The organism is Nakamurella sp. UYEF19, assembly GCF_040546275.1.
GTDB lineage: Bacteria > Actinomycetota > Actinomycetes > Mycobacteriales > Nakamurellaceae > Nakamurella.
Window position 1 is genome coordinate 1 of the sequence record NZ_JBEPNO010000029.1, and the last position, 56,265, is coordinate 56,265.

General features: G+C 65.5%; 57 protein-coding genes and 9 pseudogenes (1 of these 66 only partly in view). 32 read left to right on the forward strand and 34 right to left on the reverse strand.

Annotation, left to right across the window (positions count from 1 at the left end):
* Positions 1–506 (forward strand): GNAT family N-acetyltransferase (locus ABIB25_RS25360; RefSeq protein ID WP_354531316.1); only part of this gene is annotated, 506 nt, incomplete at its 5' end.
* Positions 507–946: 440 nt separating this feature from the next.
* Here the strand turns inward: ABIB25_RS25360 and ABIB25_RS25365 are convergent.
* The 3 genes from ABIB25_RS25365 to ABIB25_RS25375 form a co-directional block, all read right to left on the reverse strand.
* Positions 947–1,564, reverse strand: coding sequence for a hypothetical protein (locus tag ABIB25_RS25365; protein WP_354531317.1), 618 nt, complete (start codon positions 1,562–1,564; stop codon positions 947–949).
* Between the two features lie 269 nt (positions 1,565–1,833).
* A complete protein-coding gene (locus tag ABIB25_RS25370; RefSeq protein WP_354531318.1) occupies positions 1,834–2,331 on the reverse strand; it encodes an RNA polymerase sigma factor in 498 nt (165 codons plus the stop codon).
* A 202-nt stretch (positions 2,332–2,533) separates the two neighbouring features.
* A complete protein-coding gene (locus ABIB25_RS25375) occupies positions 2,534–3,145 on the reverse strand; it encodes a matrixin family metalloprotease (protein ID WP_354531319.1) in 612 nt (203 codons plus the stop codon).
* A gap of 586 nt (positions 3,146–3,731) precedes the next feature.
* Here ABIB25_RS25375 and ABIB25_RS25380 point away from each other — a divergent pair.
* A complete protein-coding gene (locus ABIB25_RS25380) occupies positions 3,732–4,271 on the forward strand; it encodes an RNA polymerase sigma factor (RefSeq protein ID WP_354531320.1) in 540 nt (179 codons plus the stop codon).
* 353 nt (positions 4,272–4,624) lie between these two features.
* Positions 4,625–5,143 (forward strand): hypothetical protein, encoded by a 519-nt coding sequence (locus tag ABIB25_RS25385; protein ID WP_354531321.1) that lies wholly within the window; start codon positions 4,625–4,627, stop codon positions 5,141–5,143.
* 1,941 nt (positions 5,144–7,084) lie between these two features.
* Here the strand turns inward: ABIB25_RS25385 and ABIB25_RS25390 are convergent.
* The 6 genes and pseudogenes from ABIB25_RS25390 to ABIB25_RS25415 form a co-directional block, all read right to left on the reverse strand.
* Positions 7,085–7,810 carry a VOC family protein gene (locus ABIB25_RS25390; RefSeq protein WP_354531322.1) on the reverse strand — a complete coding sequence of 242 codons (726 nt, stop codon included), beginning with the start codon at positions 7,808–7,810 and terminating at the stop codon, positions 7,085–7,087.
* Between the two features lie 262 nt (positions 7,811–8,072).
* Entirely contained in the window at positions 8,073–8,648 is a 576-nt protein-coding gene (locus ABIB25_RS25395; protein WP_354531323.1) for an ATP-binding protein, read from the reverse strand.
* Between the two features lie 51 nt (positions 8,649–8,699).
* On the reverse strand, positions 8,700–8,951 hold the full coding sequence (locus ABIB25_RS25400) for a hypothetical protein (RefSeq protein ID WP_354531324.1): 252 nt from the start codon (positions 8,949–8,951) through the stop codon (positions 8,700–8,702).
* A 12-nt stretch (positions 8,952–8,963) separates the two neighbouring features.
* A pseudogene (locus ABIB25_RS25405) lies at positions 8,964–9,113 on the reverse strand (methyltransferase domain-containing protein); the annotation flags it as partial.
* 310 nt (positions 9,114–9,423) lie between these two features.
* The gene (locus ABIB25_RS25410; protein WP_354531325.1) at positions 9,424–9,888 is read right to left on the reverse strand and encodes a hypothetical protein; all 465 of its coding nucleotides are present in this window, start codon (positions 9,886–9,888) and stop codon (positions 9,424–9,426) included.
* Between the two features lie 108 nt (positions 9,889–9,996).
* The gene (locus ABIB25_RS25415) at positions 9,997–10,521 is read right to left on the reverse strand and encodes a GNAT family N-acetyltransferase (RefSeq protein ID WP_354531326.1); all 525 of its coding nucleotides are present in this window, start codon (positions 10,519–10,521) and stop codon (positions 9,997–9,999) included.
* A gap of 105 nt (positions 10,522–10,626) precedes the next feature.
* Here ABIB25_RS25415 and ABIB25_RS25420 point away from each other — a divergent pair, with 105 nt between their 5' ends.
* A complete protein-coding gene (locus ABIB25_RS25420) occupies positions 10,627–10,953 on the forward strand; it encodes a DUF1330 domain-containing protein (RefSeq protein WP_354531327.1) in 327 nt (108 codons plus the stop codon).
* A gap of 137 nt (positions 10,954–11,090) precedes the next feature.
* On the opposite strand, the gene ABIB25_RS25425 is transcribed toward ABIB25_RS25420, so the two are convergent.
* On the reverse strand, positions 11,091–11,477 hold the full coding sequence (locus ABIB25_RS25425) for a YciI family protein (RefSeq protein WP_354531328.1): 387 nt from the start codon (positions 11,475–11,477) through the stop codon (positions 11,091–11,093).
* A 364-nt stretch (positions 11,478–11,841) separates the two neighbouring features.
* Here ABIB25_RS25425 and ABIB25_RS25430 point away from each other — a divergent pair.
* Positions 11,842–12,231, forward strand: a pseudogene (locus tag ABIB25_RS25430) (dihydrofolate reductase family protein); the annotation flags it as partial.
* Positions 12,232–12,349: 118 nt separating this feature from the next.
* Here ABIB25_RS25430 and ABIB25_RS25435 read toward each other — a convergent pair.
* The 6 genes and pseudogenes from ABIB25_RS25435 to ABIB25_RS25460 form a co-directional block, all read right to left on the reverse strand.
* Positions 12,350–13,099: pseudogene (locus ABIB25_RS25435) on the reverse strand (ISL3 family transposase); the annotation flags it as partial.
* A 115-nt stretch (positions 13,100–13,214) separates the two neighbouring features.
* Entirely contained in the window at positions 13,215–13,367 is a 153-nt protein-coding gene (locus ABIB25_RS25440; protein WP_354531329.1) for a hypothetical protein, read from the reverse strand.
* 190 nt (positions 13,368–13,557) lie between these two features.
* Positions 13,558–14,055 carry an AAA family ATPase gene (locus ABIB25_RS25445; protein ID WP_354531330.1) on the reverse strand — a complete coding sequence of 166 codons (498 nt, stop codon included), beginning with the start codon at positions 14,053–14,055 and terminating at the stop codon, positions 13,558–13,560.
* A 19-nt stretch (positions 14,056–14,074) separates the two neighbouring features.
* The gene (locus ABIB25_RS25450; protein WP_354531331.1) at positions 14,075–14,293 is read right to left on the reverse strand and encodes a hypothetical protein; all 219 of its coding nucleotides are present in this window, start codon (positions 14,291–14,293) and stop codon (positions 14,075–14,077) included.
* Positions 14,290–14,778: a Mu transposase C-terminal domain-containing protein gene (locus ABIB25_RS25455; RefSeq protein WP_354531332.1), complete on the reverse strand. Its 489-nt coding sequence runs from the start codon at positions 14,776–14,778 to the stop codon at positions 14,290–14,292. The genes ABIB25_RS25450 and ABIB25_RS25455 overlap by 4 nt, the downstream gene beginning before the upstream one ends.
* Before the next feature lie 13 nt (positions 14,779–14,791).
* A pseudogene (locus tag ABIB25_RS25460) lies at positions 14,792–15,508 on the reverse strand (TnsB C-terminal domain-containing protein); the annotation flags it as partial.
* 202 nt (positions 15,509–15,710) lie between these two features.
* Here ABIB25_RS25460 and ABIB25_RS25465 point away from each other — a divergent pair.
* Together ABIB25_RS25465 and ABIB25_RS25470 are read left to right on the forward strand one after the other, a co-directional pair.
* Positions 15,711–16,055, forward strand: coding sequence for a helix-turn-helix transcriptional regulator (locus ABIB25_RS25465; protein WP_354531333.1), 345 nt, complete (start codon positions 15,711–15,713; stop codon positions 16,053–16,055).
* Positions 16,052–16,579 carry a hypothetical protein gene (locus tag ABIB25_RS25470; protein ID WP_354531334.1) on the forward strand — a complete coding sequence of 176 codons (528 nt, stop codon included), beginning with the start codon at positions 16,052–16,054 and terminating at the stop codon, positions 16,577–16,579. Before ABIB25_RS25465 ends, ABIB25_RS25470 begins: the two co-directional genes overlap by 4 nt.
* 271 nt (positions 16,580–16,850) lie before the next feature.
* Here the strand turns inward: ABIB25_RS25470 and ABIB25_RS25475 are convergent, their stop codons facing one another.
* Positions 16,851–17,429 carry a hypothetical protein gene (locus tag ABIB25_RS25475; RefSeq protein ID WP_354531379.1) on the reverse strand — a complete coding sequence of 193 codons (579 nt, stop codon included), beginning with the start codon at positions 17,427–17,429 and terminating at the stop codon, positions 16,851–16,853.
* A 102-nt stretch (positions 17,430–17,531) separates the two neighbouring features.
* Here ABIB25_RS25475 and ABIB25_RS25480 point away from each other — a divergent pair, with 102 nt between their 5' ends.
* The 4 genes and pseudogenes from ABIB25_RS25480 (at position 17,532) to ABIB25_RS25495 (ending at position 19,868) form a co-directional block, all read left to right on the forward strand.
* Positions 17,532–18,761: an MFS transporter gene (locus ABIB25_RS25480; protein ID WP_354531335.1), complete on the forward strand. Its 1,230-nt coding sequence runs from the start codon at positions 17,532–17,534 to the stop codon at positions 18,759–18,761.
* Positions 18,762–18,981: 220 nt separating this feature from the next.
* Positions 18,982–19,122, forward strand: a pseudogene (locus tag ABIB25_RS25485) (DinB family protein); the annotation flags it as partial.
* A 46-nt stretch (positions 19,123–19,168) separates the two neighbouring features.
* Positions 19,169–19,456 (forward strand): mycothiol transferase, encoded by a 288-nt coding sequence (locus tag ABIB25_RS25490; protein ID WP_354531336.1) that lies wholly within the window; start codon positions 19,169–19,171, stop codon positions 19,454–19,456.
* A gap of 145 nt (positions 19,457–19,601) precedes the next feature.
* Positions 19,602–19,868 (forward strand): hypothetical protein, encoded by a 267-nt coding sequence (locus tag ABIB25_RS25495; RefSeq protein ID WP_354531337.1) that lies wholly within the window; start codon positions 19,602–19,604, stop codon positions 19,866–19,868.
* A 237-nt stretch (positions 19,869–20,105) separates the two neighbouring features.
* Here the strand turns inward: ABIB25_RS25495 and ABIB25_RS25500 are convergent, their stop codons facing one another.
* Positions 20,106–20,468: a GNAT family N-acetyltransferase gene (locus ABIB25_RS25500; RefSeq protein WP_354531338.1), complete on the reverse strand. Its 363-nt coding sequence runs from the start codon at positions 20,466–20,468 to the stop codon at positions 20,106–20,108.
* Positions 20,469–21,029: 561 nt separating this feature from the next.
* Between ABIB25_RS25500 and ABIB25_RS25505 the strand changes: the two are divergent.
* Positions 21,030–21,467, forward strand: a pseudogene (locus ABIB25_RS25505) (transposase); the annotation flags it as partial.
* A 193-nt stretch (positions 21,468–21,660) separates the two neighbouring features.
* On the opposite strand, the gene ABIB25_RS25510 reads toward ABIB25_RS25505, so the two are convergent.
* Positions 21,661–22,020 (reverse strand): metalloregulator ArsR/SmtB family transcription factor, encoded by a 360-nt coding sequence (locus ABIB25_RS25510; protein ID WP_354531375.1) that lies wholly within the window; start codon positions 22,018–22,020, stop codon positions 21,661–21,663.
* Positions 22,021–22,111: 91 nt separating this feature from the next.
* Between ABIB25_RS25510 and ABIB25_RS25515 the strand changes: the two genes are divergently transcribed.
* The 3 genes and pseudogenes from ABIB25_RS25515 to ABIB25_RS25525 all read left to right on the forward strand — a co-directional run bounded on the left by ABIB25_RS25515 (position 22,112) and on the right by ABIB25_RS25525 (position 23,201).
* Positions 22,112–22,561, forward strand: coding sequence for an ArsI/CadI family heavy metal resistance metalloenzyme (locus ABIB25_RS25515; RefSeq protein WP_354531339.1), 450 nt, complete (start codon positions 22,112–22,114; stop codon positions 22,559–22,561).
* Between the two features lie 63 nt (positions 22,562–22,624).
* Positions 22,625–22,798, forward strand: a pseudogene (locus ABIB25_RS25520) (transposase); the annotation flags it as partial.
* 64 nt (positions 22,799–22,862) lie between these two features.
* Entirely contained in the window at positions 22,863–23,201 is a 339-nt protein-coding gene (locus tag ABIB25_RS25525) for a transposase (protein WP_502919902.1), read from the forward strand.
* Here the strand turns inward: ABIB25_RS25525 and ABIB25_RS25530 are convergent.
* From ABIB25_RS25530 to ABIB25_RS25565, 8 genes and pseudogenes are all read right to left on the reverse strand, one after another.
* Positions 23,179–23,697: pseudogene (locus ABIB25_RS25530) on the reverse strand (transposase); the annotation flags it as partial. The gene ABIB25_RS25525 and the pseudogene ABIB25_RS25530 overlap by 23 nt on opposite strands.
* Before the next feature lie 2 nt (positions 23,698–23,699).
* Positions 23,700–24,518 (reverse strand): annotated as a pseudogene (locus ABIB25_RS25535) (IS701 family transposase); the annotation flags it as partial.
* A 274-nt stretch (positions 24,519–24,792) separates the two neighbouring features.
* Positions 24,793–25,215 carry a hypothetical protein gene (locus ABIB25_RS25540; RefSeq protein ID WP_354531340.1) on the reverse strand — a complete coding sequence of 141 codons (423 nt, stop codon included), beginning with the start codon at positions 25,213–25,215 and terminating at the stop codon, positions 24,793–24,795.
* Positions 25,212–25,541, reverse strand: a complete 330-nt coding sequence (locus tag ABIB25_RS25545; RefSeq protein ID WP_354531341.1) for a PadR family transcriptional regulator — start codon at positions 25,539–25,541, stop codon at positions 25,212–25,214. Before ABIB25_RS25545 ends, ABIB25_RS25540 begins: the two co-directional genes overlap by 4 nt.
* A 300-nt stretch (positions 25,542–25,841) precedes the next feature.
* Positions 25,842–26,351: a hypothetical protein gene (locus ABIB25_RS25550; RefSeq protein ID WP_354531342.1), complete on the reverse strand. Its 510-nt coding sequence runs from the start codon at positions 26,349–26,351 to the stop codon at positions 25,842–25,844.
* Positions 26,352–27,181: 830 nt separating this feature from the next.
* Positions 27,182–27,910: a hypothetical protein gene (locus ABIB25_RS25555; RefSeq protein ID WP_354531343.1), complete on the reverse strand. Its 729-nt coding sequence runs from the start codon at positions 27,908–27,910 to the stop codon at positions 27,182–27,184.
* On the reverse strand, positions 27,856–28,236 hold the full coding sequence (locus tag ABIB25_RS25560; RefSeq protein ID WP_354531344.1) for a hypothetical protein: 381 nt from the start codon (positions 28,234–28,236) through the stop codon (positions 27,856–27,858). The genes ABIB25_RS25555 and ABIB25_RS25560 overlap by 55 nt, the downstream gene beginning before the upstream one ends.
* 68 nt (positions 28,237–28,304) lie before the next feature.
* Complete coding sequence (locus tag ABIB25_RS25565) at positions 28,305–28,568, reverse strand: PadR family transcriptional regulator (protein WP_354531345.1); 264 nt, start codon at positions 28,566–28,568, stop codon at positions 28,305–28,307.
* 138 nt (positions 28,569–28,706) lie between these two features.
* Between ABIB25_RS25565 and ABIB25_RS25570 the strand changes: the two genes are divergently transcribed.
* From ABIB25_RS25570 to ABIB25_RS25580, 3 genes are all read left to right on the forward strand, one after another.
* Positions 28,707–28,922 (forward strand): hypothetical protein, encoded by a 216-nt coding sequence (locus ABIB25_RS25570; RefSeq protein WP_354531346.1) that lies wholly within the window; start codon positions 28,707–28,709, stop codon positions 28,920–28,922.
* Positions 28,923–29,321: 399 nt separating this feature from the next.
* On the forward strand, positions 29,322–31,640 hold the full coding sequence (locus ABIB25_RS25575; RefSeq protein ID WP_354531347.1) for a DUF222 domain-containing protein: 2,319 nt from the start codon (positions 29,322–29,324) through the stop codon (positions 31,638–31,640).
* A gap of 349 nt (positions 31,641–31,989) precedes the next feature.
* Entirely contained in the window at positions 31,990–32,250 is a 261-nt protein-coding gene (locus ABIB25_RS25580; protein ID WP_354531348.1) for a hypothetical protein, read from the forward strand.
* 156 nt (positions 32,251–32,406) lie between these two features.
* Here ABIB25_RS25580 and ABIB25_RS25585 read toward each other — a convergent pair whose 3' ends face one another.
* A complete protein-coding gene (locus ABIB25_RS25585) occupies positions 32,407–32,856 on the reverse strand; it encodes a YdeI/OmpD-associated family protein (protein ID WP_354531349.1) in 450 nt (149 codons plus the stop codon).
* A gap of 247 nt (positions 32,857–33,103) precedes the next feature.
* On the opposite strand from ABIB25_RS25585, the gene ABIB25_RS25590 reads away from it, so the two are divergent.
* The 9 genes from ABIB25_RS25590 to ABIB25_RS25630 all read left to right on the forward strand — a co-directional run bounded on the left by ABIB25_RS25590 (position 33,104) and on the right by ABIB25_RS25630 (position 44,407).
* Positions 33,104–34,183 carry a LacI family DNA-binding transcriptional regulator gene (locus tag ABIB25_RS25590; protein ID WP_354531350.1) on the forward strand — a complete coding sequence of 360 codons (1,080 nt, stop codon included), beginning with the start codon at positions 33,104–33,106 and terminating at the stop codon, positions 34,181–34,183.
* Positions 34,180–35,121, forward strand: coding sequence for a carbohydrate ABC transporter permease (locus ABIB25_RS25595; RefSeq protein ID WP_354531351.1), 942 nt, complete (start codon positions 34,180–34,182; stop codon positions 35,119–35,121). The genes ABIB25_RS25590 and ABIB25_RS25595 overlap by 4 nt, the downstream gene beginning before the upstream one ends.
* Positions 35,121–35,954 (forward strand): carbohydrate ABC transporter permease, encoded by an 834-nt coding sequence (locus ABIB25_RS25600; RefSeq protein WP_354531376.1) that lies wholly within the window; start codon positions 35,121–35,123, stop codon positions 35,952–35,954. Before ABIB25_RS25595 ends, ABIB25_RS25600 begins: the two co-directional genes overlap by 1 nt.
* Before the next feature lie 61 nt (positions 35,955–36,015).
* Entirely contained in the window at positions 36,016–37,404 is a 1,389-nt protein-coding gene (locus tag ABIB25_RS25605; protein WP_354531352.1) for an ABC transporter substrate-binding protein, read from the forward strand.
* A gap of 84 nt (positions 37,405–37,488) precedes the next feature.
* Positions 37,489–38,721, forward strand: a complete 1,233-nt coding sequence (locus ABIB25_RS25610; protein ID WP_354531353.1) for an ADP-ribosylglycohydrolase family protein — start codon at positions 37,489–37,491, stop codon at positions 38,719–38,721.
* Complete coding sequence (locus tag ABIB25_RS25615) at positions 38,718–40,079, forward strand: ADP-ribosylglycohydrolase family protein (RefSeq protein ID WP_354531354.1); 1,362 nt, start codon at positions 38,718–38,720, stop codon at positions 40,077–40,079. The genes ABIB25_RS25610 and ABIB25_RS25615 overlap by 4 nt, the downstream gene beginning before the upstream one ends.
* Positions 40,076–42,325 (forward strand): SUMF1/EgtB/PvdO family nonheme iron enzyme, encoded by a 2,250-nt coding sequence (locus tag ABIB25_RS25620; protein ID WP_354531355.1) that lies wholly within the window; start codon positions 40,076–40,078, stop codon positions 42,323–42,325. Before ABIB25_RS25615 ends, ABIB25_RS25620 begins: the two co-directional genes overlap by 4 nt.
* Positions 42,322–43,539, forward strand: a complete 1,218-nt coding sequence (locus ABIB25_RS25625; RefSeq protein ID WP_354531356.1) for a CaiB/BaiF CoA transferase family protein — start codon at positions 42,322–42,324, stop codon at positions 43,537–43,539. Before ABIB25_RS25620 ends, ABIB25_RS25625 begins: the two co-directional genes overlap by 4 nt.
* A 43-nt stretch (positions 43,540–43,582) precedes the next feature.
* The gene (locus ABIB25_RS25630) at positions 43,583–44,407 is read left to right on the forward strand and encodes an HpcH/HpaI aldolase/citrate lyase family protein (protein ID WP_354531357.1); all 825 of its coding nucleotides are present in this window, start codon (positions 43,583–43,585) and stop codon (positions 44,405–44,407) included.
* Between the two features lie 33 nt (positions 44,408–44,440).
* Here ABIB25_RS25630 and ligD read toward each other — a convergent pair whose 3' ends face one another.
* Both ligD and dinB read right to left on the reverse strand, forming a co-directional pair.
* Positions 44,441–45,397 carry a non-homologous end-joining DNA ligase gene (gene ligD / locus ABIB25_RS25635; protein ID WP_354531358.1) on the reverse strand — a complete coding sequence of 319 codons (957 nt, stop codon included), beginning with the start codon at positions 45,395–45,397 and terminating at the stop codon, positions 44,441–44,443.
* A 4-nt stretch (positions 45,398–45,401) separates the two neighbouring features.
* Positions 45,402–46,682 carry a DNA polymerase IV gene (dinB, locus tag ABIB25_RS25640; protein ID WP_354531359.1) on the reverse strand — a complete coding sequence of 427 codons (1,281 nt, stop codon included), beginning with the start codon at positions 46,680–46,682 and terminating at the stop codon, positions 45,402–45,404.
* A gap of 179 nt (positions 46,683–46,861) precedes the next feature.
* On the opposite strand from dinB, the gene ABIB25_RS25645 reads away from it, so the two are divergent.
* Positions 46,862–48,325: an APC family permease gene (locus ABIB25_RS25645; RefSeq protein ID WP_354531360.1), complete on the forward strand. Its 1,464-nt coding sequence runs from the start codon at positions 46,862–46,864 to the stop codon at positions 48,323–48,325.
* Complete coding sequence (locus tag ABIB25_RS25650; RefSeq protein ID WP_354531361.1) at positions 48,322–49,143, forward strand: nitrilase-related carbon-nitrogen hydrolase; 822 nt, start codon at positions 48,322–48,324, stop codon at positions 49,141–49,143. Before ABIB25_RS25645 ends, ABIB25_RS25650 begins: the two co-directional genes overlap by 4 nt.
* A gap of 6 nt (positions 49,144–49,149) precedes the next feature.
* Here the strand turns inward: ABIB25_RS25650 and ABIB25_RS25655 are convergent, their stop codons facing one another.
* Positions 49,150–50,688 carry a DHA2 family efflux MFS transporter permease subunit gene (locus ABIB25_RS25655; protein WP_354531362.1) on the reverse strand — a complete coding sequence of 513 codons (1,539 nt, stop codon included), beginning with the start codon at positions 50,686–50,688 and terminating at the stop codon, positions 49,150–49,152.
* A 122-nt stretch (positions 50,689–50,810) separates the two neighbouring features.
* Here ABIB25_RS25655 and ABIB25_RS25660 point away from each other — a divergent pair, with 122 nt between their 5' ends.
* Positions 50,811–51,902: an Lrp/AsnC family transcriptional regulator gene (locus ABIB25_RS25660; protein ID WP_354531363.1), complete on the forward strand. Its 1,092-nt coding sequence runs from the start codon at positions 50,811–50,813 to the stop codon at positions 51,900–51,902.
* 263 nt (positions 51,903–52,165) lie between these two features.
* Here ABIB25_RS25660 and ABIB25_RS25665 read toward each other — a convergent pair whose 3' ends face one another.
* Positions 52,166–53,098, reverse strand: coding sequence for a hypothetical protein (locus tag ABIB25_RS25665; protein WP_354531364.1), 933 nt, complete (start codon positions 53,096–53,098; stop codon positions 52,166–52,168).
* Positions 53,099–53,234: 136 nt separating this feature from the next.
* Between ABIB25_RS25665 and ABIB25_RS25670 the strand changes: the two genes are divergently transcribed.
* Complete coding sequence (locus ABIB25_RS25670) at positions 53,235–53,549, forward strand: hypothetical protein (protein ID WP_354531365.1); 315 nt, start codon at positions 53,235–53,237, stop codon at positions 53,547–53,549.
* On the opposite strand, the gene ABIB25_RS25675 is transcribed toward ABIB25_RS25670, so the two are convergent.
* Positions 53,537–54,334, reverse strand: a complete 798-nt coding sequence (locus ABIB25_RS25675) for an Fpg/Nei family DNA glycosylase (protein WP_354531366.1) — start codon at positions 54,332–54,334, stop codon at positions 53,537–53,539. The genes ABIB25_RS25670 and ABIB25_RS25675 overlap by 13 nt on opposite strands.
* A 255-nt stretch (positions 54,335–54,589) precedes the next feature.
* Between ABIB25_RS25675 and ABIB25_RS25680 the strand changes: the two genes are divergently transcribed.
* On the forward strand, positions 54,590–55,237 hold the full coding sequence (locus ABIB25_RS25680; protein WP_354531367.1) for a YceI family protein: 648 nt from the start codon (positions 54,590–54,592) through the stop codon (positions 55,235–55,237).
* A 40-nt stretch (positions 55,238–55,277) separates the two neighbouring features.
* Here the strand turns inward: ABIB25_RS25680 and ABIB25_RS25685 are convergent, their stop codons facing one another.
* On the reverse strand, positions 55,278–56,265 hold the 3' portion of the coding sequence (locus ABIB25_RS25685) for a M1 family metallopeptidase (protein WP_354531368.1). 461 nt of this gene lie beyond the right edge of the window; only the last 988 of its 1,449 coding nucleotides appear in the window; its start codon lies off the right edge, out of view; its stop codon occupies positions 55,278–55,280.

Consider the following 56,265-nt stretch of genomic DNA (forward strand, 5'->3'; position numbering starts at 1 on the left):
GACCCGGCCGGGCGGTGACCGGCATGCTCAACCACACCCCACGGTGGTCCCATGCTCGTGGCAACGCGGTGGTCCTATCACGCTGGCAAGCGACACGGTGGGTTCGCCACGGCCGCCCCGAGACACGTGCCGAGATTCAAACCCTGCTCGCGTCCTACCTCGATGAGCAGCACGACCGCGGCTGGACGAAGTGGCGGGTCGCCGACCGGGACGGCACGCTTGTCGGTCGCGCTGGGTTCGGTGCACACAAAGACGGCCATGGCCGGGAGTTGGGGTACACGCTTCGCCGTGACCTGTGGGGTCGAGGACTGGCCACCGAGGTTGCCGCCGGGCTGATCGGCTGGCACCGCAGCAACAGCGACGCCGAGTTGTGGGCGCTTGCCGCAATCGAGAACATTGCCAGTCGGCGGGTGCTTGAGAAGGTCGGGTTCGGCTACATAGGCGATGCCGACCACAACGACACGCCCTGCGCTCTATACCGCCTCGGTGCAACCAAGATCGCTTGATCGTCATTTGGGGATCGGCTTGGGGAGCAACCCGCCCGCGCCAGCGTTCTGGCAGCTCGCTCCGCTCAGATCGACCTCGCTGCGAGGTTCCAGCAGCGGTCCCATTGCCTCCACACCGCATCATCTCCGGCGGGCCAGCCCGAGGCGAGTATGTGGGACAGGAGCAGTGCGACGGCTCCGAAAGCCTGCGGTGACGAGCCCACCATCGCGTGCGAGGAACTAGACACCAGGACGGGATGGGGCTGCTCCGCCAGAACTGTCAGTACGCTTCACCTTGAAGGTGCCTCCTCGGACCGGCTATTGGGACCTTCGCAAGTCCAATTATCCGTTACGAGACAGGCGCTTTCATCATTTTACGGCCCGTGTCGGTCGCCGTTGCAACAAAAATCGAGGCTAAGGCTGTTAGCTAAGCTAGGCCTGCTCAGACCTACTGGCACATACTATTTAAGCTCCGCAACGAGGTCAGAGACTTTTAGCACTTTCGTCTTCAAAGATGTTGTCTCACCGAGGCCGTTTTTGAGGACCACAAAGCTATTCGACGATACGGACGCAACCCCAATTGATGAAAAGCAACCTGTTGGCGCGAAAACAATCGAGCCGTTAACGACGGGGAGCGATGCTAGAGCAAAACCATCGGTTGGGAAAACTGCGTCTTTATAGATTAGACCGAGAAAAGTCCCATCGGTCGCCCACGACGAAGACGCACTCCCATTGGTTAACGTTCGATACTCGTTCTGAAATGTACCACCCGGAACATAGGCAAGGAGATTGACGCTGCTCAACTGTTGCCCGGATAGGACGGTCTCAACCTGAATCGATAACTCTGTATAAACGGTTCTAATGCTCGACCCCTCGGGGGCATCACCCAGAAAGGTCTGCCCGGTTGGCTTAGCCTTTCCAACAACTAAACTTGCTTCCTTGTCGGCTGTCAATGCAGCCCCTATTGATTGGCTTAAGGGCTGCTCGGCTTGGCAAGAATAGTCCAGCATGTTCTCTTGCAAACTTACAACTACCTTAGTGGGGGCGGTTTCCATAGCTTTTACGGAAGATACCTGCACCTCTGCAGATTTTACTGAAGGAGCCTGCACTGCTGGCGCGGCTAGTTGGCCCTTGGAGCTGCTAGTCGACCTAACAGCCAGGAAAATTCCCAATAGAACAAGTACGGTAACCGCAGCTATCAATACCGGCCTGCGATGGCTGGGGACGCGTGGCGCTTCCCTAGAGATGACCTCCCATCGGTCAAGGCCCGGACTTAGGCGAGATGAGAGCTCACCTAGTAGATGCCGGGCAGCTTCCCCTTTGTCGTCATCTTCGACGTCGTCCTGATTCATAACCGCTCTCCGAATGTGATAGTTTTGGACAGTAGGGCAAGTCCGCGTGAAATATGCGATTTTACTGTACTTAGAGGAAGCCTCATAATTTCGGCTACCTCGCGCAACGATAGGTCTAGCCAGTAGCGAAGGACCAAAGCATCCCGCTGTGGAGATGATAGCGCAGCTAACGGTTGCAGGAGTTCAATATCAGCCAGTCTGGCCAGAGCGGTATCATCTGCACTTGATGAGTGTTCTCGAAGATAAACGTGCTTCCGGGCGGCGATTGCCAGATGCGTCCTACGGTCACGAACGAGATTTACTACCGTCGTGCGCAAGTAGCCGGACGCCGCCTGATCGTTCCGGATACGACTGTAGTTCTTGGTCAAGCGCAGAAACGATTCGCAAACGGCATCCTCTGCATCATCAGAACCGAGCATTTTGGCCAACCGCGTCAGGGGTTGGTAGTGCTTGATGTAGAGCTGCCGCAGCGCTGCCTCTGTCGCGGTGTCCATGCCTGCGCCGTCCCTTCGGTAGTCGCGACTCACGGGTGTCCGCTATATAGACGACTGAAGCCAGCGAAAGGATGCACGTGGCAGGTCAACCCAGGCCACCTATGACACACACGTCATTGGGGCCCAGGGACCCCAACAGTGTCCGTCGACGAGAGCACTACAATGCTGAGTGCCACAGCCAACATCCACCCGAGAGTGCCCGCTAGGCGCAAGAACTATCAGGACTGGGAGGGCCTATAAAGTTCGGGTCGTAAAGCCATCTGTGACTATACTTGTCGTCGCTGGTCAGGACGCTAATGCCTTTGTCATATCCGTACATCACTGCACTTGCAACGCAACCATGGGGCATTCCTTGACTATGCCCAAATTCGTGTGTCGTAACGTAATCAAAATTGCATGAAGTTGCAGTGCCTGGCACACCGCGGACATACCCGTATCTGGTGGTGTAGCTTATGTCAGCCGAAGTCAATGTGCCAGTCTGTGGTGGTGTATGCGAGGTGGCGCCGCAGAGTCCAACTGGCAAGGAACTTACGTGAATATTTATCTGGTATCCCGGGCCGCAACTTCTGGACCAGTAGGGACGTGGGTAGCCCGTGATGTTGTTGTATTGCGTAACGGCGGTGGAAATATACCCAGGCCAACTGGTGTGTGCTGTTGCTGTGGACCCTAAGCAGTACTGGCCGGATAACCCCACTGGCCAAGACACGGCCCCCGCGCCATAGGCCGCGGCTGGGCTCGCTGGTACCAAGAAGGAAGCGCAGCAAACCAGGAAGGCTATGGCTGCTGACCGCTTGCGTGCCTGCGTATTAGCCACGACAATCCCCAAAGTGTGAGTTACAGCATAGATAAAGGATGGTATACCCAAAGAGGGTGTCTGGCAAGGGGACCATACTGCGTAGGGCAGGCACCTGCATCAAACAAAGCCGCCGGGTCGTACACCTCCCCACCCATCAAAAGCAGTGGAACGACTAACGCGGTGACCTTGACGCGGATCCACCATCCAGACCATCCAGCCGGCCGACCAACATCGCCGCGCCACGCCGATCGCCGAAGCCAGCGCCTGCAAACGGCTGCTTCTGGCCCGCTACAACAGCTGGGCCCAAGGCAACAGGCGATACCCGGAAGGGCTGATCGGACCGGCCCGCGAGAAATCCGTCCGCAAAGAATCCGTCTGTAAGGCCATCGGTCAACGGCCGTTCCGCTGACCCGAGCGGCTAGCCGGACCAGCCAGCGCTCGTCAATATGCGCTGAAGCCCCCCGCTGAGCCAGACGTGCATCACGCCTGCCAGCGGGCCGGTGTGGGCCCACGCATTCCGGAAGCTTGGTGGACCACCCGAAATTAGTCGGTGGTTGGCGTAACACCTGGGGGGTCGGTGGTCATATGTACACATGGGGCAACGGTGAGCAGCGTCCAGATGGATGTGATGGAGCAGCGGCGGGCAGCGGTGGGCCGTTGGTTCCGTCAGTACGGACCGGCGATCGACCGGTATGCAATACGCCGGGTAGGGCGGCAACGATCGGGCGAGGTGGTCTCGGAGGTCTTTGCTGCAGTGTTGGCATCGCCTTCGGCTCTGCCGCCCGAGGCTGAGGCGCTGCCGTGGCTGTACGCCTTTGCCCGACACAAGGTGCTCGAACTGCAGGCATCGCTGGGTAGGCAGTCTCGGCTGAGCACACGGTTGCAGACCAACGATCAGCACCAGCAGGTACCGGACACCGCCTCGTCGGTCAGCTCACAGGCCTGGGTGGAGGCGGTGCTCGACCAGCTACCCACCGACGACGCCGAGCTGCTGCGTCTGGTGGTCTGGGAGGACCTGGACACCGCGGCAGCAGCGAAAGTCCTGGGGATTTCCCCGGGGGCAGCGCGGGTTCGTCTGCACCGGATCCGCCGGCGTCTACAGCAACACCTGTCCACCAGCGACAACACCTGGAGAAACCCATGAAGGCGGACGACGACGTGATGTGGCTTCGGGAAGTTTTGACCGGACACGATCCGGCCATCCCCGGTCGGGCTGTGCTGGCGTCGCCGCCGCAACCCACTCGTAGGCGACACGGCCGATGGGGAGGCGCGGCGCTCGCGGCCGCCGCTGTGGTGGCCGCGGTGGTGATCCCGATGACGCTGTCCCAAGGTGCGCGGACCTCTGGACCGGCCTCGGCCAGCTCTTCGAGCAGCGACGCAGCAAAACCCGCCCCGGCGCCGCGCCAGGGTTACGACCATCTGCGCCGGCAGGACTTCGACGGCACCACGCTCACGACGACTACGGAATGGTGGTGGAACGGGGTCAACGGTAGGGAGTTGAAGACCAACCCGGCTGGCAAGGTTGTTTCTGACGTCACCTTGGCGCTGCCTCCGGTCGCTGGTAACGCGGTCACGAACGGGAATCCGACCGGACCCGTAGCGACACTCGCGCCGACTCGCGGGATTGACAACATGGCCGATGACTTTCCTGGGACGGTTCCGACAACTGAGCAGCAGCTCCGTTCGTACCTGCAGATCACGGCAACGGATGCTCCTGACCAGGTATCCCAACGAGCTGCCAGCCTTGTGATGCAAAGGGCCCTGACCCCCGACCAAATGAAGGTGTTGACGAGCATCCTTACCGCACTGCCCACGTCCGAACCGGCCACCAAGACGGTGGCTCCGGACGGTCGACGAGTTCAAGTCCTGCATCCACCGACCAACAACACTGGTGGAAGCACCGGAACCGTCCTGAATGAATCCGGCACGTCTGTTCTCGGCACGACGTGGACATCCGACGGCCACACCTACTGGCAACTGCTCGCCATGTCTGCGATCACCACGACGACGGGTTGAAACCAGGAGTGGCTGTCATGCCGGCGCGGACAGGTGCCAACGGCACGGTTGCAGTCGTTGCAGTCGATGACTGCATGGTCAGGTGACCGATTTGCGCGCCTACGACCGCTGGCACGACGTCTACGACGACCCAGACCTCTGACCTGGGTGGTGCACGGCGGACCCGCTGGCACCCCCAGGGAGCGAAGTGACTCTTGTTGTCAACGTGAAAGTGTCACGCGACTCGTGTACCTAGCTCCTCTGTAAAGAGCCGGCGGGCCCAGTACCCGCAACTGCTGGCTGCGAAATCGTTGGCCAACAGGGTAGGAGCGATCACCCATCGTTTCACCAGCCGATCGTTCATCGGCGCCTGTGGAGGGCGTCGAGCGATTCCGGCGAAGGTAGCGCGTCGGGCCACGGAACGGACGTGCGCCATGTCGACGAACCGATACAGCTCTGACGACGGTCGATGTTTAGCAGCTCGTCGACGTGGGCGCTACCCAGTCATTTGATCCTGCGCGGTCTTGATGTCACTCCCCGGTACGCGATCCGGTACCGAGTCAGGGCAGTCGACGACCTGGACGGCAATTGGTGTGTCCGGGGGGTTGGCCGGCGTCAACGTCAACTTTCCGCAGGCATGCCCCCAGGTGTCCTCTCCCGCCGGGAAACCTTCCGCACCCCCGAAGTAGTAGGACGCAACCACATACTCTCCGCGTCCACCTTTCGCCGACGAGGCGATCAGTGTCCAAAACGGCGGTGACGCCGGACTCCATACCTGAGGGCCCGTGAGCTTCGGCGAAGGCTCCGCGAACCACCGCGTCACCGCGGCCAGGTTGTCAGGCGACGCGGACACCACACCCACTTCGAGGTCGTAGCCCAGCTGTCCGGCGATCGCCGGCAACATATCTTCAGCGACCTGCGATGAGCTGGCGCTGGACACCGCGTCCTGAAAGGGGAAGTAATCAGGATCCCCGGCTCTCGGCCCCGCTGAACAGCCGGCGGTGACCGCTAGAGCGAGACCAATCAACGCTGGGGCGATGGCCCGCTGAAGTTGCGGCATCAGGACGAGGTGTCCCGTCCGGGACTGCTCGATGCGGTCATGGCCATGACCGGATGGTATCGGGGTAGCCGGCCACCGGGGGGCCACCACCTCGGCCGGATTCTGCGAGCAAGGCGATTGGGCCGAACGGCGCACCTCGAGCGATCATGTCGAAAGGACCCGGCCAACGTCTCCGCGGCGCCCGTCTTCATTCGCGTCGCACCACCCAGACCGACGAAGCAGGTTTGCGACCGTCCGTCCCGGTTAGGTAACGACATGCGGGGCAGACCGCGGAAAAATCGAGCGCTTGGACGCGTCGTCCCGCAGGGGTGTCGTCTACGGAACGACGCGGCGGCGGCGCTCCGATAGCCGATCCGCAATCGGACGTCCAGCATGTGGTCTTGAGACAGGCTTTCTCCGTTCGTCCCGTCACCAGTCGAGTCGCCGCTGAGGAACTGATGGCGGTCGAGATCAGAAGTACCTAGCTGCCCATCCCTGGGGCTACCCCTCGGATTTTGCGGGAGGGTGTCGTAAGAACCAGACCGCCGAGGCCAAGCAGGATGTGGCGAGACACAAGGCCAGCACCGCCACCGCGAGCGCGACCGGCGGGCCACCCAACGAGCGGCTACCGGAGAGCGCGCGATCGAGCCCGAGCCACGTGAAGTACCCATACACGACCAGCTGCAGAATATTTCCCGTCAGGCTGCGAGCCTGCAGATACCAGGGCCATTCAGGGTGCTTGGCATTCCGGAACAGCGCTCGGGTCCACTCAGGCCGCTGCATTTCGTTAGTTCGCTCCCTGTCCGAGCCGGTCCAACCATGCTAGCTGCTGGCAATCCACTCAATTGCGCACGAGTCAGTCCGCGCCCAGATGCGCGCTTGCGCGTTGGGGGATCCCTGACCGGCGAACCGGTGCTCGAAGGTCAAGCTCCGTAAAGGCGGAACTCGTGGCCGTCCGGGTCTGCCAGCGCGAAGTGATCAGACAGTTCACGGAGATCGGTCGCGCCGAGCGAGAGCAGTCGTTGCATCTCGCTGATGGGGTTGGCACTGATCAGGTCGAAACGCTGACGATGGATTCCGTTGTCGAGTCCGGCGGGCGACTCGTCCCAGGAGTCCCATGAGATCTTGGTGCCGCCGAGCGGCGACTGGATCGCGGTCTGCTCGCCCTCGTCCCAGACAAGCGGCCATTGAAGTGCGTCGCGCCAGAACAGGCCGACGGCGCGGGTTCCACCGCAGGTGACCTCGCCAAGATAGCCGGAGCCGGCCAAGTAGGTGTTGCCCGGCTCGATCACACACAGCTCGTTTCCGGCCGGGTCGGCGAGCACGACGAAGCCGTCGTCCGCTCCTTGGCCCACGTCGAGGTGACGGCCGCCCAGGCGCAGCGCCGTCCCAATGGTGAGCTGTTGATCCTCGACACTGCGACTCGTCAGGTGCACATGCAGCCGCGGTCGGCCGTCCTGCTCGATCCTGGAAGTGACGAAGCGGAGCCCGACCTGCGTTTCTTCGCCCGGTATGAACGCACCGCCGGACTCCGTGACGAGATCGCGATCGAGCAGCCCAGACCAGAAGGCGGCCGCCACGGACGCGTCGGCGACCTCGAAGGTCACTGCTTGCAGCCGCAGCGCCACGCCCAGGTCCCAGCTCGCCATGATGACACTCTTGCATCCGGCGATCAGCCGTCGCCAGCAAATTCGGCCGCATCCTGAGTTAGCTCGGCTTCGACCGGTAGCTGGGCCACCAGGTCGGCTTGGCCGACGTCGATGCTGTCGATCGTGAAAGAGGGCACCGGCGAAGCCACCATTTCGCTCTCTTGGGGTGACCGCTTATCGACGCCATCTGATCGACAGCTCAGATCGTGGTCTGGCGACATCGCGCATGCTCTTGCTCGTCCATCTGCGGCTCGACCGCCGTTTACCGTTGACTTTGTTCGACGAGCGAGACGACCGACTGGCTGCGGACCAATTCGAAGAGGTGCGCGGCCTGGAGGTCAGCGTTGGCGACGCTGGTGATCACGTGACGACTGTCGACGTCGGCTTGGGCGAAGTCGGCGTACATGTGGGATGCGGCATCAAGGTCGGTGAACCCGTGCCCGACCCTGGAGGCAACCCGATCCAAACACATATGCTCAGGCGGCAGCAGGATCAAGTAAAGCAGACGACCCAGGCCGGTCGCGCGTCCGAACGCATCCAGAAACCACGGTCTTACAACGCCGTCATAGATGACGGTGTACCCACCGGCCGCCAGCCGACCCGCAGCGGCAGCCTCTATGACGATCTCGTTCTGACGGTGAGCAATATTCGTCCACGGAGCCAGGTAACCCTGATCGATGAAGCCGAAGAACTCGTCCCCTGCTATGTGGGCGCTCAAGTCGAACAAGCCGGACAAAATCTGTGACACCGTTGTTTTGCCCGCCCCCGGCGGGCCAGTCACCACGATCAGCTCACCCATCCACTCATCATGGGCGCCATTGACGATCTGCGGCGCCATCACCTGATTGTCCTGGGATCGAACGCTGCCGTCCCGGTAGACGATCGTCTATCAGGCGGGCGCGGTCCAGGTCGCGACATACCGCCAGAACAGGCCGCGGTGCACCGAGACGCCGACCAATTCGGATTTGAATGCGCCGTTGATGCGATGCCACGTCTCCGTAGGGGCGACGGTGGGGGTCCTTACTTCCTGAAGGTAGCGATCTGCTCGCCTGTGGTGCTTGATCAGTCCCACCAGCGGATTGGCGAGCAACGACAGCATCGACAGTGCAAGGTCGGCTGACGTCTCGCGATAGCACCCCACGACGACAAGTCGGCCACCCGGAGCGACGACTTGTCGTGCCGCTCGGATTCCCTCGAGGAGCGGCAGGTGATGAAGTACGGCCACCATCGACACGAGGTCGAATCGGGCGCCATCGTCGTGCGGGACCGAGCGTGGATGACCCGCACGATAGGGAACGTGGATGCGGCCGCGTGCGACGCGGTCGCCTTATCCTGCTCGATCCCCGTGATTTCTGGGAGCTCGTGGGCCAGATGCGCCAAGAGACCGCCTGTTCCGCAACCGATGTCCAGCGCGCTCCGGCCGCCGGCTCGCCGCACCCGGCGTCCCTGACGGACGACCACTTGAGCGTAGGCGTCGTTGTGGAACCAGGGATGTTCTCGATTGAAGCGATCGAGCCCGGCTAGGAGTCGGTTTGGCACCTCCTGAGTAGACCAACGCCACCAGCGCGCCGTCACCGATCTGCCTCCGGGCTGCGCCTTCATCCTGATCGGCATCAGGCCCGGCCGACATGAGCTCGGACGGGTTCGTCGGACCAGAGTTGGACCTCGATATAGGCGTCCACTGGGTGCTGCCGATATCCGTTGTATCCGGCCGGGTCTTGTGGCGCCGCGTCGCTGGGTAGACCAAATCGGGCGACGAGCTGCTCGAGGTCCTGGAGTTGGCAGACGGGGTCGGCGTGCTCCGGGTCCGGTGCCGGGAGGCCCAGCGGGACTCCCAGGCCGAGTGCGGTGATGCTGTCGGCGTAGGTCAGGCCGGTGTCGCGGGCGCGGCACTCGGTAGCTCGGCGCAGCGCCATGTACCGCGGCCCGAAGCGACGGGAGGACAACTTGTGTTCTTCGGGCGCGGCCAGCTCGTCCATTACTGCTGTTATCTCCGGTTCGGCCAGATCGGAAAGGTTGAGGAATGGGCGGCGATCGGCGCGGTGGTAGTGGGTCACGAAGGAGCGGACCGCTTTCATCGGTTGATCATCGCCTCATCGCGCCTGTCGGCGTACCCAGTGCAGGGAATGAGATCCCAACCGGTGTCACCGATGGCGCCCCGAGCGGCTTCGCACCGGGGCCGAGCGTCATCGTTCTGCGGTGGTCGGTCGGTAGCCGAGGCGGTACAGCGCACACGGAACGCCCTTCTGCTCAACATCGCCTTCGAACCGGAAGCCGACCTTGTCGAGCACACGGCGACTTGCCGTGTTGTCCACGGCAGCGAACGCCCACAGCTCGGCAGCGGTGTTCCGCCAATGCCAGTCCGCGAGTCCTCCGGCAACCTCGGTGGCCAGTCCGCGACCCCATGAGTCACGCCGCAGCGTGAAACCCAGCTCCCGTCCGCATCCGTCGTGGTGCAGGCCGAACCCCGCACGTCCGACCAGCCTGTCGTGCCGATCAGCAACCCGCCACCTCGTCCAACCGCGGTTCTGCTGCTCGTTGCGGTAGGACGCGATCAGGTCCTCGACTTCGTCACGGGTCTCGGGTCGGCCGTGTCGCACCCACCGCATCGTCACCGGATCGGAATGCACCTGGCATAGATCATCGATGTCTCCCGGTAGCCAGGTGGTCACCAGTAGACGATCGGTGACGAGAACGATCTGACGCTTCACCACCTCATTTTAAGGCTTAGCTGTTGTACCCCAAGGGAGGAGCCAAGGGCGGGATCGTGGCCGCGCCGGACGGACAGGCAGGAGGCCCAGCGCCATAATCCCGTCATGACTCTCCGCCTGTACGTCAGTCTTTGGGAGCACCCTGGCCGCGCCGACGACTTGGCTTCGTTCGAGGACGCGGTGCTCGCGTTGTTGCCGATCCACGGTGGCCGCCTTCTTGCGCGAGACCGGGTCGTCGATCGCCTGACAGACGATCCGCTCGAGGTGCAGTTGATCGAGATGCCGGACGAGAACGCGCTGGCCGCGTTCTTGGCCGATCCGATCCGCGCTGCCCTTTCGCGTTCCTACCACCGTGACGTCATCATCGCCCGGACGCAGCTGCTTCGGGTCAAGCCCGTCCCTCGACCCAGCAACGGCCTGGGCGACGCCTGATGCCGCAGGCTGCTGATCTCATGGCATTTCAGTAGCCGGCTCCGGTGCAGCTGAACACCAGCGGGTCGGCTACGCCCTCGAGATCGGAGAACGTCGGCCGGCAGTTCGGCACCTCGCCAGTGTCAGCGGCGAGCCATTCATCCGCCGTCCCGCTGTTGCCGTTCGATGATCTGCGCGACACCGGAGGGAAACCGGTGCACCTCCTGTGGCCAGTCCAGCGAAACGGCCAATCGACCTGCCCAGTAGCGCGCGGCTCCGTCGTCGGGCACATCCACGACGGTGAATCCGCCCAGGTGCTCCTTGGTCTCCACGTACGGCCCGTCGGTGAAGAGCGGCTGTCCGTCCTTGTTCACGACGCTGCAGACCGCGGTCGAGGCGTCGATACCCCCGTCCGCGAACACGAAGACGCCGGCCGTCTTCATCTCCTCGAGAATGGCTTGCGAGGCGGCGCTCTTGCCGCGCAGATCGTCCGGCGTCTGCTCGGGCACCCACTCGTCGTTGAACGCGATCAGATACTTCGGCACTGACGGCTCCTCTCAGATCGGTCGAAGGCAAGCCTCCCGACCTCGCTTTTTGGCGGCTCGGGTGGCCACCTACCAACTCCACGAACGGCAGAGCTCGGATTCGACATCATCCCGGCGATCAACAAGAAATTGTGCCGCGGCCACCGAAGCCGGCCAGACGATCGACCCGGCCGCCACGGATCGGAAGATGATCAGGATCCACCCCGACGGTACGGTCGACCCGCAAGTGTTCGGCACCGTGATCGCCGGCCGGATCGTGGGACAAGAGCTGCACGCCGGAATAGTCGACTCTCAGTTCGCGGACTTTTGTCGGCGACAACACCCCGTGAATTCGCGCTTCTACGCATCAAGGGAGAGCACCCGGATGAGACCACTTCGGTACTCGATCAACGTCACGCTCGACGGTTGCTGCCATCACGAGGCAGGGCTCCCCCCGGACGAGGATTCGATGCGCTATTGGACCGCACAGATGCAGCGAGCCGATGCGCTGCTGTTCGGTCGGGTGTCCTACCAGATGATGCAGTCGGCGTGGCAGAAACCGGCCACGGGGGAGTGGCCTGACTGGATAGATGACTGGCAGATCCCGTTCGCCGAGGCCATCGACCGGGCGCAGAAATACGTCGTGTCGAGCACCCTCGGCGGGGTCGATTGGAATGCCGAGCTAGTGCGAGGCGACTTGGGGCAAGCAGTCCAGCGGCGCAAGCAGGACTCGGGAGAGGGCCTGTGGGTCGGTGGCGTGACGCTCCCCCTGGCGTGTCGGTCCTCATGCTAAATGGTTGTGGCTCAAGTTTCGTGAAACCGATGGGCCCTCGAGCCTGGAAGAATGGAGATGCAAGTTCCCGTGCTGGTGGCGGACAGTGGTGCGCGGCCACCAGCTTGTTCACGTGCTGGCACAGGTTGTCCCACAGGTGCCACCGATCAGCGACCTGCACTGCGGATGGCGCACCGTCGCGGGCGCCGTCGGCGTAACCGCCGGCGCGGTCCCGGCAGATCACCTGGATATCCGGGTGGGCGCGCAGCCAGTCGGCGAAGTCCTTGGCGTCCCTACCGTCCAGGACGTCCACCGGCCGATTCCCGTTGTCCAGGTCGATCAGCACCGTCGCGTAGTTTCGTCCGCGACGCACGGCGAATTCGTCGACTCCCAGCACCGTCACCGACCCGATCGGCGGGTCCGGCAGGCCGCGGATCAGGCGCAGCAACGTGGAGCGGCTGACCTGCATCCCCATCGAGGTCGCCAACCTTGACCCGGCCCGTCCGGCCAGCGCGAGTGCGATGGGTACGAGGGCATCCTGCAGGCCAGGGGTGCGTCGCTCGTGCTGCTGGGTCAGACCCGGGATATGTTCGACGAACGTTGCGGTGCGGCAGTCAGCCTGATCGCAGAAGAACCTGCGCGCCGTCAGCCACAACACCGTCGGCTGCCCGGCGATCGGTAGATCCGCCAATTGACGCCGGTAGGTGCTGTGCACCCGCGTCGACACCCGCCTGCAGCGGACGCACCGCGCTGCCCGCGCCCTCGGATGCGCGGAGATCCTCACCATGCCGTCGACCGTGCGAATGTCGTCGACCTTCACCAGCGATAGGTGCGCAAGCAGAACGCGGCAAGAACGGCAGTCAACAGCCATGCCTCCAGGGGATCACACACCTTCCCTGGTCCGAGCGCCGGATCCCCAACCAGCTTCACGGAACTTGAGCCAGAACCAATTATCTGGCTCACTTCATTCGAATTAAGTGGCCAGGTCAGGCGCCAACGACGAGTACCTCACGGGCAGCTTCGATGCCGTCGGGAGTGATGCTGTCGAGGTGGTTGATTGTCATGATGCGGGCGACTTGGCTCATCAGGCGTTCGATGAGTCGAAAGTTGCCGCCGGTGATGCGGACGATCGTGACCACCGATTCGGCGTCGACAGGCCGGTGCGGGTCGTAGCTCAGGCCCAGTTCCTGCCAGTACCGGGCTAGGACTTGCGGGATGTCGGTGGAGTCCAGCGGTCGGTATTGGTGGGCGAAGCCGACGCGGGGTGTAGAGCTGCGGGTAGCGAGCCAGGCGTCGCTGGCAACCCGGGCATACCGATGAGGACGATGCCTACGTCGCCGGAGTGGCAAGTAGTCGCGGACCATCTGGAAGGCCGGCGGTCTTCAACCGGTCAGCCTCGTCGATGATCAGCAGCTCAAGACCAACAATCGGATCGCGGGACAGCCCGAGGTTGACGTCCGGACGGAGAGTTCGGGCAATGTCAGCGTTCAAGGCATGGCACCGGTTGAGCAGCTGATTTTCCAGCTCCCGCGGCGTGGTGGTGACGCCGGGGGTCAGCATCGCGGTGCGGCTGGACAGCAACGACGGAGGCAGAACGGCGCTGCGCATGAAACGGTCGGCGGCCCACCGTTCGTAGTCATCGGCCGCCGCGTAGGTGCGGGCCGACAACGTCTTGCCAATACCTGGCGCTCCGTAGCAGGCGCCGATGTATCGGTGCCGCCGCACCGCGTCAGCAAATTCGGCAAAACGTCGATGCTGCCGAGTCGGCAGGAAAGGGGTGAGCCGACGCGGCGGCCGCTCATCGGACACAGCGGCTTGTTCGGTCATCACGAAACCTTTCCGTTGGTCATTCGTCGTCGGCGGCGTAAAGCTTCAGGCGGGTTTTCCTCGTCGGTTGGTCGTCGGCCGGTGGGGCGTCGAGGCGACCGATGGTGGCGGCGCCGGTGGGGACGACTTCGCGGACGGGGTGGGTGAGGGCGTCGACGAGGCTGCGGCGGCTGGTCAGTTCGGAGTGCAGCTCGCGGCGCCGTTGGTTGCGGGCGGTCTGTAAGTCTTTCAGGCTCACGCTGGATGCGGCCAGCTCGGGGGAGACCGCGACACACAGGAACTCGTTGCGGTGAAACACCGGATTTCGGCGAGGTCGCGTGGGTCATATCGCACCGTCACCTCTTCCCCGACGTAGGCGGTGAGGGTCAACGCGAGGTAACGCAGGCCGTGGCAGTGGATCCCGTCCCGGTGCACCTTGCGGGGCGTGGCCACGGTCAGCAGCAGCAGGTTCAACTCCTCCAGCGTTTCGGGCATCCGAGGCAGCCAGCCGGCGCCGAGCCACCGTTGCAGCGGCGTCTGCTTGGTTTCGGGGTGGGTGCGGTGGTGATACCGATGGGTAAGCCACTGCCCGACCGCGGCGTCCAGGTCGGACAGGGTCATCGTCGGTGCGGTGATGGGTTGGCCGAAGTTGTGCGGCGTGATGTACCCGGGCAGGGTCGGGAGCAGCTCGGTGGTGATCGCGGGCGAAGAACCGTTCGATCTTCCCGCGTCCGCGAGGCACACCTGGTGTGCTGTGGATGAGCTGGACCTTGAGGTCGGCGCAGACCTGGGCGATGTGGTCGCTGGTGAAGTCGGCTCCATGGTCGCTGTACAGGGCGGCGGGAAGCCCGCACACCGGCCACGCCGGGTCTGCTTTGCGCCAGATCGCCTGCCGCAACGCCAACGCGGTCTGCAACGACGTCGGCTCACCCAGGAACACCGTGTACCCGGCGACGGCACGGGACTTGTCGTCCAGAATGACGGTCAACCACGGCCGCACGGGCCGGTCGGATTCATCGAGCACCATCACGTCCAGCTTGGTGTGGTCTGCCTGCCACAGGTCATTCGCCTTCGCCGACTCGCGACGCATCACCAGGTCGAAGTCGTTGCGATAGCCGGCATCTCCCTTGTGCGCCAGCAAGAGTAGGCCGCGGTCCATCCCGGCGATGATGCGGTAGACGACCGGGTGCGACGGCGCCGGCCACCCCCTGTCCTCGGCGATCCGCACCGCCTCACGATGCACCTGCGCCACTTTCGGTGGCGGCCGCCGCAACGCCATGCCCTCGATGAGGTTGACGAGTTCCACCGGTATCCGGCGCCGCCTGGCCAGGTCTGATCGGCCGGACCTGGCGGTGGTCCCGTCCACTTTGTAGGCGAGCAACCACCGAGCCGCCGTACGACGGGGGACACCAGCAGCGGCTGCAGCCCGAGCCAACGGCACACCATCGAACAGATGCGGAGCCAACACGGCCATCCGCCGATCCCGCTCAGACTCCACCCGGTCCTCCTTCGGCCCGCTAGGCCGAATAATTAGGACAGAACGGCCACATAATTAGAACAGAAGCGGCCAACTAACTCGACAAGTGACAGGCGAAGGCGTTCACGAGGCATTGGGGGTCCTTGAGCGGCCGGGTCGTACTTGATACGCAATACGCTATCATCAGATGATGGCAACGATGGGAACGACGACTACCCGGTACGTGAACCGGCTGGCAGGAAACCTCCTGCGGCGGGCGCGGGCCGAGAAGGGTCTGACGCAGCGGATGTTGGCGTCGGCGGCCGGCGTGCCGCAATCAACGGTGGCGCGGATCGAATCGGGGGCCCAGCAGCCCTCACTGCCACTGCTGGTCCGCATCCTCGCGGGGGTGGATTTGGAACCCCGCATCGCGTTGGAGCCCTACGACGCCCATGATGACGTGCTGGATGCGACCGAGGCACGACTGTCGCCGATCGAGCAGCAAGCCCGAATGCAGCACCAAGATGAGTTCCTCGAGGCGTTGAAGGCGGGTCAACAGCGGTGACCGGACCAGCCTTCAATCCCCGTGCCCTGCTCGCAGCGCTCGATCGCCACCATGTCGAGTATGTGGTGGTGGGCGGGTACGCAGCGAATGTGCATGGTGCGGTGCGGCCGACCAAGGACATCGACGTTGCGCCGGCGACGACCACGGAGAACCTGACGCGGCTGTTGGCCGCGCTGCGCGAACTGAAGGCGGGAGTGCGGGTCGACGAGATGCCTCAGGGCCTGCCGTTCGATACCAGCGCTGAAGCGTTGAAGGGGATGAACATGCTGAACCTGCGCACCAGGTTCGGGGATCTCGATCTGACGTTTTCACCAGCCGGTTTCCCCGGCGGGTATGCCGACCTCATCGGCCGGGCAGGTGAGTTCGTGGTGGACGGTTTGACGATTCGGGTGGCCGCGCTGCAGGACGTGATTTCGAGCAAAGCGGCTGCAAACCGTCTGAAGGATCAAGACGCGCTGCCGGAGCTGCTTCGCCTGGCTCGGCGCGCCGAAAGTGGTCGAGACGGCGGCGCGGCGGGGGCCTGAACTGTTTGCTTGGCGTCTCCCATTACATTCCCTGCCAAGCAACGGTGGAGTCGGAGCCGCGCGATCCGGTGCCGCCCCGGGCGTCACCAGAACCAACGTCACGTGACGGAACGATCTGACATGGCCTGCCTCAAGTACCTCCGCGGGTTTGCTTTGGGCTTTCGGAACCTGACCAACTACGTCGCCCGATCGCTGCTGCAGGCCGGTGGGTTCAGACCGGGTCTACACCGTCGATTGATGAGCCCGTTTCTGATCGCCACCGTGCTGTTGGTCAGGAGCGGATCTGTTGGCTGGGAAGGAAAGCAGCCAGGCACAGATATCGACGGGCGGTGCTGTCGTGCCGTGCTGACGCACCCATCATCTGGGCGCGTTCGTACCACTGGCGAACCTCTTCACCGAGTTGCCGTGCGTCCGCGTCGCGGATCATCAGGGTGCTGTCGGACCAGAAGAGGGCTTGTCCGTTGGGTGTGGTGTCGGGAAGTTGATCGGTGGTGGTGACAGCACCGTCGACGCGGCGGATGAGGTGACCGTGTCGGTCGCTGCGTCGCAGGGCGTCGGCGTAGGCGGCGATGAGGCCGGCCCAGATGGGGTCACCCTGGACGGTGACCCGTTGCTCCAGGGTGTCGTAGGGGGTGCTGCCGAACGGAACGAAGTAGGCGTCGTGAACGGATCTGTACACCTTGATGGTTCGGCCCGCGCGCGGTTCCTCATGGGCGATGTGCAGCAGACCGGCGGCGAGCAGGGTCCGGACCTGGTACAGCATCCGATTGATCGAGCATCCCAGTTCGGCTGCCGCGTCGCTGACGCGCCTGTCGCGGGCCAGAAACGGGCTCAGGAAGGTCTTTTTCACGGGGTCGGTCAGAAACCGTGCCTGCTGCCGGTCGGTGACGATGAACGGGCTAGGTGAATTTTGCTCTTCTATTTTCACTAGCTGAGCATCCAGCATCAAGCGATGACGTCAACCCTGCCTTGTCCGTCCCCCAAGCCCCTGGAGATCCCCGGCTTCCGTAAGTTGTGGTCAGGGGGATTGCTGTCCCTGGTCGGAACCCACATGCAATTCGTCGCACTGCCCTTCTTCGTGTTCGACATGACGGGGTCCACCTTCGCGACGGCCGTGACGGCGGCCGGGCAGGCGATCCCCGCAATGTTCCTGGGTCCACTTGCCGGGGCACTGGCCGACCTGCGCGACACCAGACGGGTGCTCATCACGGCCAACGCGCTGCTCTGCCTGGTCACCCTGGCCTTTTGTCTGTCGCCGTTGGCGCCGTGGTGGGTGATGGTGCTGATCGCCTTCCTGCAGGCGGTACTGGGCCAACTGGTCGAGCCGGCGGAGGTCGTCATGGTCGTTTCCCTCGTGCCCGCGCAACGGTTGCCGGCTGCCAACAGCATGCTGGGTGCCAACGTCAGCCTGGCTAGGTTGGTGGGTCCCACCGCCGGCGGCGCCCTCTACGCGGTTGCGGGGCTGCCGGCGGTTGCTGTCCTCAACGCCATCAGTTTCGCGGCCGCCGGGGTATTGGTGTCACAAATCCAGCGGGTCGATGCCCGGCCCGCGCAGCCGGTCCTGGTTCCCCGTCCGCGGCTGACTTCCGGCTGGACCGAGGGCTGGACTGCCATCGGCAAGCAGCCGATGCTGCGAGCACTCCTGGTCGTTTCCGCCCTGACAGGACTGGGCGAAGGTTGTGTCTCCGCGCTGATCGCGCCGTACGTCGGTGAAGTCTTCGGCGGTAGTTCGGCGCTCGGGCTGCTGATGAGCTGCCAAGCAGTCGGCGGGCTGATCGGTGCGCTCGTGATGATCAGGATGACCCGCCCTGATCTGATGCCGCGGACGTTGGGCTGGGCTGCTGTCTCCGGCGGCCTTCTACTGAGCGTGATGATCACCTATCCATTGTTCTACCCACCGCTCTATCCCGCGTTGATGTTGATCACCGCAGCCGGGTTACCTTTCGCCGCAGTCGCTGCCGCCCGACTGACTCTCCTACAGACGCTGACCGAACCCACGAGTCGTGGCCGCGTATTCGGGGTCTTCTCAGGCATCACCGGAACGGTGCAACTCAGCGGCATCCTGCTCTCCGGTTATCTGGCTGATCGAACAACTGTGTATCTCCTTCTGATCGATTCGCCGTGCTACCTACTCGCCGGTGTCGTTATGCTCCGTCGATCTGGTCGCCAGCGGTCGGGTTGATCAACCCATCCGATCGAGGCTCATTGCTGAACCCTGATCTGAACGCGAATTCTCACCGCATGCCGACCAGGGTAGGACGGCCAACATCGTCAATCTCACCGCGTTGGCCCGGCACCTCACCCACGCCTGCCAGGTCGAGCTGCGGGGCGTGGATACACCTGCAGTCAACAGCACGGTCGGCCCGGCCGGCGCCGTCACCCGGCAGCGCTATCGTGACCGGGTGTCCCATACATCGGTCCTGCTGGCCGAGCTCCGTGCCCAGAGACAACACGTCAAGAAGACACTCGAGGGTCTGAGCGATGTTCACCTGCGAACGGCGACACCGCCGAGGACGTGGGCTCCGATCGTGGCGGTGCACCACCTGGCCCTTGATGTCGAGCGCTGGTGGTTTCAGGCCGTCGTGGCCAATGACCCGACTTCGTGGTCCTACTTCGAACCACCCGAACGGTGCCTGGTCGGCCCCGGACGGCATCGACGTGTTCGCCTTGTACGACGCCGAGAGCGAGCGAAGCGACGCGATCATCACCGCCGCTGACCTTGAGGACAACGCAGCTGGTTGGCCTGACTTCCTCGGGCCGACGCGGACCGTCGGCGAGATCGTCGTCCACGTCATTGCTGAAACAGCGGCGCACGCCGGCCAACTCGACATCGTCCGCGAGCTGATCGACGGACACCAACACTTGGTGCTCGACTGAAGATGTCCAGCCCCGTCAACTCAATATCCCGGTTACCGCAGCCAGTTGCGACTGCCCGTCGGCGGTCCTTGCGCAGCAGTGACGCTCACCGACGACCGAGGACCATCGACCCACCGGTGGATGACCACTTGAGGAGGAAACTGCTGTGCTGGACCGGGACGGCCGTTCGTGCACCGCCGCAGAGGTGATACTGCTCGCACTGAGTGCGCACAGCCTGACGCCCATCGTGATGCGCCGCTCCGACGCCACCTCGATGACGGCTCTGCGGCGGCAGCTGCGACGAGCCGCGAAGGACATAAACGTCACAGCTCACATCTCCATCATCAACGATGACAGCATGAAAGTGTCGGCCCGGGATCGGTTTTCCGACACCTTGGTACGCCGCGCCATGGATATCCCCGACGGAATTTGACGGTGCTGGGCCCCCGGCTGGCGCCCGGTGGATCATCAACTGCAAGCGGTCGCATCCCCAGTTCCGGAACACTTCGCCTTCCCCGTCCGATCAGCAGGTACTCGGCCTGATCGCCCGGCGTGCGACGAGCGACGAGTGGAAGCTTTCGCTGCCGACGAGCCCGACTACCACACGTCCGGGTCGGTCGCCGTCTGCGAACGGATCGACGGCGAAGAGTCAACGACCGCTGCTAGGTATTTAGCGGTTCAAATCAATCCTGTAGCGCCGGACCGAACCGTTTTCGGTCTCACGCACGCCCTCGAGGGCACCGCCGTTGTTCTCGATGGTCTTGATCGATGCCGTGTTGTCTACTTCGCAGACCAGCGACACCTCGTTCATGCCGGCCTCGGCGGCTAGGTCGAGCATCTGACGCAATGCCCAGGTACCCACACCCCGCCCTCGAGAAGATGGGCGGATGCCGTAGCCGATGTGACCGATATCCGTGATCACCTGGTTGTCGCCCTGTCGAAGTGCGATCCCGCCGAGGACGCGATCGTCTTGGACGATCCACCGGTAGATGCAACGCCACTGCCTGGCTGGATCTGCTTGTTTGGCCAGCAACGTCAGCCGTGAGTGGAATCGGGTGTGGAGTCGACCTCATCGGACTCGTCGAGTCCGAACCCGTCTTCATGGGTTCCAGGACCCCATTCCTTGTGGGCGTCGAGAAAGGCGCGCGCAGCCGCATGGTAGGTGCAATCAACTCCGTTATGTCATGAATCTACCCAGCCAGGAGCAGTTTCGCCTACTATTTGGGCGGCATTCCCCTGACACCATTGAACTTGGATTCATCGATCGACCCGGGTCCGGTGGTGATTTTTCGCGGGGCCAAGCTGAAATTGATTTCGTGGGGCATGGTTGATCGACGATGGGCCCATCTTCGGTTTGCGTGTTTATTCGTGGTGTTGCCGATGGGTGGTTGTACGGGTGCGTCGGCGATCCCATTTTGGTGGTCGGCCGCAAACGCTGGTGAATGGCAGATCCCATCCTTGCTGTCAGGGCCAGTTGGTTGGCATGTGCGCGGTGACGGTATTCGCGGTGCAGGAAACCCGTGTCGGGACGCTGATCAGGGTGGACCGCGGCAATGACGATCTTGGTATCACCCGGGGCAGCGGTGCGGTTCCACAATCAGCGAATGTGCCTGCTGCGCTGACGAAGTCGGCGCACCCCGGCGCGATCACCGCGATGCAGCAGATCTATAACGCGGAAGACATCGACCATGCCCGGGGCGCGGCCAAGGCGTTCGCCAGAGATTACGGCACCAAGTTCCCCAAGGCAGTGGCCAAGATCGTCGACGAGCTGGACGTGCTGCTCGAGTTCTACAACTACCCGGCCGAGCACTGGGTGCACCTGCGGACGACGAACCCGATCGAGTCGACCTTTGCGACCGTCAGGCAACGCACCAAGGTCACCAAAGGACCTGAGTCCCGTATCGCCGGCTTGGCGATGGCGTTCAAGCTCAACGAGGCCGCCGAACTCCGGTGGCGCACGGTGAACGTACCGCAGCTGGTCGCCCTCGTCCGCGCCGGCGCAACCTTCCACCACGGGAAACTCGTCGAGCGATCAGATGGTGAATCTAACGTCTCGGCGGTGCCTAAAGATCTTGATTCACAGGTCTTGACAACATCTCCCGCGCAGATCCTGGGTGTCGCTGATCATCAGCGTTGTTGGATCCGTCGCCCTGCCAAAGGTCATTCTCAACAGTGCGGTGCCCCTGAGGTGAGTCCTATTGTCGTGATGGGCATACGGCCTGACGTCATGCAGAAGGGTCACCGATCAACGCGCCCAGGTTCGCCAGCGCCTCAGTCCTGGCCTTGTAGAACACCCACACTCCACGTTTCTCCCGCTCGAGCAGACCTGCCTCGCGTAGCACTTTGAGGTGATGGGAGATGGTGGGCTGCGAAAGGTCGAACTCGGGACTGAGGTCGCAGATGCACACCTCCTGGCCCTTGCGCGAGGCCACCAGCGACATCAGACGCAACCGCACAGGGTCGGCGAGAGCTTTGAGCAGCGGTGCGATCCGTTCGGCGGACTGTGCACTGATCGGCTCACGCGACAACGGTGCACAACACGCGACCGCATCGACCGGCGACAGGAGCATCAAAGACTTCGACATAGATAGATATTGACAGATGTCGATGTCTAGTGCAACCTGGGTGTCACCAAGGACATAGACATCCGTCGAAGTCCTGATCGAAGGAGACATCATGAGCCGAGTGCAGCTGGCGCTCAACGTCGAGAACCTCGACGAGTCCATCGCTTTCTACTCGAAGCTGTTCAACACTTCGCCCGCGAAGATCAAACCGGGCTATGCCAACTTCGCGGTGGCTGAGCCGCCGTTGAAGTTGATCCTGATGCAGAACCCCGGCCAGGGCGGTTCCATCAACCACCTGGGCGTCGAGGTCGCCGATGTGGACACGGTCGATGCCGAGCAGACCCGGCTCGCCGGAGAGGGTTTCGCTTCGATCGACGAACGCGGGACGACTTGTTGCTACGCCAAGCAGGACAAGTTCTGGGTGCAGGGCGCGCCAAACGGGGAGCAGTGGGAGGTCTACACGGTCTTGGCGGACTCGGCCGCGTTCTCCGCGGAGCAGGCCGAGGGCAGGTCGTGCTGCGGAAGCCAGCAGAGCACCGAGTCGGCCAGCGCCTGCTGCTAGTAGTACTTTGTTAGATTGGCGTGTCTCCGTTGTGCAGCAACGGGTTTCGGGGAGAATGGAGGTATGGATGCGGTTGGTTTTGATGCAGTCGGTGAGAAGCTCGATGCGTTTGCCGCGCAGGTGTTCTCCTCGTTTCGGCGAGCTGATCAGCGGGTCACCGGCGGGTTGTATCTGCGGGGTTTGATGTTGGACGGCCGGCGTAAGTCGATGCAGCCGATGGCGGAGCGGCTCGAAGAGAACCCTCAAAGTCGTCACCATCGCCGCAGGAATTCTGTTTCCCCATGCCGCCCAGGCGATCCAGGTGAGCAGAAAAATCCGGTCGATCCAGTCCAGGAAGTGGCGCACCGAGACGGTCTACGCGGTCACCGACCTGCACCCGACCCAGGCGTCCGCCGCGCAGCTGGGCACCTGGCTCCGCGGACACTGGTCGATTGAAAACCGTTTGCATTGGGTCCGGGACGTCACCTTCGGTGAAGACCTGTCCCAGGCCCGCACCGGCAACGGACCCCAGGTCATGGCCACCCTACAAAACCTGGCCATCGGACTCCTGCGGACGGCCGGAGCCCACAACATCGCCGAAGCAGTACGACATCACGCCCGAGACCACCACCGACCCCTCACACTACTGCTGACCAGCTAGAACAGTCCAACATGACCCATCCCCGACTTTGCCGGGGCCCTGGGTTCAGCCCGGCCACGCGTAGGTGCAGCCAGTGGTCGTTTTTGCCGGTGCCGCGGTAGCGGACCTTCCGGTTGCCGCGGACCAGCCAGGCGATGGACCGTTCGACCATCGGCCGGTGCCGCCGGTAAACCGTTTGGAACTCGGGTGTTTCGGCCTGCCGACGGGCCGCGCGGACCAGCTTCTCCTGCGGGTGCAGGTCCAGGGTCCGCCCGGATTTGCTGCTGGTGCACTGGGCTCGCAGCGGGCAACCTTTGCAGACGCGGCCAAAGATCACTTTTCGATTTGCGGTCACCCGGCGGGTCACCCGGTTGGGGCAGGTCACCGCAATTTCGTCGGCGTTGATGGTGAAATCGTCCAGGGTGAAACCGCCCGGCACCGCCGGGCGCAACGGGATCGGTTTGATGACCGCCTCATGCCCGGCGGCGGCCAGGTCGGCGCGGGCCTGGCCGGATCCGTCACGATGATGTCCTTGCAGCTGGCGGGTGCTTGGGCATATCGCGGCACCGGCGGTCGTCCCCGGCCACTGTAGATCGCGGTGGCTGGCACCGCGGCGGCGGTGTAGGCGCTGGTGGAGCCCTTCACGGCCACGACGTAGCCGATGTCCCGCTCTTCCAGGGCGAGGCGGAACGCGGTGGTGTCACCGTAGCCGGCGTCGGCCGCGACGGCCGGCGGCCGGTATCCCCAATCGGCGAGTTCGTCGAGCATCTGGATCGCCATCTGCCACTTCGGGCGGTGGTGCTCGCCGGTGGGGATCTTGCACGCCTGTCGCCGCGCCGCCACCGCGGCGGCGGCCTCGGAGCTGTCGGCGGCCTCATCGTCCCAGCTCCTGGGCATGAACAACCGCCAGTCCAACGGGACCGACGCCTTGTCGGTGACCGCGTGGACGCTCACCGCGACCTGGCAGTTGCCGATCTTGCCCATCGTCCCGGAGTACTGCCGGGCCACACACGCCGACGCCGTCCCTTCTTTGGCCTGGCCGGTGTCGTCGATCACCCAGGCGCTCGGCTCGATCACCCCGATCGCCAGGCGCACCAACGCTTTCCGCACCGGCAGCACATCCCAGGGGGAGGAGGTGATGAACTGCTGCAACCGCTGGTGATCCACCCCGAGCCGCTCCGCCATCGGCTGCATCGACTTACGCCGGCCGTCCAACATCAAACCCCGCAGATACAACCCGCCGGTGACCCGCTGATCAGCTCGCCGAAACGAGGAGAACACCCGCGCGGCAAACGCATCGAGCTTCTCACCGACTGCATCAAAACCACCCGCATCCATACCTCCATTCTCCCCGAAACCCGTTGCTGCACAACGGAGACACGCCGATCTAACAAAGTACTACTAGAGGATGACCTGAAAGCTACCGACTTGGACAAGACTCTCGCCGTGGACATCGCAAAGCTCGTTGACGCGATCCAGACCGAGCTCCAGCTCGAAGAAGGGTCAGACACCGAGTAAGTCCCGAGGAGCAATTGTCGTAATTCTGACCGGGAATGCGCAAATTTGAACGGCAGCATTCGGATTCTATTTCGGCTTGACCAACGCTGTCGATCTACCAGCCGCCCAAGGACCCTTTGGCCATCCACTCCCCGTTGCTCGGCTGGTAGTCCGGGCCTTCTTCCTTCACCTTGCCGCAGTCGCGGCATTCAAAGTGGTGGATTCGTCGGTCTTCCGGGTTCTTGTCGTCGATGAACAGGTAGTGGTGGTGTCCGATCCGGCAGGTCAGATGCTTGCCGGGTTCGGGTGAGATGGACATGTCTTCCTCCTTCAGGGCGTGGCGCAGGGCGAAGGTGCCGGCGAGAAGGCCGCCGGCTTGTAGGATCTGCCTTCGCATCGGGAGGCAGCACAATTCGGCGTTGAACTCGTTGCGGTACCGGTCGCGGCAACTCCGCGGCAAGGCGAGCACGCTGATCGATACCAGCGCCGATGCCGGGGCGGTGGGGGTGGCCAGGTAGCCGGGCGGTAGTTGCTTCACGTCGGCTCACCCAGCGGCGTTCGACCTACCGGGCGGTACCGGGCGGCGATCCGAGTCCGCTCGTCGTGGGCTTCTGCCAGCGCTATCCGGGCCGAGGCCAACCCGTCGGTTGTCAGATGGTAGTAGCGGCGGCGGGGGCGCCCTTCCTTCTGCGGATCAATTTTCTCCCAGTCGGATTCGACCCATTTTAGATTTTCCAGCCGAGCCAGGATGGGATGCATAGTGCCGCTGGGTAGCCCAGTGGCAGCGCAGATCTCCAGCCCGTAGCGGTCGCGCTTCGGGTCGTCCAGCAGGGCGCGCAACACGGCTTGCGTGGAGAGCGTCATACGGGGCCTGGATCCAGATGTCATGGCATTACTCTACCTAGGGCCTAAGTAGAGCACAACCCCTCGAGGAGTTGGCTCTGCCGGGTCGGTTGTGCGCGCCATCCAGTTGAATGACCGAGCCCAACATCGTCGGGCACCCATTGTGTATCGATGAGCAAGGCCCGATGACTCATGCCAAGACACCCGCTCGGAGGTAGACGTTGACGTCGCCTGACAGTTGGCCCTGGGTAACGCATCACTCGGACGTACGGCCTCCGGCTGGCCCTAGGTGGGCTCGCCGAGCCCAAAAGCCGCCTGCGGTCAACGGCCGGCGATGGTCAGCTGTAAGGGCCCACCATTGGTGCCGGTTACGGTCACCGCGATTCCGTTGCCACGGACGATCAGAACCCCCCCGCCGGCTGCAACGAATGTGCCCCTGTTGATCGTCACGGTCCCGCCGTCCGGAATCAACACTGCCGTCCAGTCGTTGGCAGCGACCCCTTCGTGCACCCCGAACGTCAATAGACGGAGCGTCGCCACCGTGCCCGGGGCGCAACCTTGACCGCCGATCGTGTCCACCCCGGGGTTCCCGTCCGCAACTACGCAGATCTGGTCGTCCGAGGTGTGTACCACGTAGATCTGCCGCTGGTCGCCGTTCACCGCCAGTCGGACAGTGGGGGCCTCGCCGCTGGTGCTGGGGCTGGGCTCGTTCCACAGCGGAGCGGGAATGTGGTCAGTCGTGCGCTCCGGACGCGAGAAGATCGCGAAGGCGAAACTGGAATCCGGGCGGCCACTACCGCCGACGACCTCTTGAGTGCAGCCCACGGCCACCAAAACAATGATGAGTAGGCCGACCGTCGCCAGAGCCCGAAGCCTCCGCTCGCTGCTGCGGGGCGAACCATGGCGCTGCCACGCGGCTTCCACCCAGAGCGACCGATGTGGCCGCCAAGGCATGTCTTCGGATGACCTGCGTGGAGTGGCCACCGCGCCCGGACCAGTAAGTTCACCCGGTTGCCTTCGGCCGTTCAGTTCAAATTGTTTCGGCGCGGCTCTTCTCGCCAAACCCACGGGCCCCCGATCTGCACGGGTGGTCGTCAGGGAGCGGACCTCCGCTTGCGGCCTCATTGTCATCCGAGGACTGCGTCGCGCCATAGGATGTACTCTACCTAGCCCCTAAGTAGAGTCAAGTGAGCCGTGCTTATTGGCTCGATCGGAGACCACCGGGTGAGACGCCCGCCAGAGATGTTTACAGTCTGGACTTTTCGGCCGAGACAGGCATGCCCAGCGGGACCATGCACCCGATCCTCCTCGGCTAGAGCGGCTGGGCTGGGTCGACGGCTTCTGGCAGGACATCGACGTCCACATAGAAGGCAGACCCCGACGGCGGATCAGAACCACCTGGCGGTTCCAAGAGAAAGTCGTGAAGCGGTCGATGCTCCGCGAGCTAGAAGATGCTGTGAAAGCTACCGACCTGGACAAGACTCTCGCCATGGACATCGCCAAGCTCATGGACGCGATCCAGATCGAGCTACATCTCGAAGAAGGGCTCGACACCGAGAAAGTCCCAGCAAGCAGCGATTGTCGTATTGATTTCACACTGTCATCAACCGGGCCCACCAGCCGATCGTGTTCCGGTCACCGATCGTCTTCCGGTCACCGTTCTACCGGCTTTCGCCGTGACGGGTCCGTCGGGTTTGCTGCGCCTCAGATGACATCGTCGGTTGCGCGGGTGGGAAGCGGGAGTTCGCTCCTGCTGTGACGGCGCGGGTTGCGATGAACATGAGGAGCGGCGTGACGACGAGGAGGGTCAAGTTCAAGCTTTCGAGATGACCTCGCGGGCCGGACTGACCAGTGACGTTGTTGCCCAAGTCGCCGGCCAGCCCGTAGGCCAGGTATTTCGCGGTCACCATGAATGCCGCCAAACCGGCGCCGAGCGGCAACACCGCTCGCCCCTCAGCGCTTCTGAGCGCCGCACCTCCGGCGACCAGCGCGAGCAGCGCGGTCACCAGCCACAGCCACGAGAGGTACCCGGTCGGTCCGGTTGACAGCCGCAGGTGATCGACGGATGAGACGGCCAGGGCCGCACCGGCTGCGGTTACTCCGATTGCGGCGGCACGCCAACGCCTCACCTGGGATCTGCCGTGGACGACCCAGGCCGGTGAGGCCAACGCGATTGCTGCGATCACCTGCACGCCGAGCCAGCCCAACGCGTTGGCCACCGTCTGAAAGTTGTTGACCGAGTACTCGACGACCTGAGCGGCCAGGTACGCGGCCACGCCGAGCACCGCCGGCCACCGCGCCCACGACGGACGCCCGAACAGGCACAGCACGGCGGTCACACACCACAGCAGCCACGCCGGGATGTCCGCTCCGAACGGCAACTCGTCCATCCCGAATCCGCCGACCTGTGCGTCGACATACAGGGCGGTGGCCGCGGGAACAGCAGCAGCATGGGCAGCACCACGGCGAGCAGTCCCATCGCGTTCCGCGCCGCCGCGGGCGCAGGCGAGAGCGCCCGCGAGGCCCAGGTGCGGACACTGAACCGCAGCAGTGCAACCGATTCCGCTGGCGATGGGCGACGCTGCCCCGGATCGGCGCGTTCCATCAACACGTCGAGCAGCTCCCGGCCCCGGGACCGCCGGTAGCTCGGCGGGAACAGCCACAACAACCGGCGGTAGGACTGCTCCAACCGCGCGTGTGGATCGGCGGTGCTCATGCCAGCAGTCCCTTTCCCGTGGCCAGCCGCGACAGGGCCAACTCAGCCTGCCGCGCGGATCGCTGTGCTTACTGGGCTAGCCGGGATGCCCCCGCACTGGAGAGCCGGTAGTACCGCCGGAGCCGGGAATCCACCACCTCTTCATGGTCGAACTCGATCAAGCCCTCCCCAGCTAACCGGTCCAACGCCCCGTACAGCGTTCCCACCCGCAGCACCACCGACCCATCGGATTGGGCCAGCAGATCCTTGGTGATCCCATACCCGTGCCGTGGCTCACTGGCCAGAGCACTCAGGATCAGAATCGACGCCTCACGTCCCCTAACCTCAGCCATCTACCCACCATATATCGAGTAGCGGAGTATGGCGAGAAGGTGAAGTTGCCGCCCGACGATCGGCTACCGGAGCGCGGCGGTCTGTAGCAGCATCGAGCACTGGATGGTAGTTGGCGGAGTGGGCGCACAATAGCGCACATGACGATGGTGGCCGTGATCGTTGTCCTTGCCGATGGTCAGTTGCCGGGCCGGCCGACGGGTTGGGAGCGGGTCGGCATTGCGGCGATCGGCTTAGTGTGGATGTTCGTTGCGACCCGGATGCTGACCACCGGAATGAGACGGCCGCAGACCTCGAAGTACCTGGACACCTTGGGGAACTGGCGGGCACCTGGCAGATCCCCAAAGATGCCCTGAGGGCTCATCGCCGCCGGCGTCCTTGCTGCGCCGGCGGGGCTCGCGCTGATTTTTTACGCCCTGTTCTTTGCCTGATGTAGCCATCAGCTGTCTAAGCGGGTCGTCATTCGGAACGCATCTCGACATGGTCCAAGGCCGCGAACAAACGAGGCAGTGCTCCATATCGGAATCCCGAAACGACATGGCCGCGAGCGACCCATGGAGGAGGCGTTGCCCTGGAGTAGACGCTCTCAATGGCTAAACGGGCCGTGGGTGCCTCCGCTGTCGATGGCCTCTGGCCGGGTCCACTACGCGTTACATGGAGGTCTCGAGAGCTACGTCGAGGACAGGTTTCTGAGGACCCATGGGAACTATCGTACGAGAGATTCAGGTTCACCGAAGACGGGAGGGGGTGGTGATGTGACGACGGTACCGGTCGACCCCGACAGTGCTGCCGCACCTTCGGGACCGGCCGCTGCGCCGACGCCGGAACCGGCTGCTGCCCCCGCTGCCGTACCGGTCGCGGACACCTTCGGGTGGGTCACCTCCGCTGTCCCGGCAGCGTTGTCGCCGTCCGAGCTGCCGGATCTGATCGTCGCGGCGAACCGGCTGATCTCCCACCTGCAGGCCGTGCAGATCGCCGCGGTCGCGGAGTTCGCCACACCCGGACGGTGCGGATCCATGACGAAGCTGATCGACGGGTTGATCGACCACACCGGGTTGGCGAACCGCCCCGGCGGGCTGGTCGACCCGGAAGCGATGAGCGTGCTGATCGCCGAACGGGCCAAAGACATGGCCGCCGCGGAGATCAGCGCCGCCCTGCACCAATCGCCGCTGGGCGCATCCCGGCGGGTGTCCGCCGCGGTGGAGTTGGTGCAGGAGTTGCCGGCGACCCTCGCGGCGTTGAAGGCCGGCCGGATCGACCTACCCCGGGCCCGGATGATCGCCGAACGCACCGCCAACCTCGACCCCACCCTGCGGACCGCCGTGGAAGCGAAGATGCTGCCGCTGGCCGAAACCCGCACCCCGGGGCTGCTACGGCCGATGATCGACCTCCGCGTCATCCAGGCCGACCCCACCGCGTCGAAGAAACGGGCCGACCAAGCCCGCAAGGACCGGTTCGTCGACCACACCCCCAGCGTCGACGGCATGGGGATGATCCGGGCGCACCTGACCGCCGAAGTCGCCGTCGCCGTCTTCGACCTTTTGGACCGGATCGCCAAAGCCACCGTCGGCATGGACGAACGGGGCATCGCCGCCTGCCGCGCCGACGCCCTGGTCGACATGTGCCTGCAGATCCTGGCCAACGGGTTCGTCGACCTCCGCGACACCTGCACCCCGGAGGATTCCACCGAATCGGGCGACCGGGCCGCATCAGCCGAAACAGCCGTCACCACAGACGTGCTCGACGACAATGTTGATTCCGCCGAGGCCTCCACGGCTGACGAGGACGATGCGCTCGGAGTGTCGGTCGACGGTGCGGCCGCTGACTTCGCCGAGAAGAACCCCGCCAGTAAGAGCGATGAGGCAACGGCGTCCACCGGGATGGCAATGCCCGCCGCGACTCAGCCTGCGACGCCCCAGCCCGCCGGATCCGTCGAGGTTGCGGTGCCCGCCGCGACTCAGCCAGCACCGTCCCCGGCGGCCGAGCCAGCCGTTCCTGTTCCTGTTGCGCCGCAGCCGATCACCACGCAGCCGATCACCGCGCGACCGGGCCGGAAACTGTCGAAGATCACCAAGCACCACGGCCGCGGCGCCCACTTCAACCTGACCATGAGCCTGGCCGCGTTCACCGAGTTCAACCAGGACCCCGCCGAACTCACCGGACACGGATTCCTCCCCGCCCACCTCGCGCTCGCCATGAAAACGTCCATCCGATCGTTGGCGGTCATCGTCGTCAACGAACACGGCCATGCGATGGCCGTCGGGTCCACCGCCTACATCCCCACCCAGACAGTCACCGACCAGGTACTCACCGCCGCCGGGACCTGCCGCTTCCCGTCCTGCCGCATCCCCGGACCACTGTGCGACCTGGACCACCGGGAACCCTTCGACCACCAACACCCAGAACAAGGCGGGCAGACCGACGCGAAAAGTCTCGACCCACTCTCCAGACACCACCACTTCCTGAAAACGTTCACCGACTGGACCGCCACCCGCAGCCCCGACGACGGCCTGACCATGCTGTGGACCAGCCCCACCGGCCACCACTACGTCGACCACCCCAAAGAATTCGCCATCCCCGACCACGAACGACCAGATCCCGCCGACGAAAACAGCCCGCAGGAAACGACTGTCGGCAGCGACCCCGACACCGACGACCACGACTGCTGCCCCTGCGTGCACCTGTCCCCGGTCATCCTCGACGGCGGCAGCACCGCACAGAGTCACGCCGAACAAACCAAAATCCTCATCGCACGCCGCCACGCCACCGAAACCGAGAACACCCGCCTGCTGAAGGCGCAACGGATCAAACTCGACCACCGCACCACCTTCATCCACCGCCTCGGCACGGACACAGACCCCCGGCCCGCCGACGAAGACGACGAAGACGACCAGGAGACGCAGGAACAGTTCAACGCCCGCATCGAAGAAAACATCGCCGCCGCCGGCTCCTACGAACGGTTCCGCACCCAGAACAACAACACCCTCAGACGCTTCGACCCCATCGCCTACGGCCTACAACTGGCAGCCGACAAAGCCCGCCAATACCCCGACCCCGACGAACCACCGTTCTGACGGCGCCGCTGCGATCGGCCGCGCCGACTGACGTTGATCCCGGTCCCTGCGTCGACGGCGTTACCAGCTGTCAGTGTCGTGGGCCAACGTATCCATCACCGATCGTGCTCGGTACGGGCATGGCGAACTTACCAGCGATCCAAATTTCTTCTTGCCCCCCACGAACAGCACCTGGCTGATTTTTTCCCCCAAGCTAGCCGAGTTCTGCGACCTTCCACCTGGGTCAATCTTCCTTGTTGGCCCAAGTTGTGTCGATGTCTGGGAGGACCGCTGTCTCGTGGACATCTGATCGGCAGACCACTCGTCCGAGAACTACCAAGGGGAACGTATGTTCGATAGAGTCTGGAACATGACAGAAGACCGGTACCTGAACGAGGTCGACCCCACGGTGATTCCCAACAAACCGCAGGGCCGGGTGCCGGCAATCGCACGTCTCGTCCTGGACGATGCCGGAAGTTACGAGATGTGGCCGTGTACGGCGCTGCGGTGGACGGAAGAGGCTGTCATGGTAACGATCCAGTTCACACCGGGCGAAGCCGCCAGCGCCCGTCCACTGTGGCTCGGGCTCGATGATGTCGCCCGGGTGCTCCGTCAGGCCGTCGAGAAGTAGCCACGGACGCGATGAGGCACGTGCGCGACAAGGCACAGTCGCGACAAGGCACGTGCGCGACAAGGCACAGTCGCGACAAGGCACGTGCGCGACAAGGCACGGTCGCGACAAGGCACGGTCGCGACAAGGCACGGTAGGGCTGGCAGCACACCGCGCTCAGCGCCTGCGACCTTCTCGCAGGCTCGTGATGGTCTTGTCCAGCCGGCGGAGTCGCGTCTCCTCGGTCTTCGCCTGCTCGATGGTGTCGACTAAACCGCGCTGGTTGCTGTACGAGAGTCCGCCGAAGAACGCTGCAGCCACCGCATCCTTCGCCAGCAGTTCCGCGAGATCGTCGGGCACCACGATTTCGCGCGGAGTGGTATCCAGCACGACGTCGGCCTCTACCTCGTCCCCCGCCGAGACACCCGTGATCTTCCTGATCTCCGCACTGACCGGGATGAGGAATCGGTCTCCACGCACCGCGATGCTACTGCGGTAGCTGTGGCCGTTGAGAGTGACGACCACAGCCGGCCTACGGCTGGTGCCCAGTGCGTCCACCACCGACTCGGGCACCAGCAGGCCCGTCGCCGTTTTGCCCTCGAGCTGCAGGTTGCAGGTGAATTTCATGCAGCCGAGTATGGGGTAGGGACCGATCGAGCGCTTGCCCGACCAGAACGCGACCGATCACAACTCCCACGTACAGAACACCAACGAACACAGGCTTGATCGAAGGCGGGCTTGATCGAACTCGGGCTTGACCCAGTACAGGCCTGATTGAACTGCTCGGAACTTCTAGCGTTGACAACTGGGACCGGGCGGGGCAACATCTCGGTTCGTAAACGATTACAAGAACGTTTACAGAGCTGGAGTCGCAATGGTGCGGTCGACGCTTGCCGACGTGGCACGCGGGGCGGGAGTGTCGGTCGCCTCGGTCTCCAGGGTGCTCAACGGCCTTCCGGCCAGCATCGCCACCCGCGACCGCGTGCGCGAGGTGGCCCATTCTCTCGGCTATGCACCGGATCTGGCCGCACGTTCGCTGAAGATCCGTCGTACCGAACAGATCTCGGTGGTCATCGATGATCTGGCCAACCCCGCTTACGTATCGATGATGCAGGGCGCCGAAGCCGTCCTGCGGGACGCAGGCTATCGCATCCAGTTTTCCTCCATCGGCTCGGACAGCGACCTCGGGCTGGGGACTGCGCTCCATGCTGTGTCCCGGGGGTACGCCGACGGACTCATCATCTGTCCGCTGCGCATGAACAGCGAGTTGGTCGAAACCCTCCGCCACGCACCGATTCCGGTTGTCGTGATCGGCGGACTACCCAGGGGTACCGCCATCGACAACGTCGTCACCGACTCTCGGTTAGGGGTGAACCTCGCGATGGACCACCTCCACCAACTCGGTCGACGACGGATCGCGTTCATCGACGGCCCACTGGGTACCAACCCGGGCGATCGCCGGTTGGAGGGCTACCGATCAGCGGTCGAACGCCTCGGATTGCCGGATGAAGACGGTCTGCGTCGTCTCACCACGGAGTTCAGCTACGCGAAGGGGGCTGCCGCGGCTGCCGATCTGATCGTCAATTCACAGTTCGACGCGCTGCTCGCGGCCAACGACATGATGGCGATCGGCGCGATGCACGCCATCGCGCGAGCCGGATTGCGGGTGCCGCACCGCGTGGCAGTAGTCGGCATCGACGACAGCGAGATGTGCCTGTATTCCTCACCGCCGCTGACGAGTGTGTCGCTGGGGTCACGACACCGCGGCAAGATCGCCGCCCGATTGCTGCTGCGCCGCCTTGCCCGCCCGGACGCTCCGATCAAACGGGTGCGCGAGGCGCCACGACTGGTCGCCCGCGACTCCACCAGCGCCCGCGACTTCACAGGCGCCGACGACTCCACCAGCGCCCGCGACTCCACAGGCGCTCGCGCGAAGAGGCGGGGTCAAACATGAGCGCGCCCACCATCACCAAGCCGCCGGTTCCGCGGAAACCGCGCCCGGCCAACGGTTTCCAGAAGTGGTTCCAGGCCAGCGGTCCGGGGCTCTTCCTGCTGCTCCCGGCCGCCATCCCGATCCTGCTGCTCAGCGTGTATCCGTTGGTGCGCGGCATCTATCTCGGCTTCACCAACGCCAAGGCCGGCTACAAGGTCACGATTGATTTCGTCGGCTTCGACCAATTCGCCAAGCTGGCCCACAACACACTTTTCTGGCAGTCGTTCCGGATCGGCCTGATCTGGGCGGTGAGCGTGACGGTCCTGCAGTTCTTCGCGGCGTTGGGACTGGCGCTGCTGCTCGACCAGAACCTGCGGCTCCGCTGGCTGGCCCGGACGCTGGCGCTGGTGCCATGGGCCATGCCGCCCGTCATCGTCGCGATCATGTGGAAATTGCTGCTCGATCCCACTGTCGGCAGCCTGAACGAGAGCATCCGGCTACTGCACCTGGGCGCGGGCACCACGAACCTTCTCGGTCAGCCGGGGACAGCCCTGCCGACCGTCATCCTCATCGGGGTCTGGGTCGGCATGCCGCAGACCACAATCGTCCTGTTGGCCGGGTTGCAGTCGATCTCGCCGTCGCTCCACGAGGCTGCCGCCGTCGACGGTGCGGGGACCTGGTCGAGATTCCGCCACGTCACCCTGCCGCAACTGATGCCGGTGATCGCCACCATCACCTCGTTGGACTTCATCTGGAACTTCAACTCGTTCGGGCTGGTCTACGTGCTGACGGCCGGAGGGCCGGGCGGAGACACCATGCTGCCCATGCTGTTCGCCTACCACGAGGCCTTCGGCTACGGGAACTTCGGGTACGCGGCAGCGATGGCCGACGTGATGGTCGTCCTGGTCCTGCTGATCATGCTGGCGTACCTGCCGTCTCGCCTGAAGAGGAAGTCGTGATCAGGGTCCGGCCGGTCACCAGGGTCGGGCAGTATTTCGCGCTGTTCCTCTACCTGATCTTCCTCGCGTACCCGCTGCTGTGGCTGATCTCCCTCTCGCTGAAGGGCGCACGGGAACTCGTCTCGATCCACCCGAGCCTGATCCCCGAGCACATCGTCTGGTCCAACTACGTCACGGCCCTGACGGACCAGGGATTGGTGCACTCGGCGTTCAACTCGCTGGTGACGTCCGTCGGATCCACCTTGATCGTCATCGTGATCGCAGTGCCGGCCGCCTATTCGCTGACCAGGTTCCGTACCGGAGTGCGCACGGTGGCCTCGATCTGGATCCTGGTCAGCCAGGTCTTTCCGACCATCCTGATCATCATCCCGGTCTTCCTCATTCTCAAGCAGTTCAGCCTGCTCGATTCGCTGACCGGGCTGACGCTGGTCTACGTGGTGTGGACGCTGCCGTTCGCGCTCTGGATGTTGATGGGTTACCTGGGCAGCGTCCCGGTGGAGGTCGAGGAGGCCGCGGCGGTCGACGGCGCCGGGCGGCTGCGGATCATCATCAGCATCGTGCTGCCCCTGCTCGCGCCCGGGATCGTGGCGACCGCGATGTTCGCGTTCATCTCCGCCTGGAACGAGTTCTTCTTCGCCCTGGTGCTGATCCAGACGACGTCCACCCGCACGCTCTCGCTGACATTGGCGAAATACGTCGGGTCCGAGGGCATGTTGCAGCTCGGTCCGCTTGCTGCCGGCTCCGTGTTGGCCACCGTGCCGAGCCTGATCTTCTTCGCCTTCCTGCAGAAGCGCCTCACCGGCGGACTACTGGCCGGTTCCGTGAAGGGTTGAACCGGCCCGTCCCACCCCAGCGCCCATGGCGGTCGCTGTGAAAGAAGGAGTGAGCATCAGCATGCACAGTCATCCTCTCCACATCCAACGCCTTCGCCCTCTGCACCGAAAGTGGGGTGTGCTGGCCGCGGTCGGGGTTGCCGCTCTGGTCATCAGCGCCTGCGGCTCGAGCAGCACGCCGGTCGCAACCTCCAGCGGGAACTCCTCTGCCCCAACGGCGGCCGCAGGTTCGGGGGCCGGATCGGCCACCCCCGCCGCCGACTCCGGTCCCGTCGTCCATCTGACGTTCCAGAGTCTGGCCTTCCAGCCGCCCACGGTCGCCGCCGTGAAGAAGATCGTGGCCGACTTCAACGCGAGCCACCCGAAGATCCAGATCACCTTGCAGCAGGGCACCGCCGATACCGCCGGTGATCAGCTGACCACCCAGTTCCAAGGCGGTACCGCCCCGGACATCATCGATTTCCAGTCGTCCCTGATCACCAACTACATCCAGCAGGGTTACCTGGCGGACATCACCCAGTACATCGACCCGGCAGTGAAATCCGGCATCGGCCAGAACATCTGGGACACGGTGACCACCGACGGCAAGATCTACGCCGAACCCACCCTCCTCCAGTCCTACGTCGTGTTCGCCAACACCGACCAGCTCAAGGCTGCCGGGGTGGCGGAGCCGACCGGCGCGACGCTGAAGTGGGACGACTTCCAGGCGATGGCCAAGAAGCTGACCAAGACCGGCCAGTACGGACTCGGTTGGGGCCTCAAGTCGCCGGCGGCCACCGTACTGAACCTGTCGATGGGCTTCGACGGGGTGTTCTTCACCGGCGACCCGGCCACCCCCAACTTTGCCGTCGGTGCCAACGAACTGCAGGTGCCACAACGGATCAAGGCCATGATCACCAACAAGGAACTCGATCCGACGAGCGTCACGCAGAGCGGGTCCGACAGCCTGCCGGCCTTCTTCGCCGGGAAGTACGCGATGGTGGTGGCCGGGGACTACGTGGCCCAGACCATCAAGGCCTCGGCGCCGGCCGACTTCCATTGGACCGTCCTGCCGGCTCTGGCCGGGAGCAGTTCCGCCCACCAGGGTGCCGATCCGCAGACGCTCTCGGTGGCCACCCAGTCCAAGAACCCGAAGGAGGCGGTGGATTTCATCAACTACTTCGGGCAGGCCAAGAATCTCGCGGCTGTCGGTCAGGGCGACTGGCTGATCCCGGCGTCGCAGGCCGCCCGCGACGAGATCGCGGCCCAGACGAAGGGTGCCGACGGCTGGACCAACATTCTCGCCACCGCGCCGCAACTGGTGAAAGCTCCCTTCCAGACGGCACAGGGCTACCCGAAGTGGAAGACCCAGACGATGATCCCGTCCCTGCAGAAGTATTTCGCCGGGTCCCTGGACGACAGCGGACTGACCGACGCACTCACCAAGGGCTGGCAGGCCGTCGGCAACTGACGTGCACCACGGCACCGTGGATCGCTGTAGCACCACGCCCGGCAACGAGCGTTCTCCTCACCACAGGAACGGGTAGAAAGCATCATGGACGAGTTCGAGGACAGGGCAATCGGTTGCCTCGGTGGTTCGGCGGTCGGTGACGCCATCGGGGGCGCCACCGAAGGCTGGACCCAGCAGCAGATCAACGAGCGCTGGGGCGGTCCGGTGAAGGGCATCGTCGGTCCCTACCATTTGGATTGGCGCCATGCGCGCCCTGCTTCGCCATACCACAAGGGCGACGGACACATCACGGACGACACCCTCATGACGCACGCGTTGGTCCGCGTGTACGAGAAGGTCGGCCGGCACCTGGATGCCTTCGGTGTCGACGAGCACCTGGTCGCGGAGATGATCGACCAGCGACACTGGATTCCGGAGTTGGAAACGGATGCCGTGCTGCTGCAACGGGTCTTCCTCGCCGAGAAATGGCTGGTGCTACGACTGCACTACGGGCACAACGATCCTCGGGAGGCCGGCGTCGGCAACCTGGTCAACTGCGGCGCCGCGATGTACATCGCACCGGTCGGCATCGTGAACGCGGGTGATCCGCGCGGGGCCTACGACGAGGCCATCGACATGGCCGGCGCGCACCAGTCGTCCTACGGTCGTGAGGCCGCCGGCGTGCTGGCCGCCGCCGTCGCCGAGGCCCTGGGGTCCGGCGCGAGCGTCGACTCCGTCATCGAGGCCGCGTTGGACGTCGCCAAGGACGGGACCGCCCATGCCATCCGGGCGGTAGTGGACCGGGCGAGAATGCTGCCAGCCGAGGTGATCTCGGATGCCTTCGGACTGGGGATCGCCCTGCGCGAGGCCGTACTGCCGTTCGACACGGTCGGCCCGGTGTACCGCTCTCCGGCAATGGATTCACGGAAGCCGAGTCGTACCAAGGCGATCGAGGAACTGCCGGTGGCGCTCGGCATGGTCGTCGCGGCCCGTGGGGACTACCGGACCGCGGTGCTGGGCGCCGTCAACTACGGTCGCGACGCCGACTCGATCGCCAGCATGGCCGGGTCGATCTGCGGGTCGCTCGGGGGCAGCGCAGCGATCCCGGCGCCGTGGCTCGAGGACGTGGCCACCGCCAGCCGGATGGATCTGATCGCCCCCGGGAAGGCCATGGCGGCCGTGGCTCGAAGGATTGCGGCGGCGGACCGGGACTCCTGGCTGGTCAGATCGCAGCGGCGGGCGGCCAGCGTGACACCGGCCGGAACAGCTGCGCCCGCAACGGGTATCGCCGGTGAGGCTGACCTGGCGTCCGTCGGCCACGGGCAGGGAGCCGGGTGACGCGGCTGAGCTGGCTGCAACCCGAGGACCTGATCATCCACGAGTTCGCACAGGCCCGGGAGGAGGGGAAGGTCGTCGACGACCTCGTCGCGCGGTGGCAGTCCGCCGGGGGAGCCACCACGATCGGACGGATGGGCGCGTCACCCATGGGGGCCGATGATGCGCTCGTCTGCACCGCCCGAGAACTGATGGTGGAACTGGACTCCCGGGCGGTCTCGACGGAGATGGCCAGGGATGAGCCGCGTGACCTCGCGAACATCCTGGCCACGCTGCCCGCTCCGCCCCCGGTGTGGCCGGTCCCTCCTTCCGACGAACTGGCCGACCGGATGGCCGGGGCCTGGTCCGGCCGCGCCGTGGGCTGCCTGCTGGGCAAGCCGGTGGAGAAGATCACCCGCGAGGGCATCGAGGAGATCCTGCGGTCGTCCGGCCAGTGGCCGCTCCGCGGATACTTCACCGCGGTCGGAGTGCCAACGGACGTCACCGATCGATATCCCTGGAACAAGGCCAGCCGGCCCACCAGCCTGGCCGAGAACATCGACGGCATGCCCGAGGACGACGACCTCAACTACACGATGCTTGCCCTGGGGATCGTCGAGCGGGTCGGCCCCGATTTCGATACGTCCGACGTGGCCGACGCCTGGCTGCGGAACCTGCCGGCCACCACGGTTTTCACCGCCGAGCGGGCGGCCTACCGGAACCTGCTGGATCTGGTACCGATCCAGCAGGTGGCGGTCACTGCGAATCCCTTCCGCGAGTGGATCGGCGCCGCCATCCGGGCCGATCTCTACGGCTGGATCAATCCCGGCCATCCGGCGGCCGCAGCGGAGATGGCCTGGCGTGACGCCAGTCTGAGCCATACCGGCAGCGGCCTGTACTCGGCCATGGCCACCGCGGCGATGACCAGCGCCGCCATCGCCGGCGCCCCCCCGCCGGAGATCGTCCCGACCGGCCTGTCCGTCATCCCACCGCAGAGCCGCCTCGCCGACGCCCTTCGCCACGCCATGGATCTCGCGGCCGGGAAACCCGACGACGCCGATGCCCTCGATGCGCTCGTCGCCGAGCACGGCCACCTGCACTGGGTGCACGCGTTGAACAATGCGGCCCTGGTCGCCTACGCGGTCACCCGTCATGGCGAGGACTTCGACGCGGCCATCTCCCTCACCGCGATCGCCGGCTGGGACACCGATTCCACCGGAGCCACCGTCGGCGGCCTCTGCGGCGCCCTGGGCGGACGCCGCGTGGTCTCGGCCGGCTGGACCGATCCGATCCATGGCCGCATCGCGTCGAGCCTGCCGGGTTTCGACGGCGCCGACCTGGCCGACCTCGCCCGGCGCACTACGGCGGTGGCACTCCGATGAGCATCGCCGTCCCCCGGGTGGGCATCGAGGGTGACCACCCGACCGACGATTTCGACGACCTGCACCGCGGACTCGACGTCGAACGCGGCCGCGACCTCCGACTCCCGCGGCCCGTCGACATGCCGGTCGTCGTCAGTCTGTCTTCGGAGGCGGCCGCCGGCGCCGTTCCGGTGACCGGCCTGGCCGACGCGACGGAGGTCCGCGAGCCGAACCGGATCGACCTGCGAAATGCCAAGATTCTTGCCGCTCCTGACGACCCGGCGTCCTGGCCGCAATGGCGCGAGGAACTCATCCGCTGGCGGGAGTCGATCCTTGCCGCCGAGCCTCCACCGGAGGCCGGAGTGCGGGCAAGGACGCCGCAACCGCAAACCTGGGCCGCCGAGTGCCGGACCGTTCTCCTGTGCTGGCTCTGGGACGAACGGCTCTACCGGTTCGACACCGACGAGTTCACGCCGGACCGATTGTTGGCCGAGATCGCAGGCGAATTCGGCGGTTTCGATGCCATTGTGCTCTGGCACGCCTACCCGGTGATCGGGCTGGACGACCGCAACCAGTTCGACTTCTACGACGTGCCGGGCCTGCATGGCCTCGTCCGATGGTTCCAGGACCACCAGGTCAGGGTTTTCCTCGACTACAACCCGTGGGACACCTCGACCAATCGACGGCCGGGAACCGATGCGGAAGAGGTCGCCGCCATGCTCGGGCGCCTCGGCGCCGACGGGCTATTCCTCGACACCCTGCGCGAGGGAGATATCGGACTGGTCGAGGCGGTCGGGACCGACCGGATCCTGGAGAGCGAGTCGCGGGTGAGTCTGGAAGCCATGCGCACCCATCAGTTGTCCTGGGCCCAGTGGTTCCAGGACAGTCCCGTCCCGGGAGTGCTGCGCGCGCACTGGTTCGACCGTCGCCACATGCAGCACCACACGCGCCGCTGGAACCGCGACCACAGTGCCGAGTTGCAGTCGGCCTGGATCAACGGCTGCGGAGTGCTGCTGTGGGACAACGTATTCGGCACGTGGGTCGGCTGGAACCAGCGTGATCTCTCGCTCCACCGCCAGATGCGACTGCTCCAGCGCGAGTACTCCGCGTTGCTGATCGACGGTGAGTGGACCCCGCTGGTCGATCTGGGACCCGAGGCCGCCGCCCACCAGGTCTTCGCCTCCAGATTTGCCGACACGGAGAGGAGTCTCTACGCACTCGTCAACCGTGCCTCCGAGGATGTGGTGGTAACGCTCGAGTTGGACGAGAACCACCCCGCTGGCTGGGATCTGCTCGCCGGTACCCAGCAGACGATCGACCCCGGTAGACCGGCCAGGGTCACCGTGCGAATCCCGGCCACCGGGATTGGCGCTCTCCTGCTGACCGGGGACGACGACCTGCAGGCGACCCTCTGCGCCGAGGCGGCCGCCGCACTGCCGTTCGACGGCTCGACGGAGTTCCCGGCCCGGCCACCGGTGCTGCTGGACCCCGTGCCGGCCGTGTCTTCGGCGACGCCCGCGGGTCGGCAGGGAGAGGTCCTGCCACTCGAACGCGCTGTGCTCCTGGAGCCGGGAGAACACCATTCCAACAGGCATTTCCGCCGCCGCGAGAGCGGGATGCTCGACGGCGCCTGGTGGGTGGACGCGTGGAAGCCGCTGGCCCCCGACCTGCACGCCGAGATGACGCAGGACGTCACCGTGCTGATCGCGGATCGGACTCTGGTCCGGACCGCCCCGGTGACCAATGCCGAGTTCGCAGAGTTTCTCCACGCCAGCGGGTACCGCCCTCGCAACGATCATCGCTTCCTCGCGCACTGGTCGGGCCGGCGGTCGCGGCCGGGAACCGACGACGAACCGGTGACGTTCGTCGATCTGGAGGACGCACAGGCTTACGCACGCTGGAGAGGTGGACGGCTGCCGACCTCGGCCGAATGGCACCTGGCAGCAGACCGGGAGTCGGCCGGCCCATCCAATACGGCGAAACCGCACATCAGGCAGCGGGTCTGGCAGTGGACGGCTGACTCCTACCAGGAGGGAACGGTGCGGTTCGATCTGCTGGTCGGCGGCACGCCGGAGGCACGGGGCGGCTCCGACTGGTACTTCGAGTCCGGTCCTCAGCCACCGCACCGCGTGGCGAAGATGCTGCGCGCCGGACGTGGCCTGGCCAGATCGGCGCACCTGGGCTTCGGGATGGCCCGCGGACCGATCCCGGTCGTCCAACACGGCGCACCCCAGGTCGTCACCGCGGAAACCGAGTTGCCGTCATGACCGCCGCCGGGGCGGAGGCGGGCGCGAAACGGCTCCCACTCGAGGGTGTCCGGGTGCTGGAACTGGCCACCCTCTTCGCCGGCCCGCTGGCCGCAACGTATCTGGGCGACTACGGCGCCGAGGTGATCAAGATCGAGCATCCGGTCCAGCCGGACGCGAGTCGTGGGCACGGGGTGAGCCGCAACGGCATCGGCCTGTGGTGGAAGACCATCGGACGCAACAAGAGCACGGTGACGGCCGATCTGCACACCACCGGGGGCCGAGAGGTGCTGTTGCGGCTCGTCAAGGACGCGGACGTGCTGATCGAGAACTTCCGGCCCGGCACGATCGAGAAGTGGGGACTCGGGCCGGAGGTGCTGCGGGAGGCCAACCCCGGCCTGGTGCTGGCCCGCGTCACCGCCTTCGGCCAGGACGGACCGTACGCCGACCGCCCCGGGTTCGGGTCGTTGGCGGAGGCGATGAGCGGTTTCGCAGCGGCCAACGGCGAACCGGACAGCGCGCCGACCCTGCCCCCCTTCGCCTTGGCCGACGGGATCGCCGCGCTGGCCACCGCTTTCGCGATCATGGTCGCGCTGCGGGATCGCGACCGCACCGGGCACGGTCAGGACATCGACCTTGCCATCATCGAACCGATCGTGATGATGCTCGGCGCTCAGATCACCGCGTACGACCAACTGCGTCTGATCCAGCCGCGTACGGGCAACCGATCGCCGAACAACGCTCCCCGCAACGTCTATCAGGCCAAGGACGAGGTCTGGTTGGCGGTGTCGGCCAGTGCCCAGACGGTAGCCGAGCGGGTCATGACGCTCGTCGGGCGGCCTGACATGCTCGACGAACCGTGGTTTGCCAGCGGACGCAGCCGGGCCGAGCACGGCGACGAAATCGACGAGGCCGTCGCGACGTGGATCGGCGAACGCACCGCTGCCGAGGTGATCACCGCCTTCGAGCAGGCCGACGCTGCGGTCGCACCGGTCTACAACGCCGCAGATCTGATGGAAGATCCGCAGTATCGGGCCCGCGGCACCGTCCACTACGTCGACGATCCCGACCTGGGTCGGCTGGCGATGCAGAACGTCATCTTCCGGCTCAGCGAGACTCCCGGCCGGATCAAGTGGGGCGGCCGCCGGCCGGGGGCCGACACCGACAGCACGCTCGCCGCTGCAGGCTTCACGGTCGAGGACATCGCGGAGCTACGGGCGACCGGCGCCATATGATTGCGAGCGGTTTCAGCAGAGCGCAGGGACGGGGAGCAGGGCGATGAGACCACCCGGCGTGCTCTGCTCGCTGTACGTTCCCGGCGACCGGCCGGACCGGTTCGCCAAGGCCCTGGCCACCGCCGCCGATCTGGTGGTGATCGACCTGGAGGACTCGGTGACGGCGAAAGCCGCGGCACGGGAGCATGTCCGCCGGTTCCTGATGTCGGGGGTCGAACTCGACCGCATCTCGATTCGGATCAACTCCGGACCGGAGGCTCCGGCCGACCTGGTACTGCTGCGCGAAATCGCGGCCGCGGGATTGGCCCCATCGGAGATCCGCGTGCCGAAAGTCAACACACCGGCCGACCTCGACGAACTGGCCCAACTGCAAGCGATCCGGGTCCACGCCCTGATCGAATCGGCGGCCGGGGTGCAGGCACTGCCCGGGATCGCGGCTCATCCGGCGGTGGTGGCCGTCGGGCTGGGGGAGGCCGATCTGGCCGGGGAACTGGCCCTCGGCGACGAGGATGCGTTCACCTACTGCCGGTCGAGGCTGGTGGTGGCCGCTGCCGCGGCCGGCCTCCGCCCACCGGCGATGTCGGTGCACGCGGACATCAGAGACCTGTCGGGACTGGCAGAGTCGTGTCGGCGTGGTCGACTCCTGGGTCTGTTCGGGCGAAGTGCGGTGCACCCGTCGCAGATCCCCGTCATCAGAATGGCGTTCGCCCCGAGTGACAGCGAGATCACCTCCGCACGTCAAACTCTCGATGCCCTTGACCGAGCAGCGCTGGCCGGGCAGGGGGTGGCGACCACGGCAGACGGGACCATGGTGGACGCCGCGATGCGCGCTGGCGCGGAACGCATCCTCGCCTTCGCACCGGAGTAGAGGGCGCGCGGTCACACGGAGAAGCCGGCACCGTCACTCCGGCGCGTCGGCCACACCGTCCCGTTCGTCGCGCTCGGCCCATTCGATCAGCGGGTCGATGGTGAAGACCGCCTCGTCGATCCCGTCGTGCAGGTCGCCGAATTCCGCGAACCGGGCCGGCACGGAGGCGATCGTGCACTCCCGCGGTTCCACGCTGTCGATCTCGTCCCAGCGGATCGGGGTGGAGACCGTGCCGCGCGGGACACCCCGGACCGAATAGGCGCTGGCAATGGTGTGGTCCCGGGCGTTCTGGTTGTAGTCGACGAAGAGCTTCGCCGGATCTCGGTCCTTTCGCCACCAGGTGGTCGTCACCTCGTCGGGGATCCGGCGCTCCACCTCGCGGGCGAAGGCCAGGGCGGCGCGGCGGACATCCTTGAAGCCCCAACGGGGTTCGATCCTGACGTAGACGTGCATGCCGTTGCCACCGGAGGTCTTGGGCCACCCGACGGCGCCGATCTCCTCGAGCAGATCCCTGGTCACCGCCGCCACCCGTCGGACGGTCTCGAAGGTGCACTCCGGACCGGGGTCGAGGTCGATCCGCCACTCGTCGGGACGTTCGGTGTCCGCGCGCCGACTGTTCCACGGGTGGAACTCCACGCACGACATCTGCACGGCCCAGATGACGTCGGCAAGCCGGGTGACGCACAGCTCGTCGGCGTTGCGGCCGGACGGGAAGTCCACCCGCACCGTCTCCACCCACGGCGGCGCACCACGGGGAATCCTCTTCTGGTGAACCTTGTCGCCGGCCAGACCGTCCGGGAACCGGTGCATCATGCACGGGCGTTCCCGCACCGCCCGGACGATGCCGTCGCCGACGGCCAGGTAGTACTTGGCGAGATCCAGCTTGGTGGCGCCGGTCTCGGGGAAGTAGACCCGGTCCGGGTTGGAGATGCGGACGTCGTGTTCGCCGACGCTCAGTTCGATCGCCGGGGAGCTGCCGCGGGTCGCCATGCGCTCAACCTATCCAGTGCAGGGGCTCGTCGTCGGGAGCGGCCCGCGCAGAGCCTCTCCGCGCCGGGACCGTTGGCACAGCCGGTACATCAGGCAAGGTCGGCATGGTCCAGCCGGGATCACGGCCCAGCAACACACCCCGGGTGACGGCGGCCGACCCGAACCGGTGCCGGACGCCGTCGAGCGCAGTGTCCAGGGCGGTGGCCACGGATCCCTCGAAGGGCAGTTCCAACTGCTCGGCCACGTCCTCACCGTCGAAATTGGCGACCGCGATCCCCACCAGCGTCAGGCCGCGTTCGGCGATCATCAGGGCGGCTCCCGCCATCAGGTCGCGTACTGCGGCCAGCAGGGTCGGTGTCTGGGCCGTCGGCATCGGCAGGGTTCGCGACCGGGTGACCCGGGAGAAGTCGTCGAATCGCAGGCGCAGTACCACTGTTCGTCCCCGTCGGTCGCTGTCCCGCATCCGCCGGGTGACCCGATCCACCAGCCCCAGCAGCACGGCATCCAGTTCGGCCGGCGTCCGCCGCCCCCGGCCGAGCGCCCGTTGGGCTCCCATCGACCCGCGGCGCCGGCCGACCTGCACACGGCGGGGGTCGCGATTGTGTGCCAGCGCGTGCAGATGACGGCCGGACCCCTTGCCCAGCACGGAGATCAGCGTCGCCTCGTCCAGCAGCGCCACCTGACCGACGGTCCTGATCCCGCAGCCGTGCAACTTGGCCGCGGTGACCTTGCCGACGCCCCAGAGCCGCTCGACCGCCAGTGGGTGCAGAAAGGCGAATTCTCCGTCCGGCGGGACCTCCAGCAGCCCATCGGGTTTCGCGACGCCGCTGGCGACCTTGGCCAGGAACTTGGTGCGCGCGATCCCGACGGTGATCCGCAGGCCCACCTCCGCCAGTACCCGCCGGCGCAGTTCGACGGCGATGTCGAACGGGCTCCCGGACACCCGACCCAGCCCGCCGACGTCCAGGAACGCCTCGTCGATCGATATTCCTTCGACGAGTGGCGTGGTCTGGTGGAACACCTCGAAGACCGCCTTGCTCGCTGCCGTGTAGGCAGAGAACCGCGGCTCCACCACGATCGCGTCGGGACAGGCGCGGCGGGCCAGGTTGCCGCTCATCGCGGAGTGCACGCCGAACGCCTTCGCCTCGTAGCTGGCCGCCAGCACCACGCCGCCACCGACGATCACCGGGCGACCGCGCAGTCGGGGATCGTCCCGTTGCTCGACGGAGGCGAAGAAGGCATCGAGATCCGCATGCAGGATGCTCGCCGTCTCGGACACGAACATATGTTCGCATGGATCGGAAGAGAAGGAAACAGATTGGCCCGGCGCTCACCACGTCCACAGGTTTGTCCTGTGACTTCCTCTGGGTTTCCCACCCTTGTCCTTGGGGTTCGGCGCCGGTATTTTCCTTTCCGAACAAGAAGTACCTACTCGCCTGCAGCATCGATGAGGGAGACCATGACATGACCGCCTCGCCGATCCAGAAGTCCGGGTCCACCGACGGTCCCACCCTCAAGCGTGAACTGAAGGTCATCGACGCGGCCGCGTTCTCGGTCGGTCTGATCGGGCCGGTCGGCGGAATGGCGCTGCTGGGAGCGGGCGCCGTCGCGATCATCGGACGGGCCGCCATTTGGGCCTTCGTCTTCGCGCTGGTCGCGGTCGCCCTCACCGCCTACTCCTTCACCCGGTTGGCGCGCTACATCGCGCACTCGGGGTCGGTCTACGCCCTCGTCGGCATCACCCTCGGACCGCGGGCCGGGTTCGTGGCGGGCTGGGCGCTGCTCGGTGCGTACATCGCGATCTGCTCCGGCTCGACCATCGAGATCGGCTACTTCTTCTCGCAGGTCCTGGGTGATGTTGGCTTGAGTTCCACCACCCCGTGGCTGCTGATCGCGATCATCGCGCTGGCCCTGGTGGTGGCGCTCGGCTTCACCGAGATCCATGTCATCACCAGGATTCTGCTCTATGCGGAGTTCGTCGGGGTCGTGCTGGTGACGTTCCTGTCCATCGTCGTCCTGGTACGGCAGGGGATCGGCAAGGCACCGGGCAATGTCCACCTCACCTGGGACATCTTCAAGTTCCCGGCCGGAACCACGTTCAGCACCGTTGCGGGCGCAGCGGTGTTCGGCTTCACCGCGTTCGCCGGCTTCGAGGGGGCGGCCACCCTCGGCGAGGAGACCCAGAACCCCAAGCGTGAGATCCCGCGGGCGATCAAGATCGCCATCGGCGTGGTCGGTGTCTTCTTTCTCCTGACGATGGCCACCCAGTCGCTCGGCTATGGCACCGACCAGGCCGGGGTGGACAGATTCACGACCCAGGCCAACCCTTACGGGAACATCGGTCTCGCCTACGTCGGGAAATGGCTCGCCGTCTGCCTCAACCTGGTGGCCAGCCTGAGCCTGTTCGCGATCACCCTCGGCACCATCGCGGCCAGCGCGCGGATCCTGTTCGCTCTCGTGCGCGATGCCGGTCAGACCAGGGGCATCGGCAAGGTCTCGCGCAAGGGCGCGCCGCTCAACTCCTTGTTCGTGGTGGTCGGCGTCGTCCTGGTGATCGTGCTCTTCCAGCAGATCAAGGGCAACGCCGTCCTGAACGCCACCTTCTACTCGCTGACCGTCGGCACCATCGCCTTGCTGGTCGCCTACATCCTGGCCACCTTGGGGGCGGCCAAGTTCCTCTTCTTCGAACGCGAGAAGCGCGCCCCGGCCTGGCAGGTCATCATCCCCATCCTTGCCGTCATCACCCTGGGCTACACGATCTACAAGAACTGGTACGGCGTGGCGGCGCCCTACAGCTACTTCCCCTACTTCGTCATCGTCTGGCTGCTGATCGGTCTGCTGATCGTGATGGCCGTCCCCGGGCTGGCGGGCCGGGTGCGGAGCCGATTGGCGGCGGGGGACAACTCCGACGAGGCCTTCATCCCGTGACGGTCGTGATCTGCCGGCAGCTGGCACCGGTGATGGCCGATCTTGCCGCCAACCGGGAGCTGACCTGCGCAGCCGTGGGGGAGTCGATCGACGCCGGCGCCCAGCTGGTGATCCTGCCCGAGCTGATCACGTCCGGCTACGTCTTCGAGTCGATGGACGAGGCGCGATCGGTGGCCATCACCCCCGACCACGAACTGTTCGCCGACTGGGCCGCCCTGGCGGCCAAGGGGTCGGCCGTCGTCATCGGGGGGTTCTGCGAAACCGGTCCGGGCGGCACCGTCTACAACAGCGCGGCCGTGGTGGACGGCTCCGGGGTGCTGGCGGTCTACCGGAAACTGCACCTCTGGGATACCGAGAAGAACTTCTTCACCCCCGGTTCAGCGGTGCCCCCCGTGGTCGAGACGCAGCACGGGCGGATCGGCGTGATCATCTGCTACGACCTGGAGTTCCCCGAGCTGACGCGATCGGTCGCCCTCCGCGGAGCCGACCTGCTCGCGGTGCCGACCAACTGGCCGCTGATCTACTGTCCGGAGGGGGAGCGAGCGCCGGAGGTTCAGGTGGGTATCGCCGCCGCTCGCGTCAACCGGATGTCGATCGCCTGCTGCGACCGGGTCGGCACCGAGCGCGGGCAGGAGTGGACCGGCGGGACGACCATCATCAGCGAGAGTGGATGGGTGGTCGCCACCGCGGACGAGGCCGGGATCGCCCGGGCGGACCTCGACCTGACGCTGGCCCGTGACAAGGTGCTCACCCCGCTCGCCCACGTCTTCGGTGATCGCCGTCCGGAGTTCTACGGCGCGCTCACCGCCAAGGACTGAGTCCCCTCAGGCGCGTGACGTCACCTCGTCGCCGCGCTCCCTGGCTGGTGCCGCCGGAGTCTGCTGGATGGTCGGCGTGGATCGCACCAGGATCAGCACCAGAACGCCCGCGACGAGACCGGCGATCCCGGCCGTCCAGAACGCACCCTGCAGACCGGCGATCGACGCCCGGTGGACCAGTGCGATCGTCGCGGCTGCGTTCTCCGACCCGGCCTGGGCAACGATCCGTCCGGCCTGACCGCCCGCAAGGGCGTGGGACAGATCCCCGGATCCGGGCAGCCCGGCGGCCTGGAAACTCGTAGCCGCCCGGGAGGCGAAGATGCTGCCCAGGACTGCGATCCCGATCGCAAAACCGAACTGCCGCATGGTGTTGACCAGACCGGATGCCATGCCGCCGCGCTGTACCGGCACCGCACCCATGGCCGACGAGGACAAGGTCGGGGTGGCCAGTCCGACGCCGATACCGGTGACGACGAAGCCGACCATCAGGGCAGGCCAGCTCGAGGAATCCTGCAGGAAGAGGGCGTCCAGCACGGCGCCCAGCCCGATCAGCAGCATGCCGGCACCGATGATCGGGCCCGGGGCACGATTGTGCAGCAACCGGCCGATGGCCGCGGAGACGAAGAAGGCGGCGCCTGCCAGGGGAAGCCCGACCAGGCCGGCCTGGATCGGCGAGAGGCCGAGGACCGACTGCAGCCAGATCGAGGTGTAGGTCAGCGATGCGAAGGCCGCGACGTTGAGGATCAGGGCTGCGAGAAGGGTGCCGACGAAGGATCGGCCGCGGAACAGCGTCAGATCGACCATGGCGTATCGGCTCCGGCTCTCGATGAGGACGAACGCCGTCAGAGCAAGCACGGACACGATCATCGGCACCCAGCTCGTCCACGATCCCCAGCTGGCATCACCGGCGCGGATGAGCCCGAAGGTGAGGGCACCGGCCGCGACCGTGAACGTGGCGGTCCCGGCATAGTCGACCCGGCCGCCGACGAGCGGCTCGTCGACCGACAGCACCTTCAAGGCCATCACGATGGCGATGACGCTGACCGGCAGGTTCACGAAGAAGATCCAGTTCCAGGACAGCCCTTGCGTCAGCAGACCGCCGAGAACCGGGCCGATGGCCGCCGAGGCACCGCTGACCGCCCCCCAGACCCCATAGGCGATGCCCCGGTCCTTGCGCTGGTACGAGGCATTGAGCAGCGCGAAGGTGGTGGCGAACATAGCGGCGCCGCCGATGCCCTGAACGGCGCGAGCCGCAATCAGCACGCCGGCGTTCGGTGCGAGCCCGCAGACGAGCGAGGACACCGCGAACAGGGCGAGCCCCGCCACGTAGGAGCGGCGGTGGCCGATCAGGTCGGCGAGGCCACCGATGCCCAGCAGCAGCGCGGCCAACGCAAGGGCGTAGGCGTCGACCACCCACTGCAGGGAGGTGAAGGAGGTCGACAGGCCCTTGGCCATGTCGGGGAGGGCGACGTTCACGATCGTCACGTCGACCAGCAGCATGAAGGTGCCGAGGGATACGACGACCAGAGGTAGCCATTTGCGCATGAGGTAACTCCTGTGGGAACGAACGAGCCCGAGGTCGCGAACTCGAGGTGGACTGGAGACCAGTCTGCCTTCGGAGGCCTTCCCCGACAGAGCTGGCCCGGAGAATCTCGTAGGATTCCTCCATGAAGCAATCCGTGCCGTCGGATATCGGCATTGTCGATGATCTCGACAGGAAAATCCTCCAAGCCCTGCAGATCAACGGACGGGCTGCCTTCAGCCTGATCGGTGAGGTCGTCGGGGTGTCCGAGCAGACCGTCGCCCGCCGGTACCGCAGGTTGCGCGAGCAGGGCGTCGTCCGGGTGGTCGGACTGGTGGATCCGACACGGCTCGGACAGCTCGACTGGATGGTCCGCATCACCTGCCGCCCCGATGCCTCGGGGGCACTGGCGGCGGCCCTGGCCCGTCGCGACGATGTCGCCTGGGTGTCACTGACCGGTGCGGGCAACGAGATCGTCGCCTCGCTCCGCGCCCGCACGCAGGACGCCCGGGAGGAGCTGCTCCTGCGGCGTCTGCCGAAGACCGAACAGGTGCTCGATCTCGCGGCCGCCATCGTGATGCATCGCTTCACCGGGCTCTACGACAACGACTGGCAGGCCTACCGCGGCGGCCTCGGTGACCAGGCCGTCGCGGCGCTCGCTCACGCCAGAGGCGGGCAACCGGACACCGTCCAACCCGACGCTCGACCCTCCGAGCCGAGTGAGATCACCTCCGGCGCAACGGTTCCTGCCGCACCGCTACTACCCGAGGACCAGCCCCTGCTGGCTGCGTTGGCCCGTGACGGACGGACACCCATCTCAGTGCTGGCCAAGGCGTCTGGCTGGTCGCAGGGCCGCACCCGTCGCCGGTTGGACACCTTGATCGATGACGGCGCCCTCTACCTGGACGTCGACCTGTTCATGCCTGCCCTGGGATTCCCACTGATGGCCATGCTGTGGATGACGGTGGAGCCGCAACACCTGGACGCCTTCGGAAATGCCCTGGTGAAGGAGAGCGCGGTGACGTTCGCCGGTGCCATCACCGGCTCCTCGAACATCTCGGCCGCTGTTGCGCTGACGGAGGTCGATTCGCTCTACCGGTTCGTCAACCGCGTCGGCGATCTCGCTCCCGGGCTACGGCAGTTGGAGATCGCACCGGTCATCACTCGGATCAAGCAGGCCGGATCCCTGGTCATCGGCGATCGACTCGGCGAACCGCGGCCGGCTTCGGGACGCTGACGCATCCTGACGGGCACTCGCGCGTCCATGGGTCATGAGCTCGATGCAGAAGACAGCCCACCGCCGAACCGACCAGCACATCGCCGACCACCGTGCCGCAAGAAATCCCACCGGTCACCGCCACGCCTCCCCGGCTGCCGCCCGTCCCGCGGTGGCCGCAGTCGACCTCTCTACGACCGAGAACTGCGACGACGGCTGCCACTACTGTCAGGGTCCTGAGACCGACTGACAGCACGGCTATCTCGCTCCGATCAACGCGAGATTCAAGCCAGCGGCAACGGTTTGTCCCCGAGGCCGATGATCGTGCCGACGAGCTGATCCGGTTCGGCAACGGAAGCCACGCACGACAGCTGGTAATTGCCCTGACGAAGCGCTGCCGTCGTCAGGGGCGTCAACCGGTCGTAGAGCGGCTCTTCGAGGACGTACACGCCGATCTTGAGCCGTCCACCCTTGCCAGGGTCGGCGGTCCGCATGGCCCGGCCGGCCATCCCCAGACAGGACTTGTTGATCTGGGCAACGCTCTGCTGGACTCCGAACACCTCGGTCGTGGCGATGATCTCCAGCGGATGGGGGATGACGCACGACTGCGGTCGCTCGGGTGCACGGAAGGCCGCCCAGCACGATGCGAAGATCGGCGGCAGCACACCGCGGTCCAGTGCCCCGCCGATCCGACCGCGGTAGGTGGTGTTGTCTCCGGTGGCGCCGATGCAGGCCGTCCAGCTCTGGCCGGCCGCCCGCTGCAGCGGCGTCGGGCCGATCGAGAGCGACGCGATGTTGATCACCGTCTGCCACCCGATACCCGGGGTGGTGATGGTGGCCGGGTCGAACGGGCCGACCGACCCGACGTAGTTCACCTCGGCGAGTTCGCACAGCGAACTGGCCGATTGGTACGTGCCGATCGTCGCGGTGGCCAGCGGGTGGGCGGTTGGATCCACCGAGGTGACCTCTCCGACGATCGGCCCGGAGCAGGCACCGTACGTCGCCCACGGATACTTGATCCGGGTGTCGGTGTCGTCGACGTAGGTGGCGTGAGACAACCCCGTCAGCCCCACCAGGCAGTCACCCGTCTGCGGCGGCGGTGGCACGACGGCCGCGACCGGCCTGCCCGGCACGGCCCGTCCGGCGATCCCGGGGACCACCACCGCAGCCAACGCGAGCACCACCAGCACCAGCATGCCGATCCTGCGTCGATCCACGTGCTCCTTCCTACACCCGGCCGGATGCAGAGCGGTCGGAGGTTGACGTCCGCCGCGCAACGGCGATGATGGGACGACCACATGCGACGGACCGGCAACGACGCCGATCCGCGTGTCCACGAGGGGATCTCCTGTCATGACGGAGCCTGATCAGTCGTCAACCGAGCGTAGGGCGGGATGGGGCGGTGACGAGGTCACCCGCGACCACGGTGACGAGGTCACCCACGACCACGGTGACGAGGTCACCCACGACCACGGTGACCGGGCCCCGGCCGAAGCCGGTTGGGACGGCGACGAGGTCGTCCGGGATCAGGGTGACAAACCACCGGCCACCGACCCGGGATGGAGCGGCGCGGAGATCGTCAAGGACGCCGGATCGCATCGGAAGTCAGACGACGGTGCCGGGTGGAGCGGCGACTCGGTGGTGGAGGACAGCGGTCAGGGGGCCTGACAGCTGGGGCACCAGAACAGGTTTCGTCCCACCAACTCGGCTGTGGCGACGGCCGTCCCGCAGATCCGGCAGGGCAGCCCGGTCCGCCGGTAGACGTAACTCGCCTCCGCCCGACCGAGTCGCCCGGTCCGGCGGGCCCGATGCTCCGGCCGCACGGTCTCGATGCGTCCGGCGCGGACTCCGGCCCGCATCAGCACCATCAGGTCGGCCCACATCTCCGCCCAGAGCTCTGGCTCGATCGTCCGACCGGCACGGTAGGGGTCGACCCGGTGGCGGAACAGCAGTTCGGCGCGGTAGACGTTGCCGATGCCGGCCACCACGCTCTGGTCCATCAGCAGCGCGGCGATCGTCACCCGGCTGCGAGAAATCTTGCGGTAGGCCAGATCCGGGTCGCTCTTGGCCCGGATCGGGTCCGGCCCGAGCCGGCTCAGCACGGCGTCGACGGCCGGCGGATCCATCAGCTCGCAGGCCGTCGGACCGCGTAGATCCGTCCAGTGCCCGTCGGAGACGAGCCGCAGGCGCAGTGCGCCGCGGGGCTCGGGCGGCTCGCCGGAGCCGGTGGTGAACTTCCCGTACAGGCCCAGGTGCACGTGCAGGGTGGGGGCATCCTCGTAGTACTGGAAGAGATGTTTGCCGTAGGCCTCGACGTGCAGCAGCAACCGGCCGTCGAGGGCTTCCGCGCCGCCCGCGAATCGACCCTGCGGACTGGACGCGGCGACCACCTGGCCGGCGAACATCTTCTGCTGACTACGCGCAAGTCGGTGCAGCGTATGGCCTTCAGGCATCGAGTTGCTTTCTCACGACCGCACTCTACGTGCGCCGCGGCCCGGTCATCGTCGCCGCAGATCAACGTGTATCAGTGGCACTGTGCCGCGCTCCTGTTCGTGACGACGTCCCGAGGATGCCCCGAGGGAAGTCCGCTACGGCGATGTTCGATTCCGACCCATGCCGGGTCGGAACCGAACGCCGCCGATGCCCGTCGTACCACCCATTCCATGCCTTCGACACCAGCACCCTGCATCATGATCTGGAGAACGACGATGCCCGCTTCCGCCGCCGCGGCCGACAAGTCGAAGAGCGCCCGCCGTCGTCCGGCGACCACCGTCGCCACCGGCTGTTGCATCGACGACGCCACCGGCTGTTGCATCGACGACGCCACCGGCTGTTGCATCGACGACGCCATCGGCCGATGGAGCATCGACGCCCTGCGATCGACCTTGAGGGTCTCGGTCAAGGTCGGCCTGTTTGCGACCGTGCACGGCACGTTCGCCGACGTCACCGGGCATGTCGACGTGGCGGCCGACCCGTCGCGGAGCCGGGTCGAGGTCGCGGTTGCCACCGGTTCCCTGTCCAGCGGCAGCTCCTGTGTGGACGCCCTGCTGCACGGCGCCGGCGTAGTGGACAGTGCGAGGAACCCGTCGATCTCATTCGTCTCCCGAGCGATCAGAGCCGGCGCCGAGGCCGGGACCTGGTTCCTCGACGGGCTGCTGGCCACCAACGGCGCCGTCCTGGACGTCACCCTCGAGATGTCCGACCCGATCGCCACCGGTGGCGCCTTGCTGTTTCGGGCCACCGGATCCCTACCGTCGAAGGAAGCCGTCCGGCTGCTCTCGCAGCAGGGAGTCGAGCGGGTCCTCGGCCGGACCATGGGCCTGGACCTGACGATCGTCGCCGTTCCCGGCCGCTGACCCCTTGCTCGTTTCGGCCGAACGACCGCTCAGCCCTGGATCAGGGCTGCGACGGCTTGCCCGCGGTGTAGAGCCAGGTGTGGAACAGACCGGTCAGATTCTTGTGCGACATCGCGGTGGCCAATGCGGTGAACTGGGCCGTGGTGCCGTGCCCGTACCGGTGGACCGATGCCCAGGTCTTCAGGATCCGGAAGAACGTGGTGTCGCCGACCGCCTTCCGGAGTTCGTGCAGGACCATCGCCCCCCGGTTGTACGGCGGGTCGGCGAAGATGAACTCTCCGGCCCCCGGATCGGCGACCGGGAAGGCCCAGAGGTCGGCTCCGGCCGGTGAGGCGTAGAGCTCGGCGAAGATCTTGTCCGCGGTCTGCCCGCCGGTGTGCTCGGAGTACAGCCACTCGGCATAGGTCGCGAAGCCCTCGTTGAGCCAGATGTCCTTCCAGCGCGTCACACTCACCGAATCGCCGAACCACTGGTGGGCAAGTTCATGCACCAGTGTCGAGGTGTCCGGCGCCCGGTCGAACAGCGGCCTGGTCTGGGTCTCGAGCGCATATCCGACCGACGGCGCGTGCATCACGATGGCCCCGGTGGAGGAGAACGGATACGGGCCGAAGGTCTTCTTCTCCCAGGCCAGGATCGCCGGCAACTTGGCCAGCACCGGCGCCGACGCCGCGGCCTCCCGCGGATCGACGGCCACGTAGACCGGCAGGCCATCGGCCCGGTACGTGTTGATCTGGAACTTGCCGATCGACGCCGTGGCCAGATAGGCAGCCATCGGTTGCCGCTGACGCCAGTGCGTGGTGGTGGTCTTCGAAGTCGTGCGCTGCGACAGCAGTTCACCGTTGCCCACGGCCTGGTAACCCTTCGGCACCGTGATCGTCACGTCGAAGGACGACTTGTCGATCGGCTGGGAGTTCGAGGGGAACCACGTCATCGCGCCTTGTGGCTCGCTGCCGACGAAGGCGCCGGTGTCCGTGCGGATCCAGCCGTCGGGCGATCCGTCCGGGTCGGTGACCTCCTGTGGAATCCCG

Coding starts and splice junctions, on each gene's coding strand:
- ABIB25_RS25570 (WP_354531346.1), top strand. CDS start 28,707: ATGACGATGGTGGCCGTGATCGTTGTCCTTGCCGATGGTCAGTTGCCG.
- ABIB25_RS25675 (WP_354531366.1), bottom strand. CDS start 54,334: ATGCCTGAAGGCCATACGCTGCACCGACTTGCGCGTAGTCAGCAGAAG.
- ABIB25_RS25510 (WP_354531375.1), bottom strand. CDS start 22,020: ATGTCGAAGTCTTTGATGCTCCTGTCGCCGGTCGATGCGGTCGCGTGT.
- ABIB25_RS25680 (WP_354531367.1), top strand. CDS start 54,590: ATGCCCGCTTCCGCCGCCGCGGCCGACAAGTCGAAGAGCGCCCGCCGT.
- ABIB25_RS25660 (WP_354531363.1), top strand. CDS start 50,811: ATGAAGCAATCCGTGCCGTCGGATATCGGCATTGTCGATGATCTCGAC.
- ABIB25_RS25585 (WP_354531349.1), bottom strand. CDS start 32,856: ATGAAATTCACCTGCAACCTGCAGCTCGAGGGCAAAACGGCGACGGGC.
- ABIB25_RS25630 (WP_354531357.1), top strand. CDS start 43,583: ATGAGACCACCCGGCGTGCTCTGCTCGCTGTACGTTCCCGGCGACCGG.
- ABIB25_RS25445 (WP_354531330.1), bottom strand. CDS start 14,055: ATGACCGAACAAGCCGCTGTGTCCGATGAGCGGCCGCCGCGTCGGCTC.
- ABIB25_RS25410 (WP_354531325.1), bottom strand. CDS start 9,888: ATGAAAGCGGTCCGCTCCTTCGTGACCCACTACCACCGCGCCGATCGC.
- ABIB25_RS25560 (WP_354531344.1), bottom strand. CDS start 28,236: ATGAGCACCGCCGATCCACACGCGCGGTTGGAGCAGTCCTACCGCCGG.
- ABIB25_RS25590 (WP_354531350.1), top strand. CDS start 33,104: ATGGTGCGGTCGACGCTTGCCGACGTGGCACGCGGGGCGGGAGTGTCG.
- ABIB25_RS25625 (WP_354531356.1), top strand. CDS start 42,322: ATGACCGCCGCCGGGGCGGAGGCGGGCGCGAAACGGCTCCCACTCGAG.
- ABIB25_RS25465 (WP_354531333.1), top strand. CDS start 15,711: ATGGGAACGACGACTACCCGGTACGTGAACCGGCTGGCAGGAAACCTC.
- ABIB25_RS25490 (WP_354531336.1), top strand. CDS start 19,169: ATGACCCGACTTCGTGGTCCTACTTCGAACCACCCGAACGGTGCCTGG.
- ligD (WP_354531358.1), bottom strand. CDS start 45,397: ATGGCGACCCGCGGCAGCTCCCCGGCGATCGAACTGAGCGTCGGCGAA.
- ABIB25_RS25645 (WP_354531360.1), top strand. CDS start 46,862: ATGACCGCCTCGCCGATCCAGAAGTCCGGGTCCACCGACGGTCCCACC.
- ABIB25_RS25565 (WP_354531345.1), bottom strand. CDS start 28,568: ATGGCTGAGGTTAGGGGACGTGAGGCGTCGATTCTGATCCTGAGTGCT.
- ABIB25_RS25580 (WP_354531348.1), top strand. CDS start 31,990: ATGACAGAAGACCGGTACCTGAACGAGGTCGACCCCACGGTGATTCCC.
- ABIB25_RS25670 (WP_354531365.1), top strand. CDS start 53,235: ATGACGGAGCCTGATCAGTCGTCAACCGAGCGTAGGGCGGGATGGGGC.
- ABIB25_RS25370 (WP_354531318.1), bottom strand. CDS start 2,331: ATGGACACCGCGACAGAGGCAGCGCTGCGGCAGCTCTACATCAAGCAC.
- ABIB25_RS25555 (WP_354531343.1), bottom strand. CDS start 27,910: ATGGACGAGTTGCCGTTCGGAGCGGACATCCCGGCGTGGCTGCTGTGG.
- ABIB25_RS25420 (WP_354531327.1), top strand. CDS start 10,627: ATGACTCTCCGCCTGTACGTCAGTCTTTGGGAGCACCCTGGCCGCGCC.
- ABIB25_RS25620 (WP_354531355.1), top strand. CDS start 40,076: ATGAGCATCGCCGTCCCCCGGGTGGGCATCGAGGGTGACCACCCGACC.
- ABIB25_RS25515 (WP_354531339.1), top strand. CDS start 22,112: ATGAGCCGAGTGCAGCTGGCGCTCAACGTCGAGAACCTCGACGAGTCC.
- ABIB25_RS25655 (WP_354531362.1), bottom strand. CDS start 50,688: ATGCGCAAATGGCTACCTCTGGTCGTCGTATCCCTCGGCACCTTCATG.
- ABIB25_RS25610 (WP_354531353.1), top strand. CDS start 37,489: ATGGACGAGTTCGAGGACAGGGCAATCGGTTGCCTCGGTGGTTCGGCG.
- dinB (WP_354531359.1), bottom strand. CDS start 46,682: ATGTTCGTGTCCGAGACGGCGAGCATCCTGCATGCGGATCTCGATGCC.
- ABIB25_RS25390 (WP_354531322.1), bottom strand. CDS start 7,810: ATGGCGAGCTGGGACCTGGGCGTGGCGCTGCGGCTGCAAGCAGTGACC.
- ABIB25_RS25395 (WP_354531323.1), bottom strand. CDS start 8,648: ATGGCGCCGCAGATCGTCAATGGCGCCCATGATGAGTGGATGGGTGAG.
- ABIB25_RS25605 (WP_354531352.1), top strand. CDS start 36,016: ATGCACAGTCATCCTCTCCACATCCAACGCCTTCGCCCTCTGCACCGA.
- ABIB25_RS25595 (WP_354531351.1), top strand. CDS start 34,180: ATGAGCGCGCCCACCATCACCAAGCCGCCGGTTCCGCGGAAACCGCGC.
- ABIB25_RS25480 (WP_354531335.1), top strand. CDS start 17,532: ATGACGTCAACCCTGCCTTGTCCGTCCCCCAAGCCCCTGGAGATCCCC.
- ABIB25_RS25545 (WP_354531341.1), bottom strand. CDS start 25,541: ATGACGCTCTCCACGCAAGCCGTGTTGCGCGCCCTGCTGGACGACCCG.